Source organism: Desulfoluna sp. CLI2B (genome assembly GCF_056847375.1).
In genome coordinates this window covers 3764674-3820257 of record NZ_CP186557.1, presented here as the reverse complement: position 1 = coordinate 3820257, position 55584 = coordinate 3764674, and the positions used below count along the sequence as shown (strand labels likewise).

The following is a 55584-nucleotide window of genomic DNA, read 5'->3' as shown; positions in this document are numbered from 1 at the left end:
GGATGATGGCCTCGGCTTCGGCTTCGGCGATGAGGTCAAGGGCGGTCTTCAGGTGCCAGATATTGTCGTGGCTGTCGCTCATGATGGCGATGCGCATGGTGTGTTCCTTTGATAAAATGTAACTATTCAGCTTATGGTTGCCTCCGGCGGCCCTGCCGGGGGGTAACGTTTGCCTGGTTTTATAAAGGCGGGTTTAACAAACAGGTTTTAAAAAATCTTTTTGAGTGAATTTTTACTTTAAAGGCGGATGTGATTTGACCCGAGGAACGAGGGGCAAAACACATCCGCAACCTGCTTTCAAGGTGGCACACCTTGCCGCCGGAGGCTGTTTTTTTTGAGCTGAATAGTTACCGATAAAATAAGATTATCCCAGTGCATAGGGGTCTACGTCAATGGTGACGGAGACATTGGAAAATCCCCCCTCCTTGCGAAAGGCTTCAAGGGCGTCTGCGGCCATTTTTTTCATGACGGAAGGGGACTCTCCTTTGAGGAGGATCTGCCAGCGGTAGCGGTTCATGGCACGGGTCAGGGGCGCTTCGGCAGGGCCCATGATGGCCACGCCTGTGTCCGGGCGCCGGTCCCAGAGGAGCCCGGAGAGCTTCTGGGCGGCTGCGCGGCTGCGCTGGCTGTTTTTGTCGGCGATGCGAATCAGGATGATCCGGGTAAAGGGCGGGTAGGCCAGGGCGCGGCGAAACCCGGTTTCGTGGGTGTAGAAGGCGTCGGCGTCGTGGTCCACGGCGCAGCCGATGGTAAAGTGGTCCGGCACGTAGGTCTGGAGGATCACCCGGCCGGGCTTGTCGCCCCTGCCCGCGCGCCCGGCCACCTGGGCAAGGAGCTGGAAGGTGCGTTCCCCGGCCCTGAAGTCGGGCAGGTTCAAGGCGGTGTCTGCGCAGATCACGCCCACCAGGGTGATGTCGGGGAAGTCGTGGCCCTTGGCGATCATCTGGGTTCCCACCACGATGTCCACCTGTTTTTCCCGGACCCCTTTGAGGATCTTGAGGAGGGAACCGCGCCGGGCCGTGGTGTCCTGGTCCATCCGTGCCACGGTCTTATGGGGGAAGATGTCTTTGACGGCCTCTTCCACTTTTTCCGTGCCGCTGCCCAGGAGCTTGATCTTGTTGCCGTTGCAGATGCGGCAGTGGGTCTTGGCCGGTTCAAAGTAACCGCAGATGTGGCAGCGAAAGGCGCCCACGCCTTTGTGGAAGGTCATGGAGACGTCGCAGTGGCGGCATTTTAATGGTTCGCCGCAGTGGGCGCAGATGGGCGCGCCGGAAAAGCCCCGGCGATTTAAAAAGAGGAGCACCTGTTCGTCCCGGTCCAGGGTCTGGGTCATGGCCTCCACAAGGCGGGGGGTGAGAAAGGTGTGGATGCCCGGCAGGTCCTTGTATTTCTTTAAGTCCACCACCTCGATCTCGGGCATGGGCTTTTTGTTCACCCGCTTGGTGAGCAGGACCTCTTTGAACTTGCCGGTGGTGGCGTTCCACGCCGACTGGATGGAGGGTGTGGCCGAGCCCAGGAGCACCACGGCCCTTTCCATGCGGGCCCGCACAGCGGCCAGGTCTCGCGCGTTGTACCGAAGGCCGCTCTCCTGTTTGTAGGAGCCGTCGTGTTCCTCGTCCACCACGATGAGGCCGATATCGGTGAGGGGGGCAAAGATGGCTGAGCGGGCCCCGATGACCACGCTGACCCGCTTCTCGGCGATTTTCACCCACTGGTCGTAGCGCTCCCCGTCGGAGAGGCCGCTGTGCAGGACGGCGATGCGGTCCCCGAAGCGGGACTTGAACCTGCGGTCGGTCTGGGCGATGAGGGCGATTTCGGGCACCAGCACCACAGCCGTCTTCCCGGCGGCCAGGGCCTCTTCCACCAGTCGCATGTAAACTTCTGTCTTTCCGCTGCCCGTCACCCCTTTTAAAAGGAAGGTGGCATACCCCTCTTTGAGCTGGGCCGACACCGTGGAAACCACCTCCTGCTGCTCGTCGGTGAGGGGCGGCGGGGTGTCGGGCACGATCTCTTCTCCCAGGGGGGATCTCTCCACCCGGTCCTCGAAGAGGTGGACGAGTCCCATCTCCACCATGGGGCCCAGGGTGCTCTTGGCCGAGGGGAGCTTTCGGTTGAGGTCGGCCCGGGCTGTGGCTCCGTGGACGCGCAGGAAGTCCAGGAGAAGCTGGCGTTTTTCCGTGACCCCTTTTTGGGGGAGGGGGCCGAAGGCCGCCTCGGCCAGGGTCTCCATCTTGGCCCGGGTGCGTGCTGTGCTGAGCTCCCGGGTCACCGTGATCCATCCCTTTTTCTCAAGGGCCTGTATCTGGGCGCGGGGGACGGGCGGGTCTGCGTCGATGAGCTGTTTCAAGGGGACCGGTGAGTTTATCAGCAGGGCAAGGAGCTCTTTGTCCGCCTCCGGGCAGGCCGGGTCGCCTGCAGCGGTTTTTCCGCTGTCCGTGAGGGAGGCCACCTGCCGGTCCACCACATTGAGCCCGCCGGGCAGGGCTGTTTTGATCACATCCCCCATGGGAGCCATGTAGTAGTCGGCGATCCACCGGAACAGGGGAACCATGGCCGGGGTAAACAGGGGGCAGGGGTCCAGGGTGTCCAGAATGGATTTCACGTGAGGTGCAAAGGCCGTGATGTAACCTGTCACCGTGCGCCGGCCAAAGGGCACGAGGACCCGGGAGCCCACGGCCGCGTGGGCACGCAGGTGATCCGGCACGATATAGGTGTAGGGTCCGGACAGGGGCAGGGTTACGGTGACCTGGGCGTAACAGGTGGCGTCGGGCATGGAACTCTCGGTAAGGGTAAATAGGCGGCCCGGCGTTTCTGGCTCACGGGGCGGGCCTTGGGTTGTTGATGTCGCCCCCACTATAATGATGCCCTTAGAAAATGTCACCCCCCAAAGCGAAACAAAACGGATTCGCGGATACTCTACTCGTTGTTCCTTGGGGTATCACATCTGCTGACGGGCTACGCCGTGGACAGCGGTGTGAGGGCTTCAAACATTTTTATGTATCAAAGGGCTTTTCATGGCTAAAATGGCTTTAAGGTCTGTTTGTTTAAGGTTTCAAAGGCTTGTCTCCGACAGTGCCCCGGGGACAAAAACAGGTTGAAATCCCGGGCCGCTTTTTATATACTTCGTTGATTTTGCCGTGAGGTCAGGGCGGGGTTCGGATGAATCTTCTTGAAAGTCCGATGGGTTGTGGTTTTCGGCTGCGAACGTGTAAAGCGTAGCCATGGCCCGGGGGGATATGCGTCCTGCGGCCGCCACGGCAAAACATGGAGGGACCGGATGGCCGACCCGCGGGTCGGTGTTGTCCATAGATCAAGAATTAAGATCACTAAAATAGCGTGGCACGAAAGATCGCGTGGCACGAAAGCACTTGGCTTCAGGAGGATCCATGGCCGTACATATTGCAGAACACCCCCTTATCAAGCACAAGCTGGGCTTGATGCGAGCAAAGAATATTTCCACCAAAGACTTCAGGGATCTCTCCTCTGAGGTGGCCCGTCTTCTTACCTACGAAGCCACCAAGGATCTGGAGACCGAAGAGGTGGAGATCGACGGCTGGGCAGGTCCCGTTACCGTGGAGCGCATGAAGGGCAAGAAGATCACCATCCTCCCCATCCTTCGCGCCGGCCTCGGCATGATGAACGGCGTCATTGACCTGATCCCCTCGGCCAAGGTGAGCGTTGTGGGCCTCTACCGCAACGAAGAGACCCTGGAGCCCGTGGTCTATTATGAAAAGATGGCAGGGGAGATGGACAAGCGTATCGCCCTGATCCTGGATCCCATGCTCGCCACCGGCGGCACCCTCATCGCCACCATCGACATGCTCAAAAAGTCCGGTTGCACCAGCATCCGTGGCCTCTTCCACGTGGCGGCCCCCGAGGGCATCAAGCGGGTGACCGATGCCCATCCGGATGTGGATATCTATGTGGCGGCCGTGGATGAACGGCTCAACGACAAAGGGTACATCCTCCCGGGCCTCGGTGATGCCGGGGACAAGATATTCGGTACCAAATAGTTCTATTGAGGGGCTTCGGCCCCTCTTTTTTTATGCCCTTTTTCGGCGGCCATGGGTCGCTATCGTCAGAGGGCACCATAGATTTTGTTTGTTTTGGGTCCTTTCGGGGGCCTTTTTTATGATCTTTTTTCTATTTATGATGTGTGTGCTGATTCAGGAGGGGAAATGACAAGCAGCAGCAATAGCAGTTACCGGTTTAGCGTGAAGGATTCGTTTTTGGGGGCCCAGATGCTCTTTGTGGCCTTCGGTGCCCTGGTGCTCGTACCGATTCTGACGGGCCTCAACGCCAACGTGGCCCTGTTTACCGCAGGGGTGGGAACCCTGATTTTCCAGGTGGTGACCCGGGGAAAGGTTCCGGTTTTCCTGGCGTCTTCTTTTGCCTTTATCGCCCCCATCTCCATCGGGGTGCAGCAGTGGGGCATCGCCGGCACCATGAGCGGCCTCATCGCCGCCGGTTTGTTTTACGTGGCCCTGAGCTTTCTCATCCGCTGGCAGGGATCGGCCATCATTGAGAAGGTGCTTCCCCCTGTGGTCACCGGCCCGGTGATTATGGTCATCGGTCTGATTCTCTCCCCCGTGGCCGTGAAGATGGCCACCGGTGTGGCCAACCCTGCGGCCATTATTCCCAAGGACGTTGCCCTGACCGTCTCCATGGCGGCCCTTGCCACCACGGTGCTGGTTTCTCTTCTGGGGCGTGGTATGATCAAGCTGATTCCCATCCTGTGCGGGATTGTGGTGGGGTATGTTGTTGCCCTGTTTAACGGTCTGGTGGATTTCAGCCCGGTGAGGGATGCCGCCTGGCTGGCGCTGCCCGACTTTACCTTTCCGGAGTGGAACTCCGCGGCCGTGTTCTTTATCGTTCCCGTGGCCATTGCCCCGGCCATTGAGCACTTCGGGGACATCCTTGCCATCGGCGGCATCACGGGCAAGGACTACCTCAAGGATCCCGGTATCGAAAACACCATGCTCGGCGACGGCCTGGCCACCAGCTTTGCCTCCCTTCTGGGCGGTCCCCCCAACACCACCTACTCCGAGGTAACCGGGGCCGTGGCCCTCACCGGCGCGCAGAACGCCGGGGTCATGACCTGGGCGGCCATCACCTCCATCCTCCTTGCCTTTGTGGGCAAGCTCGGGGCCCTGCTTTCCAGTATCCCCACCCCGGTCATGGGTGGGATCATGCTGCTTCTCTTCGGCGCCATCATGGTGGTGGGTCTCAATACCCTGGTCAAGTCCGGCGAGGATCTCATGGAAGCCCGCAACCTGACCATCGTGGCCCTGATCCTTGTGTTCGGCATCGGCGGCATGAGCGTCTCCGCCGGTCAGTTTACCCTCCAGGGCATCGGCCTTGCCGGGATCCTCGGCGTGGTGCTGAACCTCGTGCTGCCCCGGTGCAGGGTGGACGAAAAGTAATGCCCGGCCCACAGGGGCCTTGTGAGTGAGATGAATAAAAAAGCCCGCCGGTTCGGCGGGCTTTTTTTATTGTGTCGACGTAACGATTCATCGTTCTTCTTGAATGGTGCTTGGGCCCTGGTTGCCGCTTGTCCATGACCTTTGAAAAAAAACGTGAAAAATCGACCGAAACGGAGCACCGCACTCCGGTGCGGCATTTTAGTCTGTCTTCTCACCCGAGCGAGGCCGGAATACGTAGGCTGAGGGGACAAGGGTGTTCGGCGGGGGGGCAGGCCCATGGTCCAAACGATGATCAAGGTCGACGTTTGTTTGAAAGGCGGATGTGATTTGACCCGAGAAATTCATCTACGCCCGTGTCTATGTGGGGTCATCCGATCAATGGCAATGGCTCCGGCGCGACAAGCGATCAGTTTTCGCCTGCGGCTACGTTGTGACATGGGGCAAAGCGTATCCCGTACCTTCGAAGGGTGAGAGCCTGTACGCCTAAACCACCGGCTTTTGTAGCGGGCGAAGCCCGAGCCGAAGGCCCTTGCGCTTTTGCCCGAGGAACGAGGGACAAAGCGCAAGGGCAATATGCTTTCGAGGTGGCTCACCTCGCCGCCGGAGGCATGCTTTTTGAGCCGATCGATTGTAACCTGGGAATGCAGCTTTTAAGGCTTGAATCGTTACGCGTCGAATCACCACCTTGCAAAGTGGTCCTCGCAGAATCCTGGCGCATCGGTGACGGTTACGGGGGATCCGCCGGGTGGTGTGACGGTGCCGGTGAAGCGGCCGCAGAGCTGGGTGAAGAGGCTGCCCATGACAAGGGCGTTGACCTTCTCCTCGCGGTGGCCCTCCGGGGTGAAGGCCAGGTCGATGATGCCGTCCATGGAGGTAATGCGCCAGGGGGCGGTGGTGTTGTCTTGTTTGTAGTCGAAGTGAACGGGGCCAATGTGGGTCGGGGTTCCATCAACCCAGACCATGTTTTCGGTAAAGCCGGTCTCGTTGACTCCGGCCGCCAGGTTTATACCGAAGTTCCTGCCGTCGGCCAGCACAGCCGCCGACGAGGCCCAGTTCCAGAAGGTGTTGCGCCGCATGTAGCCTGCGGACCAGTCGGTGAGGGCCAGGACCCGGGGGGAGGCGATCTCCGTCTTGGTGCCGTCCACCGTGAGGGTGCCACTCACCTCGACGGGGGACCGTTTGTCGGTGTAGGTCCAGCCCCTGTACCCGGTGCGGGAGACCACCCGCAGGGGCGCCGGGTGCGGGGCGGTGAAGGCCGCCTTGAGCGAAAGCCTGTCGGTGCGGCATTCCACCCCGTCTTCGGAAATAGTGAGGTCAAGGGCCGGGGTCTTGATGCGGCTTAAGGGGGCGTCGGGGGTAGCGCGGATGCTGGCCCTGAAGGGGGTGAGGACCGAGGTCTCCGTGAGTACGCCCGTGGCGCGGTCAAGGTGGTAGGCGAAGCCGTTTTTAATGAGTCCCAAATCCACCACTGCCACACCGGCCATGAAGGTGTCGGACATGAACCCTACAAAATTGAAGCGATTGAACTTGAAGCGTTTATATAGAAAGCTGCGTCGCCTGCCAAAGGCCGACCTGAGGTCAAAGTCCAGGAAGTTGAGTTTTCCCACCGGTCTGTGGTGGTAACCGTAGGGCAGTGTTCCGTCTTCCCTGATCAACGTGTCCATCTCTCCTCCCTAAGTTGTCTGGTTAAGGCTGTTTTTGGCTCTGCTATTTATATTGTGTGCGTTCTATTTTTGTCCTGTCTTACCCCTGGCTGCGTAGGATTTCCATAGGGGGGCTGTAATGAAATACCCCAATTTTACAATACCTGGGCCGGTTTGTTGGCATTGGTTGTCTTTGGGGGTGTTCTTTTTTCGGTGTACAACCTGGTGCTCTGCTCGGAAAAAATCAATTGTATACTAAAAAAATGTCGATACAATTTAAGAACTCTGTTTCTTACAGTGATTGATGGATCATACATGAAACGACGGTATTGTAAAATACGAGTTTTAACAAGGTATTAATCCGGCGCATGGAATTGTGATTCTAATTTTAGAGTGTAAATGCCGTTTGCAGTTGACAAGTGGTTTTCACGGTCTCTACTATCTCTCCAATCGTGCAAAAAAAGTTAGTTTCCTGTTCTGGTGGATTGACTCGCGGTTGCTTGTGGTGAACTTAGTTAGCTCCTGACAACCGGTGACAATATAGGTAACAACAAACTTTTTGGGAGAGAAGTATGAAGGTGGAAAAAATGGTGAAAAAAGGATTGGTGGTCCTTGCAGCGGTGGTGCTGAGTACGTCGTCGGCCTATGCAGCCAACGTCGAAACCATGGGGATCGGCGCCATGAACACGGCCCAGGCGGGTGCCGTGTCGGCCTACTGCGACAACGTGTTTGCGGCTTATTACAACCCGGCGGGGCTTTCGCTCATTGAAAAGCCCACCATATCGGCGGGTGCCATGTACTACAACGCCAAGATTGAGGTGTCTGACTGGAATGTGGTATCGCAGGGGTCCAACCCTACTTTGGATGGCGCGCCATCGGATTATGACTCCGATACCATGCACATCGTCAGCCCGTCCCTGGGCTTTGGCGTATCGCCGGGCGACAGTCTGATAGTCTTACTCTTGGTGTGGCTGCGTATACCCCTTACGGTCTTCATGTTACTTGGGATAAGGATCCTGCAAAATCTCCGTCCAGTGCCTACGCCTGGGAATCTTACTACGGGCGTGTGGCTGTATCCCCTACCTTGTCATACAAGGTGTCGGATAAATTTTCAGTAGGCGTTGGGGTGAGTCTTGGGCGCTCGATTTCGGAAGCTGGAAAGACAATGGAATACAGCGATGATTTCAATGCAACAGCTATCTATAAAAAGAACGCTGCAGGTGGGATGACACCTGACCAAGCGAAAGCACAGGCAGGCCTGAATGCCTTTAATTTCACCGGCGATGCTGAGAAGGCTCAAGAGCTGGTAATGTCTGCTACGCTTCTTGATGGCGCTCAACTGAAGATGGAGACCACCGATGATTTTAACTACTCTTTCAACGTTGGGCTTATGTACCGTCCCATTGAGCAGCTCTCCATGGGCCTGACTTATCGAGGTCGTTCCGATGGTGATTTCGAAGGGGATGTGATGATATCTGGCGCCATGGGGGGGACACAGAACCTCGATGGTACCGTCACGATGGAGTATGACCATCCTGAGCAGGTGCAGGCAGGTGTTCGCTGGATGCCCAGTAATAAGTTTTCGGTTGAGGCCGACGTCACCTGGACCAGGTGGAGTATCAACGAGAATCAGGATGAGCATGCCGTTATCAACGTACCCGACGCTTATGTTGGTCTGGTAGGGGCATCGACTATTGAGACGACCTTTAAGCATGAGCGTGACTGGGAAGATACCACCGCATACAAGCTGGGGATTTCTTACCAGGCCACTGAGGCGTTCGTCTTTCGTGCCGGTTACACCTACGACCCCTCACCCGTTCCCGATGAGACCTTTGAGTTTGGCTGGCCTGACACGGATCGTAACGTCTATACCCTTGGTATGGGATGGCGGATCAATGAACGATGGAATATTGATGCTGTTGTCCAACACGTGATTTCGACGTCGAAGCGTTCCACAACAGGTGGAAGTACCGAGCTTAATAAAAATTACACTGCAGCCTATGGTGCCCCTGCTCAAGTGTACTGCGAAAACGAAGGCATCCTCTGGGGCGCAGGCATGACCCTGACCTACACCTTCTAAGGCGCGTTTGATCGTTCCCCATTGCTTTGGGGTAAAAAAGGCCGCTCCCGTCCGGGGGCGGCCTTTTTGCGTCCATGGGCCCGGAGTTGAAAAGACCGGGCCGTTCTGATAAAAACCACGGGTTGTTCGTAAAAACCGGCGCAACGCCGGTTTTTTGTGTGTATGAATCATGGGGAGCGGAAAGTAGGACGTATGCAGGACAGTAGTGTGTCGATTTTGATTTCGTTTGTCCTCTACCTGATATTCATGGTGGGGATCGGTTGGGTGTATTACGGCAGGACAAAGACCCTCTCGGATTATATCCTGGGGGGCAGGGGCCTCAACAGCTGGGTGGGGGCCATGAGCGCCCAGGCCTCGGACATGAGCGGCTGGCTCCTTCTGGGCCTGCCGGGGTATGCTTACGTGGCGGGGCTCGAATCCTTCTGGATTGCCTTTGGCCTTGCCATGGGGACCTGGCTGAACTGGAAGTTCGTGGCCGAGCGGCTGCGGAACTACACGGAGATGTCCGGTGACTCAATTACCCTGCCCGACTATTTTGAGAACCGGTTCCGGGACACCTCGCACCTGCTGCGGATCATTTCAGCCATCTTTATCCTGATCTTTTTCCTGATCTATACAGCCTCGGGCTTTGTGGCCGGGGCCAAGCTCTTCAGCACCGTCTTCGGGCTCAGCTATAACTCGGCCCTTCTCATCGGGGTGGCGGTGATCATCTCCTACACCTTCCTGGGCGGGTTCATGGCGGTGAGCTGGACCGATTTTTTCCAGGGCATGATCATGATCGTGGCCATCATCGTGGTGCCCACCCTGGGCATCATCAAGGCCGGAGGGCTTGCCACCACCCTGGACGGGATCCGTTCCATCAACCCCGCCTTTTTAAGCATCTTCACGGACACCAAGGGGGCGCCCCTGGCCGTGATGTCCGTTATCTCCCTTGCCGCATGGGGCCTGGGCTATTTTGGTCAGCCCCATATCCTGGCCCGGTTCATGGCCATCCGCACCACCGCCGAGATCCGCAAGGCCAAGACCATTGCCATGCTCTGGGTGGTGGCCAGCCTCTCCTTTGCCGTGGTGGTGGGCCTTGTGGGCCTGGTCTGCCTGGACGTTCCCCTGGCCGCCGGGGATCAGGAGAAAATCTTCATGGTGATGGTGGATCAGCTGGTGCCCACGGTCCTTGCCGGGGTGTTCCTTGCCGCGATCCTGGCAGCCATTATGAGTACCGCCGACTCCCAGCTCCTGGTGACCTCATCGGCCCTGACCGAGGATTTTTACAAGGTGCTGTTCCGAAAAGAGGCCTCGGACGCCGAGCTTGTGTGGGTGAGCCGATGTGCTGTCATGCTGGTGGCGGTGTTTGCCTGGATGTTTGCCCGAAATCCCGACAGCTCCGTGCTGGGCCTTGTCTCCTATGCCTGGGCCGGATTCGGTGCCACCTTCGGCCCCATCATTCTTCTTTCGCTTTACTGGAAGCGCATGACCCGCAACGGGGCGCTGGCCGGTATCGTGGCGGGCGGGGTGACCGTGATCGTCTGGAAGCAGCTTACGGGGGGATTTCTGGGGTTGTTTGATCTTTATGAGATCGTGCCGGGTTTTCTGGTCTCCATTGTTGTGATCGTTGCGGTGAGCCTCATGGACAGGGAGCCCGCCCATGAGATCCAGGCGGAGTTCGATGCGGTGAACAACACCATCTAAAGGTCTCCGCAAGGGACTTTCAGTGTAAAAAAGCCGTGACCGATCATGTGTTTATGACCGGTCACGGCTTTTGTGTTTGTGAAGGATGGGTTGTAACTATTCAGCTCAAACAAGCCTCCGGCGGCCCTGTAACAACTTTAAAAAGTTTGACAAACAGGTCTTAAGCAAGCCTTTCCAGGCTCCGCCGAAGTAATTTCCATATTTTTCACATTAGAAAAGTTTTTTGCGGAGCTTTTTTTCAAAAAAGCGACCCGCCGGAGGCAAGCTGAATAGTTACGATGGGTTTTTATTTAAAGGCCGAGGCCAGGGTGTCTGCCAGCAGGCCCTTACGGGCCAGTTCCACGAGGCTTGTGCCTTTTACGGGGACGGGGGTGGCCGTCTTCACTGGCGAAAGGGCCTCTGCGTCGCTGTCCATGGCAAGGACGCGGAGCTCTTCGGCCCCTTGAAGGGCAGTGGCAAGGGCGCCTTGGGGGAGGTCCCCCGAGGCCACCACGGTCCATTGGTTGCTCAGTTCCTGATGGAGCAGAAGGGCGTCGAGTTCCCTGCGCACCAGCACGGTGCGGCGGGTGGTGCCGGAAAGGACCAGGGGAACGGCGTCGCTGCCTTCGACGGTATGGTACTCCCCGTCGTGGCCGTGGCCCATGCGGTAGATGACGACGCGTTTGAGCTCCTTGTCCCGGATCACAGGGATGGTGAGCCCTTCGGGGAGAAGGATCTTGTCCACGCCTTGGGTGCCCCAGGAGTCTGCGGGCCTTCTCGTGTTCCTCACCTGCCAGCCGATGAAGGCCTTCTTCGGGTTTTGATGGGACCGCCAATAGAAGGGGCAGCGATCGGGTCGCCTTGTGCCTGCCCCAAGGCGTCTGCTTTGCGGAGACGGCGAAGCAGCTTGGCTCCGCGCCCAGGGGTGTGGATGAATTTTTCGTGGTGTCCATGGGTGCGGCTGCTCCATGCAGATGCCACGTACCGCTGGTGGCCACAGGGAGAGTCCCTTGTTTCATGGGCTCTTGTCACAAGTGGTTTCGTTGGACCCGCAGGAAGGGGTGGCCCGTCCGTGACCAGGGTGGAGCGCGTGGCCGGGTCGTGGGTGGGATGACCAGGGCGATCTCCATCTGATCCCAGCTGAGTAGTGGGCAAGGGCCATGGACTACTAGTGGACATGGCTGGCTGAGCCTGGTAGGAGTTTCGTGTCGTCCGGGAAGGTGAGCAGGAAGGTGACGGAGCGGTAGAAGCTCTCCATGTCTCCGGAAAAGCAGGTCCCCACCGTGCCGTTGAAGAGGGTGTCTCCTGTGATGAGGCGTCCCTTGATCTCAAAGGTGAGGCAGTCGTCCATGTGGCCCGGGGTGTAATGGACGAAAAGGGGTTCCCCGTCGATCTCCAGCCGCCCCTGCCTGCGAAGGGTGGGAATGTCCAGGTGGGTGGCCTTAGAGCGCAGGATCAGCGGGGTGTTGCCCACGGTGTGGTCCGGATGGGTGTGGGTGTTGATGACGTGGGTGAGGTCAAGACCCCGGGCGTCGACAAAGGCCAGGATCTCGTCCACGGCTCCGGGATCAATGGCCACGGCGGACGTGGGGCCGCTGACCACATAGGAAAAATTGTCGGCGCTGTAGCGGAACTGGGTGAGGGTGAGCATGATGTCCTCCCAGAGGGTTAAACGGGTTTCACGGGCAGGGCCTCCACCGAGAGTGTGAGCTCGCCGTTGTCCGTGCGGAGGTCCCAGGATTTGATGCCCTTCATCATGGCGGGGTACCTGGACTGTTTGGCGGTGATGAGATCCAGAACAACGCGGACAAAGACCTCCTTTTGTTCTGCGGGGAGCTGTGCGGGGAGGCGCTCTTCCACCTGGGACCTGTACCCTTCTTTCTCCCGGCTTTCAAAGAGGGAGAGGTTCCAGCCGGTGACGGCCAGGGAGATGAGGTGGTGCTTCATGGCCTCGTCGTCGCAGGCGGCACACAGGGGCGCAGCAAGGGTGAGGACCGCGTCGGCCACGTCTTTGTGGGTGCAGGCGGCAAAGTTTTTCACGGTAAGGGTGCTCATGGAAAGTCCTCCGGTTGAAAGTCAACATGACGACGCTTCGTTGCCTTGGCGGGTGCGTCGGTTTTGATCCGCTTGATTCCCGGCGGTGATGCCCCTAAACCTAAGCTGATTCCATGAAAAGTCAAGGCAAGGCAGGTCTCCTTCCGATTCGGCTCGGGGGCATGTGCGATGGGTCGGAGGGCGTGATTTGGGGTGTTATCATTGATTTTTTGTGCTGTGGGGCCGCGTGGGATTTACGGGCTTCCCTGAAACCTCACAGGCCCTGCAACGGCCGAAAGCACGGTGATTTTCGTGCACTGCCCCGTCCGGAATGCACCTTGATCTTTGCCATGGGCTGTTTTACTATTGCGCACCTGCCGCAGCTGGGGGGCCACGGGCCGTCAGGGGCGCGGAGACCATAACGGACAGCCGGGGCGCCGGCCGTTCATCTAAGAAAATACCACCACAAAAAAACAGGACAACACACTATGGGGATGAATATTGTGGATCGCATTGACGACCGGGTGAAGGTCGATCATGTGCTGATCAGCGTGTCGGATAAAACGGGACTGGACACCCTGGTTCCCGCCCTGGTGCGGGTCAACCCGTCCATTCGTATTTTTTCAACGGGCGGTACCTTCGGGGCCATCGAAAAGATCCTGGGCGATGCCGCGGCAAAGCATCTGGTGCAGGTGTCGGACTACACGGGCCAGCCCGAGACCCAGGGCGGACTCGTCAAAACCCTTGATTTCAAAATCTATCTCGGAATCCTGACGGAAACATACAACGATTCTCATCAGGAAGACTTAAAGAGAACCGCCGCAGTTCCGATAGATATGGTAGTTGTGAACCTTTATCCCTTTGAGGCCACCGTGGCCAAAGAAGGGGTTACCGTGGAGGAGGCCCGCAGCAACATCGACATCGGCGGTCCCACCATGGTCAGGGCCTCTGCCAAGAACTACCTTCGGGTGGCCTCGGTGGTGAATCCTTCGGATTACGGGGCCGTTGTGGCGGCCCTGGAGGCCAATGACGGGGCAACAGACCTGTCCTTAAGGTACGAGCTGGCGACCAAGGCTTTTGAGCATACCGCCACCTACGACCGGCACATTGCCGATTATCTCGCAGCACAGGCCCCGCAGAGCGTGTCGGGGTGTTACAGCGCATCCTAAACACCCTATCCGGACCCGACAGGACCCGCGGCGGCTTTTCAGACAAGCTGCAGGGCGGCCTTTCGGGGGGAGAAAAGCACATGGCAGACGATCTGAAAAAGATGTACCGAACCATCATGGACGACCACTTTGCACCGGCCATGGAGATATCCTTTGTGGACGGCGACAACCGCCAGACCCTCTTTTACGAGAAAGTGGCCTGGACCATCGACCAGGTCAAAAAAGGGCTGCGCTACGGTGAAAACCCGGGTCAGGAAGCGGCGCTGTACCGCCTGGCCAACGGCAATCTGGTGGTGGGGGAGACCCAGACCATCGCGCCGGGGCGTTACCTTGCCTCGGACATTGAGCTCCTTCAGTCCGGGAAGCATCCCGGCAAGACCAACCTCACCGATGCCGACAACGCCCTGAACATCCTGCGTTACTTCACCGATACCCCCACGGCGGTCATCGTGAAGCACAACAACCCCTGCGGCGCGGCCCGGGCCGCTTCCCTGGAAGAGGCCTACGCCAAGGCCTACATGGCCGACCGCATCGCGGCCTTCGGGGGGTGCATCGCCCTGAACCGCAGCGTGGACAAGGCCACGGCCGAGGCCATCAGCAACCAGTACGCCGAAGTGGTTGTGGCCCCCGATTTTGAAGAGGGGAGCCTGGAGATCCTGTCCGCGCGCAAGAACCTCCGGGTGATCCGCATCGGCAATATGGACCGCCTCCAGAGCTATGTGGGAGAGCGCGTTGTGGACTTTAAAAGCCTCATGGACGGGGGGATCATCACCCAGCTCTCCTACGTGCCCGAGGCCAGGACGCGCAAGGACCTCAAGCTTGCCCAGTGCGAGTACAAGGGGACCCTGTACACCATCGACCGGGAGCCCACAGACGCCGAGTACGAAGACATGCTCTTCGGCTGGCTGGTGGAGTCCGGCATTACCTCCAACTCCGTGATCTACGTCAAGGACCAGGTGACCGTGGGCATCGGCACCGGTGAGCAGGATCGCGTGGGGGTTGCCGAGATCGCCGTGGACAAGGCGTACAAAAAGCTTGCCGACCGTTACGCCTTCGAGACCTATGGCGTGGGGTACGTTGACCTTACAGACGCCGACAAGAAAGCGGAGATCGATGCCAGGGTCAAGGCTGAGAACGGCGGCATCAAGGGCGCCACCATGGTGAGCGATGCCTTCTTCCCCTTCCGCGACGGTGCCGACGTGGGTCTCCGCGAGGGGGCCAGCGCCATCGTCCACTCCGGGGGATCCATGAACGACTACCAGTCCATTGAGGCGTGCAACGAATACGGCGCCACCATGGTCTACACCGGCCAGCGGAGCTTCAAGCACTGATTCCGACTGGTCTTGAACCGATGCGCCCTTGCAGACCGCAAGGGGCATCAACAACGTATGTTCCGGTGGGGTGACGCACCGGAGATGACCGGCGGCACGCCTCCAATGCCAGTTGGAGGCGTGTTTCAGGCCCTTTTGGGAAACAGTGGTTTACAAAAGGGGACCTGGTAACCCATCTGGTGTTTTAAGCGGTGTGTGTATGACGGACAAGCCTGTGTTGAAGATTGGTCACCTGCGGATTACCGATCACCTGATTCTGGGTGTCACGGATCTCAAGTTGAAAAAGGGGATGGAGACCTTCAAGCATTGCTCCCTCCAGCCGGTGTTGAAAAACGGGTGGAACGAGGTGGCCGACGACCTGGCCACCGGGGCCCTTGACGGTGCCTTTATCCTTGCCCCCACGGCCATGGACATTTACAAGTCCGGGGTGGGCATCAAGCTGATCCTGTTTACCCACAAATCGGGCAGCATCCTGGTGAAGAGCCGCCGTGCGGGAATCCAGCGCATCGAAGACTTTGCCGGAAAGGTGGTCCTGATCCCCTACCAGCTTTCGGTGCACAACATGCTGTTTCATCGTCTCCTCAAGGAGAAGGGGCTCAACCCCGGCACCACCCGGGACAAAAAAGCCGACGTCTTCCTGGAGGTGGTGGCGCCTTTTCAGATGCCCGATGCCATCGATCTGGATGAAGACGGGGAGATCGCCGGGTTCATCGTGGCCGAGCCCATCGGCACCAAGGTGATCAACAGCGGCAACGGGGAAGCCATTCACCTCTCATGCGATCTCTGGCCCAAGCACCCCTGCTGCGTGCTGGTGATGCGCGACGAAGTGATCGAAAAGAACCCGGACGCCGTCCATGAGCTGACTCGCAGTCTGGTGCGCTCCGGCATGGCCGTGGAGGCCCAGCCCAAGCCCGCCTCCATCATCGGTGCCGATTTCCTGGGACAGAACAGCGATTTGATTTACAAGGTCCTCACCGAGCCCAAGGAGCGTATCTCCACGGACGAGCTTTTCCCGGTCATCGACGACCTGGCGAAAATTCAGGATTACATGAAAGATGAGATGGGGATTCTGACGGACAAGATCGATCTGGATAAGTTCGTGGACACCCGGTTTGCCCTTGATGCAGAAGGTCAGACCGGACCTTTTTCGCCCCCGCAACCCGTGGTCATGGGTTATGCGGGGCCGGCCTTTTCGATGATGCGGAAGATGCCTTCGATGGTACGGGTTCCCCAGGAGCCTTTTCCGCTGAAGGTGGGCCGCTCCTCTTTGTTGAGCCGCTCAGCCACCTGGGCGGCGGACAACCTTTCCCGGCGTTTCATGCCGATGATTTCCTTTAAGATAAAATCTTTGTAGGCCTCGGGGTCCGAGGGCAGTGGGGCGTTTTCCTCGGCTGCCGCAGGGGCTGTGCGGGCTGCCTGCCGGGGTTGGCTTGGTGCAGGTTCAGTCTGTTGGGGCGGCGTGTCCACCAGGTCCCAGAGGTTGTCCATCTCCTCGTGGGGGACGCTTGTGGGGGCAGGAGACGCCGATGGTTCATGGGCCGGGGGCTCGTCCGATGTCCAGAGGTCGTCCAGGCCCGTGTCGCTCATGGGCTTTTTGGCGGGTTCCGATGACGGCTTTTCGTCCACCAGGTCCCAGAGATTGTCCATCTCCCCGTCGGTATTTCCGGCGGGCGCTTCGTCCACCAGAGCCCAGAGATCGTCGGGTTTCTCCTCGGCGGGGACATCCACCAGGCTCCAGAGGTCGTCCGGCTTTTGGTCTTCGGGGGTCTCCACCAGATCCCAGAGGTTGTCCATCTCCATGACAGGGGATGGCTTTGGCGGCTCGTCGTTTACGAGGCCCCAGAGGTCGTCCGTGTCTTCACCGTAAGACGGCTCTTCGGAAAGGGTGTCGGTGTTATCCGGGGAGGGAGGTGGTGTTGCCTGCGCCGGGCTCTCGGGGGGGATCCCAGGGGCCTCGGGGGCGGGGGAACTTTCTGCCGGGGGCTCCGGGGCCGGCGGTTCGGGCGAAGGCTGAGGGGCCTGGCCTGCCATGGCGGCCAGGGGGATACCCGATGTCTGCAGGGTGTTGAGGATGGCCGCCAGACTGCGCGTTTTCTCCTCTTCCACGGCGATGCGGCGTTCCATGGCCGAGGCTTTGCGCTCTTCGGCTTCGGCCAGACGGCGCTGCTGGATGACCAGCCTTGCGAGAAGTGCCGGCGTGGGGTTGTCGTCGTCTAATAGGGCGAGGATGTCGTCATCGTCGTCGTGTCGAAACGCGCTGCGGGAGAAGAGGGGACCCTTTCCTGCGGCCCTGTTTCTTAAGGCCAGGCGGATCTCCTCACGGGTGAGGCCCGACTCGGTGCATTCGGAAATGTAGGTAAAAAGGTGGATGTCGTCGCGGCTGAGGGTGTCGTCTCCCGCGTCCCCGGTTGCGGAGAGGAACTCGCTGTAGATGTGTTTCCACAGGAGAAGGGTGGAAACCCCTGTTCCGAGCTCCTTTGCAGCCTCTTCCACACTGTATCGCTTCTCGTCGGCCATGCCTTCTCCGTGGGGTGGCAACTGATGGATTTGCTGATGTCAGGAGATGATCAATCACCCGCCCTAATAGTATCGGCAATTGTATCGGCGCATTTTAGTGTATTTTGTCCCAAGGTGTCAATCGACGGCCCGCTTCTCCGCCCAATGGGTGATCACCAGGTTGAAACCGAAGGCCAGGTCCAGGGCGTCGGCCTCTTCAAGGCTGAACCAGGCGATCTTCTGGCCCTCGGTGAGGTCCACGGTCTCCGGGTCGAAGTCGGCCCTGGCGGTGAAGACATATTCCAGGCGGTCCGGGAAGTCGTAGACCCCGAAGGGGCGGATGGTTTCGGGGCAGAACCCCAGCTCTTCCATGAGCTCCCGGCGGATGCAGGCCTCCGGGGTTTCCCCCGCCTCCACATGGCCCCCGGGAAGGTCCCACATATTGGGACAGGGAAGGTGAGGCAGGTCGTCCCTGAGCATGAGCAGTACCTTGTCCCCGGGGTTGATGAGCAGGATACAGGTTCCCTCTGGTTTCATGTGAATTCCCAATGATAAATAGGTGAAAACAATTGTTTAATAATTGACAATTTTTTTTGATACAGCCTATATTTATAAGGTTTATCGGGATATTACAAGACGGAAAAAAAGGGTCAATCTTCACCGTGGTTGAGACGATAAGGGTGGTAGTGGCAACCAAGTGGACCTCTACCGTGAACGGATTGATAACCGGGCCGGGCAGTGCGACGGCGCGGCCGGTTCTGCTCGCCAGGAAGGAGCGCGTATGGGCATCTACCCGAAAAAAGACTGTGAAATCACCTTGTGCCTTTCCAACAACAGCCAGCTTGACGGGCTGGTGAATATTGTGGGTCGGGACATCCGGACCTTTCTTTTGGACAACGAGTCCGACATCGTGATGTACGAAGCCGTCAACGGGGAGGACGAGAGCCGTCGCCCCATGATCGTTCCCAAGAAACACATCCTCTGGGTGGAGGTGAGAAACGGGGACCTTTCCGAGAGAAAGGTGGCCATCTACCGGAAGATGAAGATGAAGATGACCAACGGCCAGGTGGTGAGCGGAGAGATCGACATCACCGGGTACGACCGCGTCTCCGACTATTTTCTGAAGAATACGGACATGTTCACCGAGGTGTCCAACGTGGCGGTGGACGGAGAGACCGTCCGTTCCATTGTGTTTGTTTCCACCACCCAGTATCTCTGGGTTATTCCCGACGAAGACGCGTAAAGGGACCCGGAGGTTTTTCATGGCAGAATTGGATAAGGTGTTTCAGGCCGGTGTCAACCTGCGGGCCTCGGACGTGCACGTGGTGCCGGGAGAGCCCATCATCCTGCGCAAAAAAGGGGGGCTGGTGAAGACCCGTACCCCCAGGCTCACCCCGGATCAGACACGGCGGCTCATCACCGAGCTCCTCTCCGAGGAGGAAAAGGACCGCCTGGCACGGGAAAACCAGCTTGATTTTTCATACGAGATCAAGGGCCTCGGCCGCTTCAGGGGAAGCGCCATGGCCCACAACCGGGGACTGAGTGCGGCGTTCCGCGTCATTCCTCCATCCATCCCCTCCCTTTCCGACACCGGGCTTCCCGAGGTGGTGGCAAAGGTCCTGGACCAGCACCAGGGGCTGATCCTGGTCACCGGGGCCACGGGCATGGGCAAGACCACCACCTTGGCCGCCATGGTGGATTTCATCAACGGGCGCAGGGCCCATCACATCCTCACCGTGGAAGATCCTATTGAGTTTGTCCACCCCAAGAAAAAGGGGGTGGTGAACCAGAGGCAGGTGGGCCGCGACACCCACTCCTACCTCAACGCCCTGAAAGGGGCCTTGAGGGAGGACCCGGACGTCATTGTCATCGGTGAGCTTCGGGATCTGGAGACCATGTCCCTTGCCATCAGCGCCGCCGAGACCGGGCACCTTGTCATCGGGACCCTCTCCACCACCAACGCCCCCAAAACCGTGGATCGCATCATCGACTCCTATCCCCCCGGGGAGCAGTCCCAGATCCGGGCCACCCTGGCCGAGACCCTTAAAGCTGTGGTGACCCAGAAGCTCATCGCTTCGGACACGGAAGACCGCATGCTCATGGCCTCTGAGATCCTTATCGTAAACCTGCCGGTGGCGGGCCTGATCCGGGACTCCAAGGTGTTCCAGATTCCCAACCTCATGCAGACGGGCAAGGGCCTGGGCATGAAGCTGATGGATGAGTCGGTGACCGAGCTTCTGGACCAGGGCCTCATCAGTGTTGAGACGGCCCTGACCCATGTGGAGTCCGAAACCCTGCAGCGAAGGCTCAAGGCCGGGGCGGCAACGTGATGAAAGGAGTGACCATGGAACGGATACGGACGGCCGGAGCCGTCGGCAGGAGGGGTTGTGGCGGTTATTGATACCTATTTTACGGAGCTGATGGAAAAAGGGGCCAGCGACCTTCACATGGTGGTGGGGCGCCCGCCCTTGCTTCGATTGAAAGGGGAGCTGGTGGAAACCGGCCACCCGGTCCTGGACCGTGAGCGGATGACCGAGGTGCTCTTTGAGATCCTTCCCGGAGACAAGCAGAAGGAGTTCGAGGCCAACCTGGATTTGGACATGGCCTATGAGCTGGACGGTGTGGGCCGGTTCCGGTGCAACTTTTTCTATCATCACAACGGGCCCGGCGCGGTGTTCCGGATGATCCCCACCGAGATCCTCACCCTGGAAGACCTCGGCCTGCCCGAGGTGCTCAAGACCATCGCGGATTTTCCCAAGGGCCTGGTCCTGGTGACGGGCCCCACGGGCAGCGGCAAATCCACCACCCTTGCCGCCATGATCGACTACATCAACAAGAACAGGGAAGCCCACATTATCACCATTGAGGACCCCCTGGAGTTCGTGCACCAGAATCGCCGGTGCATCTTTACCCAGCGGGAGATCGGCTCCCACGCGTCAAGTTTTGCCGATGCCCTGAAGGTGGCGGGTCGCGAGGACCCGGACATCATCCTGGTGGGGGAGATGCGTGACCGGGAGACCATCAGCCTGGCCCTGACCTGCGCCGAACTGGGGATCCTGGTGTTCGGTACCCTTCACACCAACAGCGCCTCCAAGACCGTGGACCGCGTGATCAACGCCTTTCCCGCGGACCAGCAGGAGCAGGTGCGCACCATGTTCTCCGAGTCCCTGAGGGCCGTCATCGCCCAGCAGCTCCTCAAAACCGCCGACGGCTCGGGCCGTTGTGCGGCCAACGAGATCCTTCTGGGCTCCACAGCCCTTGCCAGCGTCATCCGAAGCGGCAAGATCGCCCAGATCAACTCCATGATCCAGACAGGCACCTCCCAGGGCATGCAGTCCATGGACCAGCACCTCATGGAGCTGGTGAAGGCCAAGAAGATCACCGGGGCTGCCGCCTACGAAAAGGCCATGGATAAATCTCTTTTCGAGGCCCTGAAACACGCGTAAGTCGCATACAACGGCGGTATCCTTAACAGTCTCTGTAATATATCAAACCATCAACGTTTATGTCGGGCGAAGCCCGAGCCAACGCCTCCGTCGGCCCCAGGAACGAGGGACAAAGCGCAAGGGCTATATGCGTTTGGGAAAGGCTATTCGCCCCGACGGGGAAGGTCGAGGTGGTCCACCACCTTGCCAGTGGCCAGGTCCACTAGTTCGAGGCGGGTGCCCGTGAGCCGGGCAAAGCCCTGGTGGCCGCCCCGGGGGCGGGCCGGAGAGCCGGGGTTGAGGAACACCTTGCCCATGAGGGTGTCCAGGCGGGAGACGTGGGTGTGGCCCTGGACCACGATATCGTAGTCGGTGAGATCCGGCAGGTGGCGATGGCCGTGGGCCAGGAGCAGGGTGGTCCCTTCCCAGGAGAAGGCGGTGGTCAGGTCTCCCGAGAGGGTATCCGGGTGGTCGCAGTTGCCGCAGACATACCAGGTGGGGCCGGCAAGGGCCTTGAACTCTTTCAGGATGGTGTTCGGGTCGTAGTCCGGGTGGCTTTTTCCGTAGACCGTGTCAAAGAGGTCCCCTGCCACGGCCAGGCCGTCGCCGGGGTTAAGCTGGGCCGAGATACGGCGCCAGGTGGGCAGGTGGCCGTGGATGTCGGCCGTGATGATCAGCTGCTGGGGCATGGTGGGTCCTGTTCTTGGAGTCAGAGAATTGCAAAAAAAAATGGGCATCCGGTTTACAATGGATACAGCCGTGACAGAAGGGCCGGAATGGCCGATTCCACCCTCAGGATGCGCTCACCCATGGAGACGGCCTGGAACCCTGCTTCCTTCAGTTTTTCCATTTCATAGGGGATAAATCCCCCTTCCGGTCCCACGGCCAGGGTGACGGGGCCTGTTGCCCGCACGGGGCAGGGCACGGCATCGTAGGGGTGGGCAGCCAGCTTTTCCGTGCCGTGGGCCATGGCCGGCAGCTCGTCTTCCACAAAGGGCTTGAACCGTTTTTTCAGAAGGATCTCCGGCAGCCGGGTGTCCTTTGCCTGCTCCAGGCCGAGGAGACGCTGGGCGAGGAGGTTCTCCTCGGCGAGGCGGGGGCTCTGCCAGAAACTCTTTTCCACGCGGACGGCGTTGAGCAGGACCAGGCGTTTCACCCCCATGCTGTGGAAACCACTGATCACCGGCTGAATACGTCGGGCCGCGGCAGGGCCAGGATCAGGGTGAGGGGAAGGGGCGGCGGTGGCGGCGCGTCCAGGGCAACGGCCAGTTCCATGGCGTCTTTGGTCAGGGAGAGGACCGTACCGGTACCCAGGCTGCCGTTGAGGCGCCCCACGGTGAGGGTATCCCCCACTTCGGCCCGGTGGACCTCCCTGACATGGCGGAGGCGTCGTCCAGTGAGTCGTGCCGTGTCCGATTTATGGGGAAAATCGTCATCAAAAAGAAGGATCAGGTTCATCCGTTTCATTCCATCGGGTCTGTGCCACCCTCTTCGAGTGTCCAAAGGGGCGTGTCATGTTTTTTTCTATGTAGCACCGATGATGAGAGCTTGTCGAGGTACCGTGGCCCGGCGGGAACGGTCCCGCGGCCGGAAGCGGGGCCTGCGCCGTCCGGTTTTTTCCTTCAAAGGTCCCGGAGAAGAGCCCGTGGCGGGCAGCGGGGAATGGTGTCGACGCCTTGATTTCAATGGGGGTTGTGCAAGGGCACGTGGGGTGCGGGGAGGGCCCCATGGTTGTGTGGCGACGTTTTCGGAGGCGGCAATGAGCCTTGACACCCCCTGATTGCGTGTTACTTTAGACCATTGTGCAGATGTTCTGTGCGGGTGCGAAATCATTCGGGGGCCTTTGGGATCCCCGTCCTAAGAAAATCAATGGTCCGCTTTGATGCGGCGCTGTGAAGACGAACAAAAGAGGCATAGAGGTTATTATGACTTGTTTTCAAGCGGTGGGTGCCATCGGATTTGCGCTGGGCGGTCCGGTGGGTGCGGTTGCCGGGGCGGTGTTCGGACACGCCTTTGACAAAGACGGCAGTGAACTCAACCGGGACGAACGTCGGGAGCTTTCGGGGAACGAAGAGGCCCAGATGACTTTTTTTGTGGCGGCGTTCTCCATGCTGGCCAAGCTCTCCAAGGCCGACGGTCGCGTGAGCCGGGATGAGATCGAGTCCATCGACCAGTTCATGACCCAGGATCTCCACCTGAATCGCGAGAGCCGCAACATCGCCATCGATATCTTCAGGGAAGCCGTGAACTCCCCTGAGCCCTTTGAGGGGTTTGCCCGCCAGTTTTACGCCACGTTCCGGAACCAGCCCCGCCTCCTTGAGGTGATGCTGGACGGTGAGGCGACTTGCCGTACTTCCATGCCCACGGCCAGTTCAGCCCCCAGGAAGAGGAGCTGATTCTGTCGGCGGTGCACCTTTTCAATTATCCTTCCGAAGGTTATCTAAAACTCAAGGCCCGCTACGTGGACCAGAGTGATACCTACCATTCCGTGCTTGGGTGCGACCGGGGAGATTCCGCAATCAACTCCGCGAAAAAGCAGTACCGGAAGCTGGTCAACGAGTATCACCCGGATAAAATTGCCGCCAAGGGGCTTCCCGATGAATTTACGCACTTTGCAGAAGAGAAGTTCCGCGAGATTCAGGAGGCCTGGGAGCATGTGAAGAAAGAGCGGGGCATGGCCTGAGGCTCGGCGCACCCCCCAAAGCGCCGGATGATCGGTTTCAAGACAGCCCAGCACGTCATGTGCGGCCGGGGAAAGGAAAGAGAAAGGGATGGGCAAAGAGGAGAAACGACAACGGGTGTATGAGGCGGCTCTCCTGCTCTTTTCCCGGTACGGTTTCAAGAAGACCACCGTGGAAGACATCGGTGATGCCCTGGGCATGACCAAGGGGAATCTCTACCTTTATGCCAGGAGCAAGAAAGACCTCTACGAGTCTGCCGTGGCCTGGGCCCTTCGCAACTGGCAGCAGAACTCCAAGGAGGCGGCCGACAAGGAGGAGAGTTGTGCGGCCAGGATCTACACCTACTTCATCACCGGGTACCGCTATCTGGAATCGGACCCGGTCCTGCGTCACCTGATCCGTCATGATCAGGCCCTGTTCCCGCTGATCGAAGCGGAAGATCGCTTTCAGGAGATCAACCGGGCTTCGCGGCACATTCTCCAGGCCTATCTTGAAGAGGGCATCGCCACAGGCGAATTCCGCCCCTTTGAAGTGGCCGGGGTCGCGGAACTGCTCTATTCCTTTTACGTGATGCTGGTGATCAAGCGCTATGTTGTGCCCGGCAATATCCCGTCGCAGCGTGACCTGAACACCGCCTTTGATCTCATCTTGAACGGTTTGCTTGCCTGATTCAACTCCCCTTCGGAGGAACCACTTTGAGCGTATATAGGACGTGGGGTGCGGTTCGTGTCGTGTGCGTGGCCCTTCTGGCCCTGCTGATGTCTGCCTGTGGCAGCAGCAGCGGCTCCGACGGTGAGGTAGGGACCTCCTGGACCGTGATGGTTTACCTGGATGGCGATAACAACCTGGAAGCCGATGCTCTGGTGGATTTTAACGAGATGGAGGCGGCGGCTTTAAGCCCGGATACCCGCGTTATTGTTCTGTTTGATCGCAGCAGCGGCTATGTGCAGGACCAGGGGAATTGGTCGGAGACGCGGCTTTGCATCTTATACGCCCCACGGGCCAATGCCTCGTCCATTGCCTCCAAAAGGCTCACCGAACACCACCTGGGCTTGGCCTCAGCGGGACGGCGGACGGCAAAGATGAAGTTGAACATGGGAAGTGCCGAGACCCTGCGGCGGTTTGTCGCCTTTGGGAAGGCGATGTACCCCGCCGATCACACGGCCCTGGTTCTCTGGGACCACGGCAGCGGCTGGGCCCCTGCCGCATCGGACATTGCGGCCCCGGGGACCAAGTTCATCGCCGCCGACGAAACCAAGCTCCGTACGCCGCCCTTCTGCTAAAGGAGGTGGCCTCAGCCCTTGAGGGGCAGGGGATTAGCCTGCTTGGATTTGACGCCTGCCTGATGGCAGAGGTGGAGGTGGCGTGGGAGCTTCAGGACAGGGCCCGGTTCATGGTGGCGTCCGAAGGGCTGGTGCCCTCCTCCGGCTGGGATTACACCGGGCTGTTGACCCGTTTTTCCCAACTGCCCGCCTCGTCGAAAAGCCCTGCGGCCCTGGGGCGATGCATTGTGGAGACCTATATGGCAAGCGGGGTGGGGGGGATGGCCGTGGGGCTTTCCGTGGTGGACCTGACGGCCCTGGCTCCCCTGGGGGCGGCGGTGGACGAGCTGGCCTCGGAGGTGATGACCCTCGGCTCTGATGCGGTCATTGAGGCGCGGTACCAGCGAGCGGCTTCCTACAACGACAACACCTGCGTGGATCTGCGCCAGTTCGCCGAGGTCCTCGGGGCCTCTGTCGAGACCCGGGATGCCCGCGGGCTTCCCATGCGGTGATTTACAATGACACCACGCACCCGGAAAAGGCCTGCGGTCTTTCCGTCTATTTTCCCGTCTTTGACGGGCGCCCTAACCAATACCATCTTTATACCCCCGCCCACCTTGCCTTTGTGGAGGAGACCCGCTGGGCCGATGCCCTTGACGCCCACAGCGACTCAGGTCCATGGACGGCCTTTATTGCCTCTTTGCCCTAATAACGTCTTGATAAGAGAGATGATGTTGCTATAATACCTCTTGTTTGCCTTTGCGATGCCCCGGCAACCGTGCCCGGGCAAGGTCCCGTCTTACGTTTCGTGTCTTCGTTTTTTGCCTGTCTGTTCTGCCCGCATGATTCGGGGCGCACCGGGGCCTTTTTCTCTTTGGAACGATCCTGCCGTACCACACATCAACCATGCCTTGCCGGGCCCTGTGTGTTCTCTGGTTTCATGAGCTGTTCTTGACGTTTTGCCGACGGCAAGGTGATTCAGGAGGGGTTATGGACGCTGCAGCCGTCAATACCATGTCATCCGCCTTTGATTTTTTTGCCCATGCTTCCGAATATGCCATTGATACGTCCCAGCGGTCCATCCTGTTTTGGGATGTGCTGCGAAAACGGGGGAATAACTATCTGGAGCACCTCGATAAGGGACAGCCTCCGGTATTGATTTTTGACTATGAGATTATCTGCTATTAGCCGCACCTTTGATTGCCCGGCCACGCTGCCCTTGCCCTGATCCGCGGGAAGCGTGGCCCCGAAGGCCGCGGATTTACGGGTGGGGCGGACCGCAGGGTGAGGGGAGACGGCAAAGACGGGGACCGCTCGGAGCCCGATCGTCGCCCCATCGTCATCATCGACCCCAGGGCCGGTCACGGGCCGGGCATCGGCGGGTCCAAGGAGGCGTCGGAGATCGGTCATGCCTTGTCCAACGGCCACTCTGTTTACTTTGTCCTGTTTTTTACCGAGCCCATGGAAGGCCAGACCCTGGGGGATGTGAAAAATGCGGAAATCCGGTTTTTGGAGGAGGTGGCCAGGCGGCACCCGGACGCCCTGCGGCCGGTGGTGATCGGAAACTGTCAGGGGGGATGGGCCACGGCCATTGTGGCCGCTGAACGGCCTGACCTTGCTGGCCCCATTGTCCTGAACGGCGCTCCGCTTTCCTACTGGTCCGGCGTGGGGGGGACCAACCCCATGCGGTACAAGGGAGGGCTTTTGGGGGGCGTCTGGATCAACGACCTGGTGAGCGATCTCGGCGGGGGGCATTTTGACGGGGCCAACCTGGTCATGAGCATGGAGGGGTTGAACCCGGGCAACACCTTTTGGTCCAAGCAGTACAACCTCTACAAAAATGTGGACACCGAGGAGCAGCGTTTCCTTGATTTCGAGAGATGGTGGTTTTTTCCTGATGACGAAGATCCACACCATTGTGGCGGATCTGTTCATCGGGAACCGGCTGGCCAATGGGCAGCTGCAGCTTGATGACGGCCCCGTTGTCAACTTGAAGCGGTTCAGCGATCCGGTGGTGGTGTTTGCATCAAGCGGGGATAACATCACGCCACCCCAGCAGGCCCTCAACTGGATACCCATGGTCTACAAGTCCGTGGACGAGATCAAGCGCCTGGGGCAGGTCATCGTCTATATCGTGCACCCCACCATCGGCCACCTGGGCATCTTTGTGGCAAGTTCCATTGCCGGAAAGGAGCAAAAGGAGATCATCGGCAGCGTGGAGATGATCAATTTTCTCGCCCCCGGCCTCTACGAAATGGAGATTGTGGAGGCGCCGTCCAAGGAGTGGCTCAACGACTACAAGGTGAAGTTTAGCGAGCGCACCATCGATGACATCCTGGCTTATGACGATGGCGTGGAGGACGAGAAGGCCTTTGAGCTGGTGGCCTCTATTTCCGAGCGAAACAGCGCCATGTACAGCACCTGGATAAGTCCTCTGGTGCGGGCCATGGTTAACCCTCTGTTTGTGGAGTGGATGCTTGAGACGCACCCCATGCGCCTGCAGCGAAGCCTTATTACCTACGGTGAGGCCCGTGAAAGAGGCGGCGGAGTATGTCCGCCGGACAAGGCGGCCCGTGTCCGAGACAAATCCCTTTCTCCAGGCGGAGCGGGCTCTCTCCGATATGGTGGTGACCGCCCTGGACTGGAGCCAGTCCCTGAGCGATATGACACAGGAGAAGGTGTTTCACCTGATGTACGACAATCCGGTCCTGGCCTGGCTCTACGGCATGGACCGAGGCCCCTCCCCCGAAGAAGCGAAGGCAACCCGGGCGTCCGAGGCCCGGGAGCGAAAAGAGGACCGCCGCAAGTGGCTCTCCAGACCCGTCGAACAGGGGGTACCCGGAAGGGGCCGTCCGGATCCATCGCCATGGCCAGTGTCGACGGTTCCGTGGATGAAGCGGAGATGGCCATGGGGAGTCGCATTGTCAAGGCCAGCGGCCGTTGCAGTGGCTGTCTACGAGGCAGCCTCCAGGTTGCCAAGGAGCAGGCCCGTATCCTGCAAACGGATTTTTCAAAGGCCCTTGAGGCGCTTCCCCTGCTGCTGCCGGATAACAAGGATCGGGAGAAGGCCTTGAAGCTTGCCAACCATATCGCCCTGGCAGACCATGACATCAACGAGAAAGAGGCCAAGCTTCTTGCCCGGATGAAGAAAGAGCCCTTGGGTCGTCGGCACAGCCAATCCTCCGCCCGCTCCCGCAAGGGGGCGCGATGACATGACGGAAAAGCCGCCACGGTTCCGCAAGGGGCAGTTGGCGGCTTTTTTTGTGTTCTGTGTGGCGTCCTGCTCAGTTTTGGGAGAGGCGGACCACCCGCGGCGTCACGGGTTTGCGTACCGACGGGCGACGGTAAGGTTCGTCCGGGTGCCCAATGGCGATGACGGCGTGGACGGTTTCGTCTTTGGAAAGGCCGATGCGCTGCCTCAGCCCGGCGTCTCGGGCCAGGGCTTCTACGGCAAAGCCGATGAGGCAGGTGCCCAGGCCCATGGCGTGGGCCGCCAGCAGGATTTGGCCTGATGCGAGGAGGGCATCTTCGGTGGGGCAGGAGGCCTCCTTTGAGCAGCTGACGAGGATGGCGGCCGGGGCGCCGTGGAAGAGGAGGTCCTTGTGCTGGGTTGTCCAGCAGGCGATGCCCTCTTCAATGCGGTCGTGATACTCGGTGTAATAGCGGGAGAGCTCCGGCTTGCCCAGGAGGGAAAGCAGGCCCCTGAGGGGGGCGATGCGGGCCATGCGGTTGAGTTTCTGAAAGAAGGAGAGAACGCCCCGACCGAACCCTTTCACCGAGGCGCGGTCGGGGAGCAGTGTGAATTGCCAGGCCTGGGCATTGGTGCCGGAAGGGGCAGTGGTGCCGATGCGCACCAGGTCTTCAAGGACCGTGACGGGGACGGGATCTTGGGTGAAGTGGCGGCAGGACCGGCGGGAGGCCATTAGCCAGGCTAGTCTCCACCTCAACGTCTCCGGGGTGAAAGCTGTCGCGCCATGGCAAAGGTTTGGAAGTCCTGCCCCATGGGCCAGGTGGCCGGGTGAGGTGATGGCCCCGGTGGGCACGGCCAGGCAGTGGCCGCAGGAGAGGAATGTTCCGGGAACCGTGTGTATCGTCCACCAGGGTGAGGGTGTCGTGGGGGCAGATGGCCACGCAGGCGCCGCAGCCCGTGCACAGGGATTCATCGATGGTTACATGGATGGGGCGTTTCATTGGGCTGTCTCCTTCAAAATGTTTCGCGCCACTTTTTCCGGTCCCAGGAGGATAGCGATCCACCGGGTCTCTTCCCGGGCTTCCAGGCTGATTTTAAGGGCCATGGTCAGGGGGCGCAATCATGCCCACAAGCCCACGACCCAGCCCACAACGTCAGGGAGAGAAAGACCACCAGGGCGGAGCAGCCACCGCGTCCCATGACCCGTGATTCAGCGAGGTTGCCGATGGTCACATTGGTGAGCAGGTAGAGCAGGGTCACCATCAGGGCCTTGGCACTGCTCAGCTTGACCATGGCCAGGAGCAGCTGCCGGCACCGCGGCGATGATGAAGCCGATGTTGGGCACAAAATTGAAGATAAGGAAATCATCGTCCAGATGGCGGAAAATCCACCCCGATGACCGTCAGGCCCAGGACACGCACCGCCTGTTGCTAAGCTGGTGGTGCTTTTGATGGCCAGGTAGTGGCGGATGGCCTCCCGGTGATGGTGGCGAATCCCTCGTGGGAAGCGTTGCCGTTGCCTAAGGCGGCCTGGAGTTTTACGGAGAATCCCGAGGCTTCCATGAGAATGAAGATGACCGTCAGGACGATAAAAAAGGTGTTGGTAAAGACCCCGCCGAGACGAGAGAGCAGTCCCCCCAGAAAGGCCATCATGCGGCCCGGGTTGAGGACGTTGAGCAGGGTCTCGCTGGTGATGTCGATGTGCCATCCCTGCAGGAGGGGCACCACGTCTCTCACCAGGGCTTCCATGCGTGCCGTGCAGAAGCGGCGGATGCTTCGGCGAAGCTCTTCGATGGCCCCGGTGATGATGTTGAGCAGCAGGAGAAAGAGCATGAGGACTACCAGAACGATGACAAGGACAGCCAAGCCTGTGGGGACCTTTTTTTTCTCCATCCAGAACATGGGCGGGGAGACCGCAACAGCGATAAACACGGCCAGGAAAAAGGGGACCAGAACCGGGGAGGCGGCCTGGATGCCTTTGACGACAACGACAAAACAGGCCATGGAGATGAGGATGCCGGCTCTGGCCGGTACGCCGGAAGGGGACTGCATGGGGTGTCCTTTGTGTCAGGGGTTGGGGCCATGACTTCGGGATGGGCGATGGAATGGTGCACGGAGAGGTGGCGCCGCAGTCCCGTGCGCATCGTATCCGAGGGCCATCATGGCGGCATTCATTGAAAAGGTGCCCATGTGATGAAATATGTATACATCAAGGCGGGACCACGGAAAATACAAAAAATGGCCGTGCAGGGGCGTCAGGGGTGGGGAGGCTTGCCCTCCGGAGGGTCCCCCAGGGCCTGGGAGACCTTGTTCAGGTCCGGCAGGGAGCCCAGGACGCAGGTCTGGACGATCGGCGATCTGGCGTTCGGATTTCAGGGCGGCGTCGTTGACTCAGGGCCGCGATGAGGGCCATGACCGCCAGCACCGAGGCGATGAGCAAAGAGGAGGGGCAGGACGCATTGGGCGCCAGAGAGCCCGCAGGGGCTTGGTTTCAATGGCTCCCATGCGCTCCGGATGGCGTTCCCGGGCGATGTGCATGCCGCTCATGGAAATGCCCTCCCGGGCTTTTCTCACCAGCCTGTGGGCATAGTAGTCCACGAGGCGTTTTCCCATCTCCGCGTCTTTGCCCAGGTAGCTGATCCGGGCGATGCCCCGGTCGTAGGAGAGGGTGATGTCGTTGCTGACGGCGGCGGTGACGTTTCGGTAGTGTTTGGGCTCCAGTTGATCTACGTCTGCCTCGGTGAGGTTGAAGTATCGGTTGACGTCGAAGTTATCCCGGAAGAAGATGGCCTGGGCGTCCACCACCTCGGCGACGTTGTTGAAGGAGGCAGAGGTAAACGGGGTCTCCAGGGGAAGCCGGACATCCTGCCAGACCTGGTGACGGTCCGGGGTGATGGCCGCGGAGAGCAGATAGAGGCCCGGCATGAGAAAGGCAAGGAGGAACCAGGCGTTGTAGCGCTTGAGGCCGTGGGTGTACCGTTTGACAAGGTAGGACATGGCAGGCTCCTTAGTGCATGATGGGGTTTTTCCACTGGTTGGCCATCATCCAACCGGTCCCCGGGCTCGTTGATGCGCATGGCCGTGGTGGTGCGCTTCAGGGTGGAGCGGGGAGTCCGGTTGGTCATGAAGACCAGCACCACGCCGTCGGCGATGCCGGAAAGCAGGATGGGGTCCCGCATGTTCTGATTTTCCGGGAAGGTTGCGGAGGTGTCCACGATGATGGTGTCGTATCGGTTTCTGGCCTCCTGGAGGAGGTGGTGGTCGTATCCTTCGACGGCGGGCATGGCCCCCCGGGCCTCCTCGGGCATGAGGGCGGCGGGAAGGATGTCGATGCCTGAACGGCTGGAAACGATAAGCTCCTCAATGGCGCTTGCCCGGTAAAAGGCTTCGGGGCTTTCGATGGGCTCCACCTGGAAGGCCGTGTGAATGGCCGGGGCGTACCAGTTGTAATCCACAAGGAGGGTGCGGCGCTGTTTTGCACGGGAGGCGGCGATGGCAAGCCCCGTGGCCACGGTGGTTTTCCCTTCTCCCCGGGCACCGCTGGTGACGACGACGCACAGGGGCTCTTGACGGTCGGTGGCGGTTTGAACGGCGGTGAAGATGCGTTTGGTCTCGGCGATCTTACCAAGGGTTTCAAGGTGTGGATCGTATGGACGGTTCATGAACAGGCGCTCCTTGGCATGGGCGTGGTTACGGGTGGTCGTCCCAAGGGGCGGGTGACGCGGATCAGGTGGTGATCCATGCGTATGGCGCAGGTGGAAGACCGTCGCGCAGGGGCTGTGCGCAATCGGTGTCTCGTGGCGGGTTGTTGATAATGGATTTATATTAAACCAAATGCAGACAGGTGGCAACAGGGGAGGGACGTCCCTTTTCCTTCCCGGGAGTGTCGTCAGGAGGAGTGATGGGGTACAGGTTTGACCCACCGGAGGTGTTTCGGGAGATGGACGCGCAGATTGTAACCTTCGATGCGGAAAAAGAGACCATTGAGGTGCGCTTTCCCGTGAAGCGGGGGTACCGAAACCCCATGGGGGCCATGCAGGGCGGGATGGTCGTTGCGGCCATGGACAACACCTTCGGGCCCCTGACCGTGCTGCTGGGCACCACCAGCGTGACCACACAGCTGAACACCAGCTTTGTCAAGCCCGTGGGGCGGGGTGAGTCCCATGTTACCGTCGTGGCCGGCATGGCTGGTTGCGCCGCCAGATTCACATGGCCGCCGAGGTCCGTAACGCCCAGGGGGATGTCGCCGCCCTGGGCACGGCCAGTTTCCTGGTGCTGGAGACCCGCGATGCCGAATCGGCCTGACGCCCGGCAACGGGGGCCTCGGATTCACGGTTGTTGGCAGTCAGGCTTTGGGGTATACTCATTGTATTCATGAGTTTATGCGGCTCGGAATGAGATTGACGCATCAGACGCACCGGAATACGACGGCTCCGGGTTGGATCAGGAGCCGTCTGGGTCCCCATGTTGCTGAAAAGATCCCCTGCCCTTCGACCTCCGTCCTGTGTTGATACGCTTCCCTCCTTTTGGTTTCGGCTTTCGGCAACCCTTCCCCCCTTTCACCCGGTTTTGCCTTTGGGAGCGACAACCTATGACCAAGCAGAAAACAAAGAACCCGCCCGGCCTGTTGATTGTCGATGACGACGAAACCATCCGGATGATCTTGAGGCGTGTGATGGAAAAGCAGGGGTTTGTCTGTCACATGGCTTCCCATGGCGTGGAGGCGTTGGCCGTGCTTGAAAAGCATCCGGTGGAGATTGTCCTGACAGATGTGGACATGCCCGAGATGGGAGGCCTTGAGCTTGTGAAGCAGATCCGTGCCAGGCACACCGCCGATCCCATCGTCATGACCGGCCACATCGACGATTTCAGCTACGAACAGATCATCCAGACCGGGGCCGTGGATTTTATCCTGAAGCCCATGGCGCCGGGGGAGGTGGTCCTGAGGGTGCAGCGCGTGCTTCGGGAGCGCCGTCTTGTTCAGGGGCTCAAGGAGACGCATCAGGCCCTGAAGGATTCGTATCTGGATACCATCAACCGGCTGGTGACCGCAGCTGAGTACCGGGACGAAAACACCGGGAGCCACATCACCCGCATGAGCACCTACAGCGCCTTTCTCGCGGAAAAGATGAACATGGACGGGGCCTGGGTGGACCGTATCCGGTACGGTTCGGTCATGCACGATATCGGCAAGATCGGCATTCCCGATCATATCCTCATGAAACCGGACAGGCTGTCCGGCGACGAGTTCCATGTGATCCGAACCCATCCGGCCATCGGGGCGCGGATCCTGGCCAATGCCAAGTCCGACGTGCTGCGCAGCGGCCAGCAGATCGCCATTTCCCACCATGAGAAGTGGGACGGTACCGGATACCCCCAGGGCCTCTCCGGAGAGCGGATCCCTTTGGCAGGGCGCATTGTGGGCATCGCCGATGTCTTTGACGCGCTCTCCACACGGCGTCCGTACAAGGACCCGTACCCGCCGGACGTGATTTACGGTCTTATGCAGGGGGAGAGGGAGAAGCACTTTGACCCCGATCTCACCGATATTGTGCTGGACAACTTCGACGAGTTCCTGGCAATCCGTAACGGCAACTGCAACGGCAGCGCCGAGATGGTGAACTCCGGGGCTGCCTTCAGCTGGAGCCGGAGGGATGCCGGGATGGCAAAGCCGAAAGGGGACGCGGCCTCATCGTGAGGCCGCGGTGGCAGGTTTTTCGCCTATCGCCTATGGATCAGGCGGTCTCGGCCAGTGCTTCCAGGTTGGTCCGGGCAAATTCGATGGAGGGGTCCATCTTCAGGGCCATCCGGTAGTAAGTGACGGCCTTGTCCGTGTTGCCGAGTTCCCGATAGTTGGAGGCGATGTTGGCGTAGTCGATGGCGGAGTTGGGGTTGAGGCGGAGCACCTCCCGGAAGGCGTCGATGGCCTTGTTGTGATCGGCCAGCATGTAGTGGCAAAAGCCCATGAGGTTGTAGATATCTTCGCGCTCGGGGTCGATGTCGATACCGGCCTGAAGGACCTTCAGGGCCTCCTTGTAGCGGCCTGTCTCCTTGAGGCTGACCCCCATCCACGAGCAGATGGAAGGGATCTCCGGCTCGTCGGGGTGGCTTGCAAGGGCCTTTTCAAAGGCGGCGGTGGCCTCGTCAAAGGCGCCCTGGTTCAGCAGAAGCTGGCCCTTGTAGAAGTGGAGGTAGTAGCGTTCTCCCACGGCTTTTTCAATGCCGGTGATGCGGGCAAGGGCGTCATCGGGGGTGCATGTTTCGGTGATGAGCCGTGCGGCGAACAGGGGTACGCTGGTGCCCAGGCTCCGCTCCCGGAAATGGGCGCCGGGGATGATGGTGTAAAAGGCGGGGATTCCCAGCTCCGGGTGTGTGGTCTCAATGGTGAAGATCTCCATGCCGATGGATTTCAGGGCCGCCACGTAGCGCTCGATCTCCACCTTGATGTTGGCGTCCGACAGGTCGGGCAGGCTGGCAAGAGGCACGGCGGGCTGGGCACGGGTGATGAACTCGGCCTCGGCAAGGTCCGTATACTTGGGCAGGCCGCTGGCCACGTAGTTGGCGTCGGTGTTGAAGTCCCCGGCCAGCTGGGCCACCTCGGTCATGGCCCGGCTCATGGCTTTTTCCGGGTCCGGTGCGGTGCCTGCGGTCCATACCAGCTCGCTGGACTCGGGGAAGGTGGCCGGGTCCCAGGCCAGGACCCCCACCGTGGGGATGCCGGTGTCCAGGGAGAGGTCGGAAAAGACCAGGTTGATGCCGTTTTTCCGGTATTTGACGAGCATGTCCCTGACGGCGGGGTCTGTGGCGGTGTCCGGGTCGATGGTGGGGGTGACCCGCTTGCCGTGGCTCACAAGGGAGCAGACGTGGCGCTCCACGATTTCGGAGATCCCCTGGCAGATGGCCTCTTCCTTGCAGTTGCCGGCCGAGGGGCCGTTGAATTCGTTGATGGCGAAGAACCAGTCAAAGGGGATGAGCATGTCGGTGCCCGTGGTGAGGTTGTGGGCCGGGACCCACTTCAGGGGGATATCGGAAAAGATGGCTTCGGCGGTGTCCAGAGGGGTCGTGTCGTCGTGCACCGATCGGGCAATGAGAGAAAAGGGAAGGGCCCTGTCCTTGACGTTGGCGTAGGTGTCGGTGACAAAACGGCTTTCGTCTGCCTTGAAGGCGAAGAAGCTGAACCGCTCGGCAAGTTCCATGACGGCACTGGCTTCGGATTGTTCAGGGGTGGCCCCTTTGCCCATCTGCTTGGCCGTTCCCGTCAGGGCCGAGGCATCCTTACCACAGACACTGAAAAAGACCGGAATGTCGAGCCGGCCGTTGTCGATGCGGCTCGTCTCCTTGAGAATGTCCAGTGAGAGGTTTTTCGCCTTCTCCTTGAATCTTGCTACGGTCTCTTGGGGGGAAATCACTTTGTCCTGATCGGCGGTGCAGCTTTTGATGGCATCGTTCAATACTATTCCGGCACTCATACAACACGTCCTTCCCATGGGTTCCCGGTGGCTCCGGGAATGGATGATTGCTTTGGTCTGCGGTGATCATGCAGCGCCCGGTATCAGAAGCAGGGAAACAGGGGATTTCGTGTGGTTCCCCCCGGTTATCCGGGACCGGGTTCGATGCATGAAAAAACAATCTTCGTACCATACAACATGCGGAAGTGAAAAGCCTTTTTTACGTTGACCCTCCAGCGGCAATCTGGTAATTGGGTGGGGATATTCAAAGGGCGGGAGCACCTAATTTCCGGTGTCGCCCTTTCCATTATCTGCACACGGGAAGGCGGAGCCACCACCACCTCCACTGCCTTCAGCAACGCGCCTCAACTCCGATACTTCACAGGCATCACACTATGACACGCACAGCCACCATCACGCGCAACACCAAAGAGACCCGTATTTCCATCGAACTTGATCTGGACGGCAGCGGCCGGGCAGAGGTGACAACCGGGATTCCCTATTTCGATCACATGCTCACCCTCTTTGCCGCCCACGGTTTTTTCGACCTCACCATGAAGGTCGACGGGGACCTGGAGATTGACGCCCACCACACGGTGGAGGATACGGGCCTTGCCCTGGGCATGGCCATTTCCGACGCCCTTGGCGATCGGGCAGGGATCAAGCGCTACGGGCTGGCCGTTACCCCCATGGACGAGACCCTTGCCGAGGTGGCCCTGGACCTGTCCAACCGTCCGTTTCTGGTCTATGACTTTCCGGACCACAGGGTTCGGGACGGTAACTTCGATGCCTGGCTTGCCCGGGAGTTTTTTCAGGCCTTTTCGGTGAAGGCGGGTATGAACCTGCACATCAATGTCCGCTATGGCGAGAACGATCACATCATCGAAGCTGTTTTCAAATCCCTGGGGCGTGCCCTGGATCAGGCGGTGACCATCGACCCGCGTATTCAAGGGGTGCGTTCCACCAAGGGCGTGATCTAAGGCCTCAGGCCGGGGGCGCCACCACCATCTTAAGGAAGGCTCCGGATCATCTCGGGGCCAGCCCAATCAGGGAGGTGTGTATGGGGTATCCGATGCGGGGCGTTCCTGCGGGAAGGCCTGTGTGGCTCCTTGCCATGCTGGTGGTGCTGGTGTGTGCCTGTTCCCCGGCGCACAAGTCCTCCAAGCCTTCGAAACCTGCGGTGCCCGTAACCCTCTTCTCCTGCAACGAGGTGGCGGTTCCTCCCTTTGACTGGGCGGCCCCGGAAGACACCGTGTACATCGAGAGTGAACGGGAAAAGGGGCGGGACGTGCCGTCCCTCTCCGCCTTTGCCGGGCCCGAACTGGCAAGGCGGCTAGCCGTGAGCCTCAGGGAGCGCGGCGTGGAAGCCATGGCGGTTTCCGTGGATGGTACCGACAGCCTGCGGGGGCAGGTGGCGGCCCTTGAAGCCCAGGGCTATTCCTGTGTGGCCCTTGGCCGCGTGAAACGCTATGAAGAGCGCATCGGCTCCGACTGGTCGGTGAACCGACCGGCGTCGGTGGCCTTTAAGGTGATTCTCATGGAAGCTGCTACGGGCCGGGTGCTCTGGAAGGGTTCCTTTGATGAGACCCAGCTTCCTTTGAGTGAAAACCTGCTGACCTTTAAGACCTTTGTGTCTCGCAGGGCTCGTTGGGTCACGGCAGCGGAGCTTGCCGAAACCGGGTTCAACGGGCTGGTGGACTCCATGGTCCTGTCGGGGGGACGGCCACGCCCCGAGGGCGAGCCGGAGCCATGACGATGATTTTTGTTTTTCGGAGTGTTCCCCCTTGGTTGGGGTGGAAGCCCGAAAATAGTTCTTGACAAACATGGTTTTGGCATTAACTTATGCACCTGCTTGGGCGAGCATGAAGGGCTGTTGCGCCGGTTTTTCCGGTACCGCACTTTGGGCCGTATCGGCCATCGTTTCAGGAACCGTGGATGCGTCTTTCCCCTTGGGGGACGGGCGCTTTAGGCAGTATGTTCGGCTTTCATCCCGTACCGGATGGAGGCTTTCATTATATAATATGGTATGACAGACGGCCTGCCGATGGTTCGGCTACCCTCGCGCAAGGGGCCATCGATGTGGTTCTTTCTCGGATTGGATACCGGACTCTCGCGGACAGGAGCTTTGTGCACTTGATTCCCGAAGAAGTGATTTCAGACATTAAGCATGCGACCGATATTGTTCAGGTTGTCTCTGAAACCGTTCAGCTCAAGAAGACGGGAAGCAACTTCGCAGGTCTTTGTCCGTTTCATTCCGAAAAAACCCCTTCCTTTACTGTCAGCCCGACAAAACAGATTTACTATTGCTTCGGATGCGGAGCCGGAGGCAGCGTTTTCAACTTTGTCATGAAGCGTGACGGGTTGACCTTTCCGGAAACCGTGCGTGCTTTGGGACGTCGATGCGGCATTGAGGTGCCAGAGCGGGCCTTGAGTGCCGAAGAAAAAGAGAAGATCGGGGTTCGGGAAAAGATTTTCCTGGCCAACCGCCTGGCGGCCGATTTTTTTTCACAGACCCTGAAAGGGGGCCAAGGTACCGGCGCACTGGCCTACCTGCACAACCGTGGAATCACCGATGAGACCATCGAGAAGTTCGGGCTCGGGTTTGCCCCGGACTCCTGGGACGCGGTGTCGGGGTGCCTTTCCTCCCATCGGGTGCCTGTGGATATTGCGGTGGGGAGCGGGCTTCTCATCGCCAAAGAGACGGGGCGGTATTATGATCGCTTCAGGAATCGCATCGTCTTTCCGATATTTGATACAGCCATGCAGGTGTCGGGGTTTGGCGGGCGCGTTATGGATGACGCCCTGCCCAAGTACCGACTTTGGCAAACCCTGTTTACCATAAAGCCCGGTCACTTTACGGACTCCACGCCGCGCGCGAGGGGATCCGGCAGAGTGGGACGGCCTTTGTCGTTGAAGGGTATTTCGATGCCCTGGCCCTGCACCAGAACGGCATTGCCCAGGCGGCGGCCACCCTGGGCACCGCCCTGACCCGGGACCATGTGCGCCTGCTGTCGCGGTGCGGCGCCGAGCGCTTTGTCCTGGTCTTCGATTCGGACGGCGCGGGGATACGGGCTGCCCTGCGAAGCGTGCCCGTGTTTCAGAAAGAGTACATGACGGCCAAGGTGCTGGTGCTGCCCACGGGCCATGACCCCGACTCCTTTGTAAGGGAAGCCGGGGCCGATGCGTTTCTGGCCCTGGCGGACAAGGCCATGGATCTCCTGGAATTTCTCATGGACGCTGCCATCAGGCGCCATGGGCTTACTGTGGAGGGGCGCCTGAAGGTCCTCGGAGACATGAGGGAGCCGCTCCTTGCCATGGAAGACCGGGTGGCCCGGTCCCTTTATATCCGCGTGCTGGCCGACAAGGTGGGCATCGACGAAGGGGCTGTCAGTGAGAAGATCCACAATGCCCCGGCTGCCAATACCCGGCCCCAGGTGGCGGAACCGTGGCAGGACGCCCCGGTAAAATCCCTGGGCCGCCTTAAGGAAGAGAACAGCCTGGAGTTCCAGATTGTCTCCATGCTGGTACGCTATGCAGGTATCCATGCCTACTGCAGGGAAGTGGGCATTGCAGACTATTTTCAAGAGCCGGGGCTCAAGGAGATTTGCTCCCTTGCCCTGGCTTACGACGGACCCCCGGAGGCCATGACGGACTGGTTTCTGACGAACCTTCGGGAGGAGGGACAAAGGGAGCTCGTGGCGCGTCTTGCCATTGACGAGTTCCCGGTGATTCACCAGCGGTGTGTTACTCTGATTGACCAGTATGTCCGCAACAGAAACAGATTGGGCGATGACCTCTCAAAACGAATCAGGGATGCGGAAGCCAGTGGAAACCACGAGCTTTTGCTGTCGCTGTTGGAAGAGAAACGACGCTTTTCCCAGGACCTGAAGAGACGTCAGCATTAAGCCAGGAAGGTTAAACATCAATCCGGGGTTGCAGGAGGCAAAACCATATGACCAACAAGTCCGATACCTCTCCCGAAAAGAGCAAGAAGGGTCAGGAAGCCGCATTTAAGGCTCTGCTTGTAAAGGGAAAAAAAGTCGGCGTTCTTACGTATGATGAGATCAATGAGGCGCTTCCGGATGAGGTAGATTCTTCGGAGCGGCTGGATGACATCATTGTGATGCTTCAGGAGATGGACATCAAAGTGGTTGCGGAAAGCGACACGGAGCATGACGAAGCCGAAGAGAAGGAGGAAGAGCCCGCCGAACTGGACTCCGAGCTCCCCATGGCCTCTGAAGAGTCCCCGAAAAAGAAGGTGGCGGTCTTTGAGTCCGAAACCGGCTCCGCTGATTACGGCACCGTGACCGACCCCGTGAAGATGTATCTCCGTGAGATGGGCATGGTGACCCTGCTCTCCCGTGAAGGGGAGATCGAGATCGCCAAGAAGATCGAGATGGGGGATCAGGAGGTGCTGAGGCACCAGCTCGATACCACCATCGCCGTGGGGTATATCCTTTCTCTTGCCGACGGCATTGCCGCAGGCAAGCTTCGTCCAAAAAACGTGCTTCGGGACGTGGATGAAGGGGACGGGGCCGTCGACGAGAAGAACCTGGTGGGCAAATTCCTGGAGACCATCTCAGAGATCCGCACCATCCATGAGGAGAATACCGGTCTGCGGTACCGCATCTTCACCGAAGACCTCTCCTCGGATGAGCAGCGCAAGATCAGGCGTTCCGTCAGCCGTCGCACCGAAAAGATCTTCAACCTCCTCAAGGAGTGGCGCCTGGAGGTCAGCGTTTCGGACATCATCGACGCCAAGATCCTGGAGAACATTGCCTGGTTCGAGGCCATGAACAAGATCCTGGGGCGCTGTGCCGACACCTTCGGCACCTCGGTGACCGAATTCAGGAGCCAGCTCGGCGATGAGGAGACCTTCATGGCCTGGGCCGTGGAGAAGAGCGCCATGGGCGAAGAGAAGCTCCGCGCCATCTACCCGGACTTTGCCTATCTCCAGATGCAGATCGAAAGCCGCGAACTCGGCATCAAGGCCAACGGCCGGATCCTTTCCCGCATTGCCTCTTCCATCGAGGAAGGCAAGGTTCGGGCCAAGGAAGCCAAAAGCGAGCTGGTCAAGGCCAACCTTCGCCTTGTGGTGAGTATCGCCAAGAAATACACCAACCGCGGGTTGCAGTTCCTCGACCTGATTCAGGAAGGGAACATTGGCCTCATGAAGGCGGTGGACAAGTTTGAGTACCGCAGGGGCTACAAGTTCAGCACCTACGCTACCTGGTGGATTCGACAGGCCATCACCCGGGCCATTGCCGACCAGGCGCGCACCATTCGTATTCCGGTGCACATGATCGAGACCATCAACAAGCTGATCCGAACCAGCCGGTACCTCGTGCAGGAGCTGGGGCGCGAGCCCTCTCCCGAGGAGATCGCCGAGAAGATGGAGATCCCCCTGGACAAGGTTCGGCGCGTTCTCAAGATCGCCCGGGAGCCCATCAGCCTCGAGACCCCCATCGGGGAAGAAGAGGACAGCCACCTTGGCGATTTCATCGAGGACAAGAAGTTTATGCTTCCCTCGGATGCGGCCGTGAACATGAACCTGGCGGAAAAGACCCGCAAGGTCCTGGCCACCCTCACACCGAGGGAGGAGAAAGTCCTGAGGATGCGTTTTGGTATCGGAGAGAAAGCCGACCACACCCTGGAAGAGGTGGGCAAGGATTTCGCCGTTACCCGTGAGCGTATCCGGCAGATCGAGGCCAAGGCCCTGAGAAAACTCCGGCACCCCACCCGGAGCAAGAAGCTCAAGAGCTTCATCGAGATTTAGGGGCGTACCCTGCCTCTGGTTCGCCCCGGGAACGGGGCGTCCCGAAAGCCCCTGCTGTCGGGCGGATAACACTTGACAAAAGGGGCTCGCCGGAGGTAAGGATACTCACCTTGATGCACGGGCCTATAGCTCAGCTTGGTAGAGCCACCGGCTCATAACCGGTCGGTCCCTGGTTCGAATCCAGGTGGGCCCACCAGCTCAACACACCGTGAAAAGGGAGATGCCCCAACAGGTGAGGCCAATAACTCACTTTTCATGAACCATGGCGGATGATGCACCATGAACGATGCAACAAAATGCCGAGACAGTTTTTAAACACCAAGGCGTGCTGGCTGATAAAGGCCACCACGCCTTTTTTGTTGAAGGGGTGCTTTCGGGCCGCCCGGCCCGGAATCCTTAAGCCCCTTAAGAGACGATTGGAGGAGAGATGAGCGCTACGGTATCTGAGATAATCTCCATGATGGAGGAACTTGCCCCATCATCCCTTGCAGAAGAATGGGATAATGTGGGGCTGCAGGTGGGGCACAGAGACCACCGGGTCACTCGGATTCACATCGCCCTCGATCCCACCCCGGAGGTGGTGGCCAAAGCCTGCACCGAAGGGGCGGAGATGCTGATCACCCACCACCCTCTCATCTTCTCCCCCCTAAAGACCCTGGACCTCGCCAGCCCCCTGGGTGACATCATCGCCCGCTCCGTTTCTTCCCCCCTTGCCATCTACTCAGCCCACACCAACCTCGACAGCGCCCCCGGCGGACTCAACGACACCTTTTCCCGTATGATCGGCATGACCCCCGAAGGCCCCCTGGTGCCCTCTGCAGATTCGGAAACGGTGAAGCTCGTCTTTTTCGTGCCGGAAGAGTACCGTCATAAGGTCATGAAGGCTCTGTTTTCCGGTGGGGCCGGAGCCATCGGCAAGTACAGCTGCTGCTCTTTTTCTTCGGCCGGAAGGGGAACCTACATGCCCTCAGCCGGTGCCGAGCCCTTTGAAGGCAGCGCGGGCAAGATGAGCTGCGTGGAGGAGGTCCGTGTGGAGGCGGTGGTCAAGCGCTCGAAGCTGGATCACGTGCTGGAGGTGGTGCGGGAGGTGCATCCATACGAGACCATGGAGTACAACATCTACCCCCTGCTGAGGACGGCCGATGCCGACGAAACCGGCGCGGGCCTGGGCCGGGTGGGGGCGTTTGATTCGCCCGTAACCCTGGGAGAACTTGCCGAACGGGTCAAAAAGGCCTTTGGGCTCCCCGCCGTGAGGGTGGTGGGGGACCCCGGCATGGCGGTCCGGCGCGGTGCCGTCTGCACGGGCAGCGGGGGCTCGCTCATGAAGGCGTTTTACCGGAGCGGGGCAGATGTCTATGTCAGCGGCGAGCTGAAGTACCATGACGCCCAGACCGCCCTTGAGAAGGGCAAGGGGCTTGTGGATGCCGGCCATTTCGGTACGGAATATTTTGCCTGTGGCCTGCTGGCCCGGGCCCTTAACGAGAAGATCCGGCAAAGGGGGCTTGACGTGGAGGTGGTGGAAAGCCGATGCGAGCAGGATCCCTTTGCCTTTGTATGACGGGGCCTGAGACGCGCCCTGTCTCATAGAAAAACAGCAACACCGTCGATCTGGCAATGAATGATACACCGGCTACGGCCGGTCCACAGACCTTGGAGGCTTGATAAATTCCATGCGTAATCTTAATGTGACCCGGGAGCAGATCCAGACCCTGATGAGACTTCAGAATATTGAGTCGGAGTCTGCACGGATTGAAAAGAAGTTGAAAGGGGTGACATCCCAGGCCTCCGTGCAGGGAGCACGCCTGAGGGAACTCGACGTCGAGCTCCAGGGAGCCCGCGAGGCCCTGGACGGCGAGCAGAAACGGTATGCTGCCATTGAAGAAGAGGTGGCCGAACTCAACACCCGTGTGGCCAAAAGCCAGGAGTACCTGCGCGTGGTGACCAACAACAAGGACTATCAGGTGCTTCGTCGCGAGGTGGATGACAACACCAAGCGGGTGGGGGAGCTCGAAGAGGTCCTTATTTCCATGCTGGACGAGCTGGAAGGGCAAAAGAAACAGATTGCCGAACTCGCCGCAGTCCACGGCGAAGAGGCCGAAAAGGTCAAGAGCATTGAGCAGGAGATTTACAACGACACCGCCGAGGAGCGAAAGACCCTCGAATCCATGAGCGTGGAGCGTGAAGAGGTGATCAAGGCGCTTCCCCCGGCCCTGTTCGCCCACTACGAAAAGCTGCTTAAGACCACGGGAAGACTGGCTGTTGTGGCTGTCTCCAAAGGGGTGTGCTTTGGTTGCTTCATGAACATCCCTCCCCAGCAGGCCATTGAGGTTCAACAGCAGGGCGGGCTGCACCATTGCCCCCGGTGTCATCGTATTTTGGTGAGCGAACCCAACGCCTGAGGGCAGGGGTGAAAATGGTCGTTTTCCTTTCTGTCGTTTTGAGGTATAACACGGGCACACAATCGGAAGACGGTTGGAGGGGGACAGATGATCGCCGGGTTGCCTCTGGCAACCGGGAGGAAAGTCCGAACACCACAGGGCAGGGTGCTCCATAACGTGGAGTCGCGGTAACGCGAAGGCAAGTGCAACAGAGAGTAGACCGCCACGCATCCGTTTCGGGTGCGGGGTAAGGGTGAAAGGGTGCGGTAAGAGCGCACCAGTTCTCCGGGTGACCGGGGAAGCTGGGTAAACCCCACCCGGTGCAAGACCAAATAGGGAAGTGTCCGAGGGCTGCCCGTCCGAGCTTCCGGGTAGGTCGCGTGAGGTGTCGGGTAACCGGCATCCTAGATGAATGATCATCGCCCCGTTTCCGGGTAACCGGGACGGGGAACAAAATTCGGCTTACGTGCCCCTTCAACCGTCTTCGTTTTTTTTTGATGGACCCGTAAAAAGCCATCCACTCCTTTTTACGACAGACCAGAGGCAGGCGACAGGCTTTATGGCAGATAAACAGTCGGCATGTTCCATTACCTTTAAAGAAAAGGTTCAGATCTATTCCCACGATTTTCTCAAGGCCTGTGTGTACATTGCCAGGTTCGACAGGGATGAGAACCCCTTCACCAAGAAGCTCTACTCCCGCATGACGGCCACCAGCCACCTGCTGGAAGACTTCCTGGACCTCCACGGGGCCAAGAACAACCGGGACTGGTTCTACTACCGGGAGCTCGCCTCCCTTGTCCGCCACATCAGCCTCAGCTGCTACGCCCAACGCCACATCGCCAACCGCATCCCCTTTTACGATCTCACAGATACCTCCGACTTCGAAGCCCAGGGGCGTATTACCCTGGATTTCCTCAATGATATTTTGAGAAAAGCAGTGCCGGTTATCATCGAAGAGGCCCGTCGCCTGGATATCCGGGTGCCGGAAGGGGGCTACGACCAGGCCAACTTCCCCGGTGTGGTCTCCGGCGAAATGCTGGAGTACAACATCGATGACGACGCAGGCCACGATCAGCGCAAGCACATCGTCAAGATTTCCAGTGAGTTCCTTAATATCGCCAAGCTCTTTGCCCCCTTTACCTTTTACGAGGAGCAGAGCCTTGAAGCGATCCGGGAGATGGTTCCGGCCAAGGTCAACGAGGTGGAGATCAGGGGCTTTGAGATGGTGGTGCACAACCTCCAGTCCTCCTTCGACTCTTATGTTATTCAAGGTGGATTCCGGTACGGCGACCGCAAGCTCAAGCAGCTGCGCGCCCACTTCTCCGTGGTGCTTCATCTCATGGAGGTCCAGGGACGCCTGCTCCATTTTTATGAGCGTCATCTCCACGAGGTGGGGACCATCCAGACCTATCGGGAGGTGAGAAAGAGCCTCGCGCAGATTGTGGACATCGACAAACTCCTGGATCGCACGGTCAACTACTGCCTCTTTTACGCCTGCCACTTTATGAGCTGCGGCAAACGCCTGGCCAAGGAGGTCCTCAACGAGAACATCGAGCGTGGGATCATCACCGTGGGTATCCCCGAGACCCGAGGCTTCCATGCCCGGCCCAGCCTGATGGTGGCCAAGATCGTTCAGAACTACGGTGGCGAGGTGGAGATGGTGGTCAACGGGGACCGGTTCGACGCCAGCAGCGTTCTGGATATCCAGTGGGCCGGCGGCAAGATCCAGAAAGAGGAGATTTCCCAGGTGATCTTCGAAGGAGACACCCGGGCCCTCAAGGACATCGAAATCCTCGCCGCGGTTAACTATGCCGAAGATTCCATGGGCAAGGGGCTGCCCCTTCCCAAAGAGTTGAAATACCTGAAATAGCCGCAGCCCGGCTTCGGAAAAAAGGGGGGGCAATGCAGATCGCCGCCATTATCGTTGCCGGAGGCAAGGGGCTCCGCATGGGGGCCGAGACCCGAAAGCAATACCTGAAGCTGGACGGGGTCCCCATTCTTGTGCGGACCCTGAACGCCTTTCTCTCCTGTCCGAAAATCCATCGCATCATCCTGGCCGCTCCGGCCGATGATTTTCCGTTTATCCGATCAGAACTTCTTTCTCTGCTGCCCGGAGGGGACCGTGTGGTCCTGGCCGCGGGCGGGGCCGAGCGCCAGGAGTCCGTGTACAGTGGCTTGAAGGCCCTGGGCACTGATTTTAAAGGGTTGGTGGCGGTCCATGACGGGGTGCGTCCCTTTGTGTCTGAAGAGGAGATCCTGAGGGTGTGTGAAGCGGCTTCAGGGTGCGGAGCCGCCATTCTGGCCGTGCCTGCCTTTGAGACCCTCAAGCGGGTGGGCAGGGGAGGGGCCATCACAGGGACTCTGTCCCGGGACGGCCTCTGGATGGCCCAGACTCCCCAGGTGTTTCATGCCGACCTTCTGTTCCGCGCCCATGATGAGGCCCGGGCCCAGGGCGTGCTGGGTACGGACGACGCCTCCCTGGTGGAGCGCCTGGGGCACACCGTGGAGGTGGTGGCCGGCAGTCGGTGCAACATCAAGATCACCACGCCCGATGACCTGGACCTCGCGTCCCTTTTTCTCCCCCGTTTTCCTCTTTCCATAGAACGCTCTGCAGGGTGACAGGCTTTGTTTTAGCGTAACTGTCTTTAAATGCATTTGAATTGTGCTATTTTGCAAGTAAAGGTGGATGCTGTCTTGGGGGCGGCGGGTAGTCTTTCGGTTTGCCTTGGACCTGCGATTGTGCTACAACAGAACTCCGGCTAACCGCATACGGAAAATGGCGCCTCAGGGTGGGCGCCTGTCCGATACCACCTTTTCTCTCCCCACTTGCCCATGGAGCCGCAATGATCGGACAATCCCAGGAGATGGCTGACAGACGTGCCCACAGGCGTTACCGCGCCGGTGACGGGGCTTATGCTGCATTGTCTCCGGCCTCAAGCAAGGTGGGCCCCATTGTGGATATCAGCATGGATGGCTTCGTTTTGCAGTTGCCACGCCGAGCAACCCAAGGAGCCTGTGGAGACCCATATCTACGTGGGGGACAACGGGTTCTACCTGGAAAAGATGCCCTACGAGACCGTGGAAGACGTGGAGATCGACAACCCCTCTTCCCTCTCCTCCATTATCATGCGTCAACGGCGGGTGCGGTTCGTAGATCTCAGCGCCAACCAGAAGGCCCAGCTCCAATACTTCATCGCTCACCGCACCTCCAAGCAGGAGGAGGTTGAGGCCGGGTAGTTTTTTGAAGAAAACGGTTGTTAAAACGCCAAAGGGCGCACACGAAAGCTTGCTTCGTGTGCGCCCTTTTTTTGTGCGGTTATGGAATTGCGGTCTAAAGAACCCCTTCTTCCACCCGGTGGCAGGCCACAAGGCCTGTACCGCAGGGATTCACCTTGGGGATCTCCCGGATGCAGCGTTCATCCGCGTGGGGGCACCGTCCGTGGAACACGCACCCCGTGGGCAGGTTGATGGGGGAGGGCACCTCCCCTTTCAGGCTGATGTGGCTCTTGTTCCCGCTCAGTTTGGGGATGGCGCTGAGAAGGGCCTTGGTGTAGGGGTGTCGCGGCTCTGTGTAGAGGGTCTCGGCATCGGCAAGTTCGCAGAGGCTCCCCAGGTACATCACGGCCACCCGGCTGCTGATGTGGCGTACCACCGAGAGGTCGTGGGAGATGAACATGTAGGAGAGGCCGCGTTTTTCCTGGGTCTCCATGAGCAGGTTGAGGATCTGGGCCTGCACAGAGACGTCCAGGGCGCTGATGGGCTCGTCGGCCACGATAAAGGCGGGGTCCACCACCAGGGCACGGGCGATGCTGACGCGCTGGCGCTGGCCCCCGGAGAATTCGTGGGGATAGCGCTGGGCCCACATGGGGTCCACCCCCACCTGCTCCATGACTTCGGCGATGCGGTCCTTGACCTCCCCGTTGCTGATGCCGGGGTTGTGGAACCGCAGGGGCTCCTCCAGGGTCTTTTTGACGGTGAGCCGGGGGTTCAGGGAGGAGTAGGGGTCCTGGAACACCATCTGCATCTTGGACCGGTAGGGCATCATCGCCTTGGATGAGAGGTTGTCGATGCGGTTGCCCCGAAAGAGGATCTCTCCGCTGTCGGGCTGGTGGATGCCGATGACGCAGCGCGCCAGCGTGGACTTGCCGCACCCGCTCTCCCCGACCACGCTCAAGGTCTCCCCTTCCAGGATATCCAGGCTGATGCTGTTCACCGCCTGGACCACCGTGCTGTGAAGGCTGAGCTTTCCGCCCTGGAGGCGAAGCTTTTCCAGAAAGCCTCCGGAGATGTCGAAGTGCTTGACGACGTTTTTCAGTGTAAGAATGGGCTTGGTGGATTCTGTTGTCATGATGCAAGGTCTCCCGAGACTAAATGGCATGCGGCCATGTGGCCTGTTTGTTCATCCGCAAAGGCCGCCTCGGGCCGTTTGGTCATGCAGATCTCTCCCTTCATGGGGCAGCGTGGGTTAAAGGCGCAGCCGCTGGGAATGTCCGTGAGGGTGGGCATCATTCCCGGGATCTGGTAGAGGGCTTCCCCGGGTTTACGGCTCTCCGGCAGGGCCTCGGACGCCAGGCTGGGGTGAAGGGTGCGTTCGGGGTGTTGATTATGGCCTGGGTGGGCCCGGTCTCAATGACCCGCCCTGCGTACATGACGGCGATGCGGTCGGTGACCTCGGCCACGACCCCAAGGTCGTGGGTGATGAGGATCAGGCTCATGCCGTCGGAGTCGCACAGCTCGATGAGCAGGTCCATGATCTCGGCCTGGATGGTGACGTCCAGGGCCGTGGTGGGCTCATCGGCGATGATGATGTCCGGGTCGGTGAGCAGGCTGATGGCGATGATGATCCTCTGGCGCATGCCCCCGGAGAACTCATGGGGGTACTGGGCCAGGCGCTTCTCCGGGGAGGGGATGTGCACGCGTGCCAGCTTTTCCAGGGCGATGCGCTCGGCCTCTTCCTTGGATACATCCATGTGGGCGTGGATGGCCTCGGTCATCTGCGTGCCGATGGTCAGCACGGGGTTCAGGGCCATCATGGGGTCCTGGAAGATCATGCTGATGCGGTTTCCGCGGATGTCCCGCATCTTCTCTTCGGAGTAGGCGGAGATCTCTGAGTCGCGGAAGCGGATGGTGCCTCCGGCGATAAAGCCGGGCTTTCGGATCAGCTTGATGATGGAAAAGCCCATGACCGATTTACCGGCCCCGCTTTCTCCCACGATCCCCAAGCGCTCCCCCTTGGCCAGGGAGAGGGAGAGGTTGTCGATGGCCGTGACCTCTCCGGTGCGAAGGGCGAATTTGACGTCAAGGTTCTGTATATCGAGTATCGGTTCCATGATTGGGTGTCGCCTTTATCCTTTGTAAAGCTTGGGGTTGAGCACATCCCTGAGCCAGTCCCCGAGGAGGTTGATGACAAGGACGAGGACCACGAGAAAGAGGCCGGGAAAGAGGGTGATCCACCAGACACCGCTGAAGATGTATTCAAATCCGGCGTTGATCAGAGAGCCCAGGGAGGGTCGGTTCACGGGCATGCCCAGGCCGAGGAAGGAGAGGGCGGCCTCGCTCATGATGGCGTTGGCCACCTGGACCGTGGAGATGACCAGCACCGAGCTCATGGTGTTGGGCAGGATGTGGCGGAACATGATGCGCAGGCGGGAAAGCCCCACCACCCGAGCGGCTTCCACGTACTCCTTGCCCTTTTCTCCCAGCACCGAGGCGCGGACCGTCCGGGCGTACTGGGGCCACTCGGCAATACCGATGATCACCACCAGCAAAGGGACGGCCAGATCGTTGTAGCGGTTCTCACCGAACACTGTCTGGAAGATGGCGCTGATGAGGATGGCCACCATCATGGTGGCAAAGGAGAGCTGGATATCGGCCATGCGCATGAGAAAGTTGTCCAGCCTGCCCCCTAAATAGCCCGCAAAGAGCCCCACGGTGATTCCGAGAAATGCCTGGAGTACCACGGCTCCCAGACCGATGAGCACCGACAGGCGCATGCCGTACATCATGGTGGAAAGAAGGTCCCGACCCTGCTGGTCCGTGCCCAGGAGGAAGGTGGAGGAACCGCCATCCATCCAGGCCGGGGGAAGCTCCGAATTCAAGATGTCGATGGTTTCGGAGTCGTACGGGTTGTAAGGGGCGAGAAGGGGGGCCGAGAAGCTGACGATCATGAGCACCAGCAGAATGGCGAAGCTGACCACAGCGATTTTGTCCCGCTTGAAGCTATAAAAAAAGTACGAATCTTTGAAATTTCTAAGTGACTGTTTCATTTTCTCCCCGATACCCGGATGGTGGGATTGACGAGACCAGAGCAACCAGCACCACGATGGCGTTGACGACGACAAAGAGAGCGCCCACAAAGATGATGTAGGCCACCAGAAGGGTGGTGTCGGAGCGCTGGACCGCTTCAAGGAACATAAAGCCCATGCCGGTCCACTGAAAAACCGTTTCGGTGAGGATGGTGTAGGCCAGCATGATGCCCAGCTGGACGCCGCCCACGGTGATGACGGGCAGCAGGGTGTTCTTGAAGGCGTGCACGAACCAGATGCGCTGCTTTTTGAGGCCCTTTGCGTAGGCAAACCGGATGTATTCGGTCTCCAGGACCTCCATCATCTCCGAGCGGATGAGCCGGATGAAGAGCGGCAGCATGATGGAGGAGAGGGCGATGGCTGGCATGACGAGGTGCTTCAGGCCGTCCAGGGTGAGAAGGCCTGTCTGCCATCCCCACAGGTTCACCGTGTCCCCCCTGCCGTAGGAGGGAAACCATTCAAGGGTCACCGAAAAGAGGTAGATCATGAGAATGGCGGTGAGGAAGACCGGGATGGAGACCCCCACGATGCTGGTGCCCATGGTGAGGCGTGAAAACCAGTGGCGGGGGTTGATGGCGGCGAAGATGCCTGCGGGCACGGAGATGAGGATCACGATGAGGCTGGCGGCAAAGACCAGCTCAATGGTGGCCGGTGCCTTGGCCAGGATCACGTGTAAGGCCTGTTTCTTGTGGATGAAGCTGGTGCCTAAGTCCCCGTGGGCGGCGTTTTTGAGAAACCGTCCGTACTGGGTGAAGAAGGGGTCGTTCAGTCCCATCTGGTCCCGGAGCTGCTCGCGCTCCTGAACCGACACCCGGACCCCCACCATGTCCCGGACGGGGTCGCCGAACTGGTGTTTGATGGAGAAGCCCAGCAAGCTGATGACCAGCATGACGAACAGTGCCTGTAAAATGCGTTTTACGGTAAATGCAAACATGGGTATGGTCGCGTCCTTAATTGTCACGGTGCGAGGGGCGTGCGTTGGTGCGGCACTGAGCCGCAACGCTTCCCGTGGGCGTTCTACCCGCTGCCTGCCGGTGTCCTGTGCGGGCACCGGCAGGCAGCGGGTACAGCTGGTGAGGAATATGTTCCCTCACCGGTAAACGAAACGCTCGTATTCAAGCATACATGGGCGGTGAAATGCAAATGAATCCGCCAAAATAAATGGCCGGTTCAACCGGAAGATATCGGTGGAACCGGCCAGGGATCGTCTATTTTACATCCCTTACTTGACGACGAGATCGCCGAGGTAGGGGAAGTTCATGGTGTTGACAATGGGCTCGATGTCGAGGTTATTTTTCGAGGCCCAGGCCAGGTTCTGCCAGTGCAGGGGCACGAAGGCCGCCTCGTCGTAAAGGGTTTGCTCGATCTCCTGGAGCATGGCGGTACGTTTGGCCGTGTCGGTCTCGGACTGGGCGGCCAGGGTGAGCTCATCTACGCGAGCGTTGCAGTACGTCCCGCTGTTGTACTGGCCGTAGCCGGTCTCGGTGTTGATGCACATGGTGAGGTACTCGGTGAAGTTGCCGGAGTCTTCGGTATCCGCGTGCCATCCGATGAGCTGGATGTCGGCCACCTTGGCGTCGAATTCATCCCAGTACTGGGCCTTGGGCATGGTCTGCAAGGTCACCTTGATGTTGATCTTGGCCAGCATGTTGGCTGCTGCTTCTGCGATCTTGGCATCGTTGACGTAGCGGTTGTTGGGGGAGATCATGGAGCACTCGAAGCCGTTTTCGTAGCCGGCTTCTTTCATGAGGGCCTTGGCCTTTTCCAGGTCGTAGCGGGGGACCAGGTTCTCTTTGTAGCCCAGGTAGCCTTTGGGGCTCTGCTGACCTGCCGTGGTGGCAAACCCTTTCATGATGTTTTTGACGATGCCTTCGTTGTTGATGGCATGGACAATGGCCTGGCGAACGCGTACGTCCTTGAACTCGGGGCGCCGGGTCTGGTTGAGCTGAAGGGTGATGATTCGGGTGCCGCCCATGGTAACGAGCTTGGTTTTTTCGTTGCTTTCAATCTGGTTGAAGTCCTGGGGGGAGACGGGGTAGATGAAGTCGGTGTCTCCGGAGAGCAGCGAGGCCACGCGGGTGGCGGTGTTCTTGATGGGGGTGAGCACGATTTTTTCCACGTTGCCGGGGGAGGCCTTGTCCCAGTAATCGGCGTAGCGCTCGTAAACGGTCTTGACGCCGTGTTCACGGGAGATGACGCGGAAGGGGCCGGTGCCGGACTCGTGGTTGAGGGCAAAGGAGGGGCCGCTCTTGACCTGGGCGTCCTTGGGCTGACCGTTTTCATCGGTGCCGGTGTAGAAGACGCTGTCCATGGGGAAGATGTAGGAGGAGGGGGTAGGGACGCTTGGTGACGATGTCGATGGTGTGGTCGTCGACGATGTTGATGCTCTCAAAGGGCTCGAAAAGGCCTTTGTAGTCGATGCTTTTCTGGAGACGCTTGAAGGTCCAGACCACGTCCTTGGCGGTGAAGGGGTTGCCGCTGTGGAAGGTAACGCCTTTTCTCAGCCAGAATCGGACGGTCAACGGGTCCAGGCGCTCCCACTTTTCTGCGAGCCTGCCCTCAATGGACATGTCGCGGGTCCAGCGGACCAAGGGATCGAAGGCCACGTGGGAGTATGCCAGCATGCCTCCGGAGAGCTGAATATGGGGGTCCAGGGAGACCGGGTCGGCGTCCATGGCAAGATGGACCGTTGTGTTTAACGTTGTCTTTACTTCTTCTTCCGGTTTTGAACATCCCGATACCAAAAGGGCCGCTCCCATGAGCAGGATGGATGTCAGTGCCAGTATCGTTACGTTCGCGGCAGGTTTCCTGAAATTAGTGTGTTGTTAAAAAAACGGTCCGGAGGCTCCGCGGTGTCCTCCGTGGGGAGGGGCAGGGTGTCCCGGAGTAGGGGACATGTGCGGAGCTTCGGTCGTTGTTTCAGCTGCGGAAAAAGCGCCGGTGCATATCCGGTGCTGTGATCCGCTGTCTCTTCCCAAAATCGCTTCGTGTGCCGTATTTCGCTTAGGTGTGCCTCCGGTATGAAATGACTCATTATTCTAGCACCATACCAGGGTTAAGTTGTAAAAATTAGCAAAAAAAAACATGAAAAGCAAATGAATTCAACAATGTTCTTAGGGGGTAACAGTGCGTTTGGGGGGCGATGATGGTCCATTATCTCGGCGAGATGACACAGAAAACACCAGGGAGACAGGACCCCGATTCCGAAAAAAAGTGAAAGCCTGGGGAACATAAATCGGCAGGGGCCGCCCGTTAGGCGAGGGGGAAGGGGACGCTGCGGAAAAAGGATGCATGTCTCCTGTTCCGGTAAGACCGGCTTCAAAGGGAGGTGTGACGGGCAAGAATCGGGTGTGGGGGGGAGTGGGCCGTTACACTTTTTCGTCGAAGATGATGCCGACCATCTCTTCGATTTTTGCTGCCAGGTCAAGGACCTGCTTGGCAGGGATTTCACGGATAACCTCTTCGGTATCGCGGTTCGTGATCCGAACCATGGTGCGACCGGTTTCGTCATGTCGTGTGAAATTCAGGCCGACGGCGTGCAGGGTGTCCAGGTCCCGGGAGATTTCGTCAAGGGTCTCCTGGGAGAGGTTTTCTTCGCGAAGCCGGTCTTCCCTGTCGCTGCGCACTTTTTCCTGGCGCTCCTCGGTGCTGGCCTTGTTGTCCGAGGTGGCCTCGGATCTGGGGGCTCTGCGGACGGGTTCCGCGGCAGAGACATCATCCCGTCTTTGGGGCATCTGGGGTTGAACGTTCGATACGGTTTGCATCATGGTGAACTCTCTTTATCCATGCGCCCTGAAGGGTGCAAAGGCTCGCCTTGGCAGGGCCTGGTTTTTCCAAAGGTTTGTGACGGCAGGGTCGGTGCCGCCTTGTGTCAATACGGGGAGGCATAGGCTCCCCGGATTCGCTTTTTGTTTGCCGAGGCAGTGAGCTGGGACCGGATGGCGCCCATCTCTTCTTCAATGCGCAGGGCAAGGTGCCGGCTCCGTTCCAGGATGCGGGAAAGGAGATCGGCGTGGGACCTGTCCATGGGCAGCTCCTTGAGCTTGCTCACCAGGTCGGCCTGGTGCCGGGCCAGGGTGAAGAGGGCCTCGGGGTCGGCGGAGTTCAGGGACGTCTCCACCTGGTCCATGAGGGCCTCCATGCGTGCCATGACATCGGCCGGGGTCTCAGATGGCAACACAGACACCACAGCTCTCCCTCGGCTTTTCAGGGCGCCTTACCGACGACTGGCGTCGGGTGCGCGAGGCCTCGGTAAAGCCTTCGTTGAGGCTTACGAGGAGGGCCTCCACCTCATGGAGGGGCTCGGTGCGGTTGTGGATGTTCGCCTCGGTGAGGCGCCGGACCATGTAGTCGTACAGAGCGGCGAGGTTTTCGGCGATCTCCCCACCGCGCTCCATGTCGAGGGCGGTGCTGAGCTCGGTGATGATGGCCAGGACTTTGGAGATGTACTCCCCTTTGAGCGCCGGTCGTTTTTCCTCGATGCCCCGCACGGCCAGGTGGATGAACTTGATGGCCCCTTCGTAGAGCATGATGAGGATACGATCCTGGGGAAGGTCCTCTCGGGCGGCCGATGCGGCATATGCACTGTAGGTCATGGGTGTCATGGGTGTGAACTCCTTCAACTGTAACGGAAACTAAGGTGAGTGGCACCGGTTCCGGTTCTACTCTTTGGATACCCCGGGCAAAGCCTTCAACTGCGAGGCGAGGTGATCGCTTGTGACTTTGTATTCGGCAAGCAGGCTCTCAAGGGAGTTGAACTTGTTCCGAAGTCTCTCCTCGGAACGTTCCGCCTTGTCCCCGATGCGCGTAATCTGCTTGTCGATGCTGCCGATCTTGGTTTTGAGGCCCTTGCTCCCGGAGGCTAAGATGCCGCCTGTGGGGTCGTTGAACCCTTCGATGAGGGTGCACATGCGAACCGCAAATCCCTCTTCCCCTTCGTCGATGCTGGTAAAAAACCGCTTCAGGTCGTCGGGGTGTTCTTCAAGGGCTCGGGAAAGGGTCTCCTGGTTCAGTTCCAGATAGGGCTTGCCGTACTCGGGATCTTCTTTGTCCGTGACCCGCCGCATGGTCACCCCGACATCGGAAAGATAGCGGAAGCTGTCGTTTCCAGACACTGTGCCCGCGGTGGAGCGGGTCAGGGCGCCGTTGATGCGGTTGGCGGTCTGGTCGCCGAAGAGGGTGCCCTGCTCTTCCCCTTCGCCGTTGTACTTCTGGCTGTTGAAGAAGAAGGTGAGGACATTGTTGTACTTTTCCACAAAGGTTTCGAGCTTCTCGGAGAT

At 59.4% G+C, this 55584-nt stretch carries 56 protein-coding genes, 1 tRNA gene, 1 other RNA gene and 2 pseudogenes (2 of these 60 cut by a window edge); 33 read left to right on the top strand and 27 right to left on the bottom strand.

From position 1 onward, the window contains the following. Both ACOYW2_RS17955 and priA read right to left on the bottom strand, forming a co-directional pair. On the bottom strand, positions 1 to 97 hold the 5' end (the start) of the coding sequence (locus ACOYW2_RS17955; RefSeq protein WP_482767421.1) for a YfcE family phosphodiesterase. Its footprint begins 476 nt before the window's first position; 97 of the gene's 573 nt are visible here — the first part of the coding sequence; the start codon lies at positions 95 to 97; the stop codon falls past the left edge of the window. A gap of 267 nt (positions 98 to 364) precedes the next feature. Beyond that, on the bottom strand, positions 365 to 2773 hold the full coding sequence (priA, locus tag ACOYW2_RS17950; protein ID WP_482767420.1) for a replication restart helicase PriA: 2409 nt from the start codon (positions 2771 to 2773) through the stop codon (positions 365 to 367). A gap of 613 nt (positions 2774 to 3386) precedes the next feature. Between priA and upp the strand changes: the two genes are divergently transcribed. Beyond that, entirely contained in the window at positions 3387 to 4013 is a 627-nt protein-coding gene (gene upp / locus ACOYW2_RS17945; protein ID WP_180140408.1) for a uracil phosphoribosyltransferase, read from the top strand. 165 nt (positions 4014 to 4178) lie between these two features. Next, positions 4179 to 5423, top strand: coding sequence for a uracil-xanthine permease family protein (locus ACOYW2_RS17940; RefSeq protein ID WP_482767419.1), 1245 nt, complete (start codon positions 4179 to 4181; stop codon positions 5421 to 5423). Positions 5424 to 6100: 677 nt separating this feature from the next. Here the strand turns inward: ACOYW2_RS17940 and ACOYW2_RS17935 are convergent. Beyond that, complete coding sequence (locus tag ACOYW2_RS17935) at positions 6101 to 7087, bottom strand: DUF2804 domain-containing protein (protein ID WP_482767418.1); 987 nt, start codon at positions 7085 to 7087, stop codon at positions 6101 to 6103. 551 nt (positions 7088 to 7638) lie between these two features. Between ACOYW2_RS17935 and ACOYW2_RS17930 the strand changes: the two are divergent. The 3 genes and pseudogenes from ACOYW2_RS17930 to putP all read left to right on the top strand — a co-directional run. Next, positions 7639 to 7923, top strand: a pseudogene (locus ACOYW2_RS17930) (outer membrane protein transport protein); the annotation flags it as partial. A 110-nt stretch (positions 7924 to 8033) separates the two neighbouring features. Continuing rightward, positions 8034 to 9146, top strand: coding sequence for an OmpP1/FadL family transporter (locus tag ACOYW2_RS17925; RefSeq protein WP_482767417.1), 1113 nt, complete (start codon positions 8034 to 8036; stop codon positions 9144 to 9146). Positions 9147 to 9353: 207 nt separating this feature from the next. Beyond that, on the top strand, positions 9354 to 10832 hold the full coding sequence (putP, locus tag ACOYW2_RS17920; RefSeq protein WP_482417428.1) for a sodium/proline symporter PutP: 1479 nt from the start codon (positions 9354 to 9356) through the stop codon (positions 10830 to 10832). Between the two features lie 286 nt (positions 10833 to 11118). On the opposite strand, the gene ACOYW2_RS17915 is transcribed toward putP, so the two are convergent. From ACOYW2_RS17915 to ACOYW2_RS17905, 3 genes are all read right to left on the bottom strand, one after another. Beyond that, complete coding sequence (locus ACOYW2_RS17915; RefSeq protein WP_482767416.1) at positions 11119 to 11556, bottom strand: hypothetical protein; 438 nt, start codon at positions 11554 to 11556, stop codon at positions 11119 to 11121. A gap of 423 nt (positions 11557 to 11979) precedes the next feature. Then, entirely contained in the window at positions 11980 to 12462 is a 483-nt protein-coding gene (locus tag ACOYW2_RS17910; protein ID WP_482767415.1) for an MBL fold metallo-hydrolase, read from the bottom strand. A 17-nt stretch (positions 12463 to 12479) separates the two neighbouring features. Beyond that, complete coding sequence (locus tag ACOYW2_RS17905; protein ID WP_482767414.1) at positions 12480 to 12866, bottom strand: hypothetical protein; 387 nt, start codon at positions 12864 to 12866, stop codon at positions 12480 to 12482. Between the two features lie 467 nt (positions 12867 to 13333). Here ACOYW2_RS17905 and ACOYW2_RS17900 point away from each other — a divergent pair, with 467 nt between their 5' ends. From ACOYW2_RS17900 to ACOYW2_RS17890, 3 genes are all read left to right on the top strand, one after another. Further along, positions 13334 to 14014, top strand: a complete 681-nt coding sequence (locus ACOYW2_RS17900) for a hypothetical protein (RefSeq protein ID WP_482767413.1) — start codon at positions 13334 to 13336, stop codon at positions 14012 to 14014. An 80-nt stretch (positions 14015 to 14094) separates the two neighbouring features. Then, positions 14095 to 15345 (top strand): IMP cyclohydrolase, encoded by a 1251-nt coding sequence (locus ACOYW2_RS17895; protein WP_482419348.1) that lies wholly within the window; start codon positions 14095 to 14097, stop codon positions 15343 to 15345. A gap of 199 nt (positions 15346 to 15544) precedes the next feature. Beyond that, entirely contained in the window at positions 15545 to 16699 is a 1155-nt protein-coding gene (locus ACOYW2_RS17890) for an ABC transporter substrate-binding protein (protein WP_482767412.1), read from the top strand. A gap of 1280 nt (positions 16700 to 17979) precedes the next feature. On the opposite strand, the gene ACOYW2_RS17885 is transcribed toward ACOYW2_RS17890, so the two are convergent. Next, complete coding sequence (locus ACOYW2_RS17885; RefSeq protein ID WP_482767411.1) at positions 17980 to 18378, bottom strand: NUDIX hydrolase; 399 nt, start codon at positions 18376 to 18378, stop codon at positions 17980 to 17982. Between the two features lie 244 nt (positions 18379 to 18622). Here ACOYW2_RS17885 and ACOYW2_RS17880 point away from each other — a divergent pair, with 244 nt between their 5' ends. From ACOYW2_RS17880 to ACOYW2_RS17870, 3 genes are read left to right on the top strand one after another with little or no spacing between them, the layout of a single operon-like run. Next, positions 18623 to 19084 (top strand): hypothetical protein, encoded by a 462-nt coding sequence (locus tag ACOYW2_RS17880; RefSeq protein ID WP_482417420.1) that lies wholly within the window; start codon positions 18623 to 18625, stop codon positions 19082 to 19084. A 19-nt stretch (positions 19085 to 19103) separates the two neighbouring features. Then, positions 19104 to 20171, top strand: coding sequence for a type IV pilus twitching motility protein PilT (locus ACOYW2_RS17875; protein ID WP_482419345.1), 1068 nt, complete (start codon positions 19104 to 19106; stop codon positions 20169 to 20171). Between the two features lie 57 nt (positions 20172 to 20228). Then, a complete protein-coding gene (locus ACOYW2_RS17870) occupies positions 20229 to 21287 on the top strand; it encodes a type IV pilus twitching motility protein PilT (protein WP_482767410.1) in 1059 nt (352 codons plus the stop codon). A gap of 143 nt (positions 21288 to 21430) precedes the next feature. Here ACOYW2_RS17870 and ACOYW2_RS17865 read toward each other — a convergent pair whose 3' ends face one another. From ACOYW2_RS17865 to ACOYW2_RS17855, 3 genes are read right to left on the bottom strand one after another with little or no spacing between them, the layout of a single operon-like run. Then, positions 21431 to 21955, bottom strand: a complete 525-nt coding sequence (locus tag ACOYW2_RS17865; RefSeq protein WP_482767409.1) for a YfcE family phosphodiesterase — start codon at positions 21953 to 21955, stop codon at positions 21431 to 21433. Between the two features lie 53 nt (positions 21956 to 22008). Then, positions 22009 to 22428: an RsmE family RNA methyltransferase gene (locus ACOYW2_RS17860; protein ID WP_482767407.1), complete on the bottom strand. Its 420-nt coding sequence runs from the start codon at positions 22426 to 22428 to the stop codon at positions 22009 to 22011. 17 nt (positions 22429 to 22445) lie between these two features. After that, positions 22446 to 22724, bottom strand: a complete 279-nt coding sequence (locus tag ACOYW2_RS17855) for a hypothetical protein (protein ID WP_482419340.1) — start codon at positions 22722 to 22724, stop codon at positions 22446 to 22448. A gap of 467 nt (positions 22725 to 23191) precedes the next feature. On the opposite strand from ACOYW2_RS17855, the gene ACOYW2_RS17850 reads away from it, so the two are divergent. From ACOYW2_RS17850 to ACOYW2_RS17815, 8 genes and pseudogenes are all read left to right on the top strand, one after another. Further along, positions 23192 to 23662, top strand: a complete 471-nt coding sequence (locus ACOYW2_RS17850; protein WP_482419339.1) for a TerB family tellurite resistance protein — start codon at positions 23192 to 23194, stop codon at positions 23660 to 23662. Further along, entirely contained in the window at positions 23611 to 23949 is a 339-nt protein-coding gene (locus tag ACOYW2_RS17845; RefSeq protein WP_482767406.1) for a DnaJ domain-containing protein, read from the top strand. Before ACOYW2_RS17850 ends, ACOYW2_RS17845 begins: the two co-directional genes overlap by 52 nt. A gap of 88 nt (positions 23950 to 24037) precedes the next feature. Next, complete coding sequence (locus ACOYW2_RS17840; RefSeq protein ID WP_482767405.1) at positions 24038 to 24616, top strand: TetR/AcrR family transcriptional regulator; 579 nt, start codon at positions 24038 to 24040, stop codon at positions 24614 to 24616. A gap of 26 nt (positions 24617 to 24642) precedes the next feature. After that, positions 24643 to 25230 (top strand): clostripain-related cysteine peptidase, encoded by a 588-nt coding sequence (locus ACOYW2_RS17835; RefSeq protein WP_482767404.1) that lies wholly within the window; start codon positions 24643 to 24645, stop codon positions 25228 to 25230. 5 nt (positions 25231 to 25235) lie between these two features. Next, positions 25236 to 25721, top strand: a complete 486-nt coding sequence (locus ACOYW2_RS17830; protein ID WP_482767403.1) for a clostripain-related cysteine peptidase — start codon at positions 25236 to 25238, stop codon at positions 25719 to 25721. Beyond that, complete coding sequence (locus tag ACOYW2_RS17825; RefSeq protein ID WP_482419334.1) at positions 25718 to 25918, top strand: hypothetical protein; 201 nt, start codon at positions 25718 to 25720, stop codon at positions 25916 to 25918. The genes ACOYW2_RS17830 and ACOYW2_RS17825 overlap by 4 nt, the downstream gene beginning before the upstream one ends. Positions 25919 to 26115: 197 nt before the next feature. Continuing rightward, positions 26116 to 27950, top strand: a pseudogene (locus ACOYW2_RS17820) (DUF3141 domain-containing protein); the annotation flags it as partial. Between the two features lie 125 nt (positions 27951 to 28075). Continuing rightward, positions 28076 to 28420 (top strand): tellurite resistance TerB family protein, encoded by a 345-nt coding sequence (locus ACOYW2_RS17815; protein WP_482767402.1) that lies wholly within the window; start codon positions 28076 to 28078, stop codon positions 28418 to 28420. 73 nt (positions 28421 to 28493) lie between these two features. On the opposite strand, the gene ACOYW2_RS17810 is transcribed toward ACOYW2_RS17815, so the two are convergent. The 5 genes from ACOYW2_RS17810 to ACOYW2_RS17790 form a co-directional block, all read right to left on the bottom strand. After that, positions 28494 to 29132, bottom strand: coding sequence for a nitroreductase family protein (locus tag ACOYW2_RS17810; RefSeq protein ID WP_482767401.1), 639 nt, complete (start codon positions 29130 to 29132; stop codon positions 28494 to 28496). Next, positions 29071 to 29400: a 4Fe-4S binding protein gene (locus ACOYW2_RS17805; protein WP_482767400.1), complete on the bottom strand. Its 330-nt coding sequence runs from the start codon at positions 29398 to 29400 to the stop codon at positions 29071 to 29073. The genes ACOYW2_RS17810 and ACOYW2_RS17805 overlap by 62 nt, the downstream gene beginning before the upstream one ends. A 106-nt stretch (positions 29401 to 29506) precedes the next feature. Then, positions 29507 to 29692 (bottom strand): hypothetical protein, encoded by a 186-nt coding sequence (locus ACOYW2_RS17800; RefSeq protein WP_482767399.1) that lies wholly within the window; start codon positions 29690 to 29692, stop codon positions 29507 to 29509. Between the two features lie 137 nt (positions 29693 to 29829). Then, a complete protein-coding gene (locus tag ACOYW2_RS17795) occupies positions 29830 to 30450 on the bottom strand; it encodes an AI-2E family transporter (RefSeq protein WP_482767398.1) in 621 nt (206 codons plus the stop codon). Positions 30451 to 30789: 339 nt separating this feature from the next. Further along, complete coding sequence (locus ACOYW2_RS17790; protein WP_482767397.1) at positions 30790 to 31395, bottom strand: hypothetical protein; 606 nt, start codon at positions 31393 to 31395, stop codon at positions 30790 to 30792. A 904-nt stretch (positions 31396 to 32299) separates the two neighbouring features. On the opposite strand from ACOYW2_RS17790, the gene ACOYW2_RS17785 reads away from it, so the two are divergent. Both ACOYW2_RS17785 and ACOYW2_RS17780 read left to right on the top strand, forming a co-directional pair. Continuing rightward, positions 32300 to 32776: a PaaI family thioesterase gene (locus ACOYW2_RS17785; RefSeq protein WP_482767395.1), complete on the top strand. Its 477-nt coding sequence runs from the start codon at positions 32300 to 32302 to the stop codon at positions 32774 to 32776. 213 nt (positions 32777 to 32989) lie between these two features. After that, positions 32990 to 34096, top strand: a complete 1107-nt coding sequence (locus tag ACOYW2_RS17780) for an HD-GYP domain-containing protein (RefSeq protein WP_482417406.1) — start codon at positions 32990 to 32992, stop codon at positions 34094 to 34096. Between the two features lie 37 nt (positions 34097 to 34133). Here ACOYW2_RS17780 and ACOYW2_RS17775 read toward each other — a convergent pair whose 3' ends face one another. After that, the gene (locus ACOYW2_RS17775) at positions 34134 to 35867 is read right to left on the bottom strand and encodes a YcaO-like family protein (protein WP_482767394.1); all 1734 of its coding nucleotides are present in this window, start codon (positions 35865 to 35867) and stop codon (positions 34134 to 34136) included. Between the two features lie 374 nt (positions 35868 to 36241). Between ACOYW2_RS17775 and hisB the strand changes: the two genes are divergently transcribed. From hisB to ACOYW2_RS17715, 12 genes are all read left to right on the top strand, one after another. After that, positions 36242 to 36826 (top strand): imidazoleglycerol-phosphate dehydratase HisB, encoded by a 585-nt coding sequence (hisB, locus tag ACOYW2_RS17770; protein ID WP_482419324.1) that lies wholly within the window; start codon positions 36242 to 36244, stop codon positions 36824 to 36826. A gap of 80 nt (positions 36827 to 36906) precedes the next feature. Next, positions 36907 to 37599, top strand: a complete 693-nt coding sequence (locus ACOYW2_RS17765; RefSeq protein ID WP_482417403.1) for a hypothetical protein — start codon at positions 36907 to 36909, stop codon at positions 37597 to 37599. A 380-nt stretch (positions 37600 to 37979) separates the two neighbouring features. After that, positions 37980 to 38834, top strand: a complete 855-nt coding sequence (locus tag ACOYW2_RS17760) for a DNA primase (RefSeq protein WP_482767393.1) — start codon at positions 37980 to 37982, stop codon at positions 38832 to 38834. Continuing rightward, positions 38729 to 39751: a toprim domain-containing protein gene (locus ACOYW2_RS17755; protein WP_482771051.1), complete on the top strand. Its 1023-nt coding sequence runs from the start codon at positions 38729 to 38731 to the stop codon at positions 39749 to 39751. Before ACOYW2_RS17760 ends, ACOYW2_RS17755 begins: the two co-directional genes overlap by 106 nt. Before the next feature lie 47 nt (positions 39752 to 39798). After that, entirely contained in the window at positions 39799 to 41622 is a 1824-nt protein-coding gene (gene rpoD, locus ACOYW2_RS17750) for an RNA polymerase sigma factor RpoD (RefSeq protein ID WP_482417401.1), read from the top strand. 119 nt (positions 41623 to 41741) lie between these two features. Continuing rightward, positions 41742 to 41818 (top strand) — tRNA-Ile (locus ACOYW2_RS17745). 231 nt (positions 41819 to 42049) lie between these two features. Beyond that, positions 42050 to 43180 (top strand): Nif3-like dinuclear metal center hexameric protein, encoded by a 1131-nt coding sequence (locus ACOYW2_RS17740; protein WP_482767392.1) that lies wholly within the window; start codon positions 42050 to 42052, stop codon positions 43178 to 43180. 112 nt (positions 43181 to 43292) lie between these two features. Beyond that, positions 43293 to 44021: a zinc ribbon domain-containing protein gene (locus ACOYW2_RS17735; RefSeq protein WP_482419321.1), complete on the top strand. Its 729-nt coding sequence runs from the start codon at positions 43293 to 43295 to the stop codon at positions 44019 to 44021. Between the two features lie 75 nt (positions 44022 to 44096). Continuing rightward, positions 44097 to 44480, top strand: an RNA gene (gene rnpB, locus ACOYW2_RS17730) — RNase P RNA component class A. A gap of 79 nt (positions 44481 to 44559) precedes the next feature. After that, positions 44560 to 45870 carry an HPr family phosphocarrier protein gene (locus tag ACOYW2_RS17725; RefSeq protein ID WP_482767391.1) on the top strand — a complete coding sequence of 437 codons (1311 nt, stop codon included), beginning with the start codon at positions 44560 to 44562 and terminating at the stop codon, positions 45868 to 45870. A 32-nt stretch (positions 45871 to 45902) separates the two neighbouring features. Continuing rightward, a complete protein-coding gene (gene ispD / locus ACOYW2_RS17720; RefSeq protein ID WP_482767390.1) occupies positions 45903 to 46619 on the top strand; it encodes a 2-C-methyl-D-erythritol 4-phosphate cytidylyltransferase in 717 nt (238 codons plus the stop codon). A gap of 351 nt (positions 46620 to 46970) precedes the next feature. After that, a complete protein-coding gene (locus ACOYW2_RS17715) occupies positions 46971 to 47237 on the top strand; it encodes a hypothetical protein (RefSeq protein ID WP_482419319.1) in 267 nt (88 codons plus the stop codon). 94 nt (positions 47238 to 47331) lie between these two features. Here the strand turns inward: ACOYW2_RS17715 and ACOYW2_RS17710 are convergent, their stop codons facing one another. The 11 genes from ACOYW2_RS17710 to fliD all read right to left on the bottom strand — a co-directional run. Beyond that, positions 47332 to 48348: an ABC transporter ATP-binding protein gene (locus ACOYW2_RS17710; protein ID WP_482767389.1), complete on the bottom strand. Its 1017-nt coding sequence runs from the start codon at positions 48346 to 48348 to the stop codon at positions 47332 to 47334. Continuing rightward, the gene (locus ACOYW2_RS17705; RefSeq protein ID WP_482771050.1) at positions 48345 to 48506 is read right to left on the bottom strand and encodes an oligopeptide/dipeptide ABC transporter ATP-binding protein; all 162 of its coding nucleotides are present in this window, start codon (positions 48504 to 48506) and stop codon (positions 48345 to 48347) included. The genes ACOYW2_RS17710 and ACOYW2_RS17705 overlap by 4 nt, the downstream gene beginning before the upstream one ends. After that, the gene (locus ACOYW2_RS17700) at positions 48506 to 49330 is read right to left on the bottom strand and encodes an ABC transporter ATP-binding protein (protein WP_482419317.1); all 825 of its coding nucleotides are present in this window, start codon (positions 49328 to 49330) and stop codon (positions 48506 to 48508) included. The genes ACOYW2_RS17705 and ACOYW2_RS17700 overlap by 1 nt, the downstream gene beginning before the upstream one ends. Before the next feature lie 15 nt (positions 49331 to 49345). Continuing rightward, a complete protein-coding gene (locus ACOYW2_RS17695; protein ID WP_482417393.1) occupies positions 49346 to 50266 on the bottom strand; it encodes an ABC transporter permease in 921 nt (306 codons plus the stop codon). Next, on the bottom strand, positions 50250 to 51239 hold the full coding sequence (locus tag ACOYW2_RS17690; RefSeq protein WP_482767388.1) for an ABC transporter permease: 990 nt from the start codon (positions 51237 to 51239) through the stop codon (positions 50250 to 50252). Before ACOYW2_RS17690 ends, ACOYW2_RS17695 begins: the two co-directional genes overlap by 17 nt. A gap of 288 nt (positions 51240 to 51527) precedes the next feature. Further along, the gene (locus tag ACOYW2_RS17685) at positions 51528 to 52616 is read right to left on the bottom strand and encodes an ABC transporter substrate-binding protein (protein ID WP_482419315.1); all 1089 of its coding nucleotides are present in this window, start codon (positions 52614 to 52616) and stop codon (positions 51528 to 51530) included. Further along, positions 52585 to 52980, bottom strand: a complete 396-nt coding sequence (locus ACOYW2_RS17680; RefSeq protein WP_482419314.1) for an ABC transporter substrate-binding protein — start codon at positions 52978 to 52980, stop codon at positions 52585 to 52587. Before ACOYW2_RS17680 ends, ACOYW2_RS17685 begins: the two co-directional genes overlap by 32 nt. Before the next feature lie 693 nt (positions 52981 to 53673). Continuing rightward, positions 53674 to 54072 (bottom strand): flagellar protein FlaG, encoded by a 399-nt coding sequence (locus ACOYW2_RS17675; RefSeq protein ID WP_482767387.1) that lies wholly within the window; start codon positions 54070 to 54072, stop codon positions 53674 to 53676. A gap of 104 nt (positions 54073 to 54176) precedes the next feature. Next, positions 54177 to 54491 (bottom strand): hypothetical protein, encoded by a 315-nt coding sequence (locus ACOYW2_RS17670; protein ID WP_482767386.1) that lies wholly within the window; start codon positions 54489 to 54491, stop codon positions 54177 to 54179. Then, positions 54472 to 54909: a flagellar export chaperone FliS gene (gene fliS / locus ACOYW2_RS17665; RefSeq protein ID WP_482419311.1), complete on the bottom strand. Its 438-nt coding sequence runs from the start codon at positions 54907 to 54909 to the stop codon at positions 54472 to 54474. Before fliS ends, ACOYW2_RS17670 begins: the two co-directional genes overlap by 20 nt. Positions 54910 to 54966: 57 nt before the next feature. Continuing rightward, a protein-coding gene (gene fliD, locus ACOYW2_RS17660) for a flagellar filament capping protein FliD (RefSeq protein WP_482417387.1) crosses the window boundary here: on the bottom strand, positions 54967 to 55584 show its 3' end. Its footprint extends 825 nt past the window's final position; 618 of the gene's 1443 nt are visible here — the last part of the coding sequence; its start codon lies off the right edge, out of view; it ends in the stop codon at positions 54967 to 54969.

Coding starts and splice junctions, on each gene's coding strand:
- priA (WP_482767420.1), bottom strand. CDS start 2,773: ATGCCCGACGCCACCTGTTACGCCCAGGTCACCGTAACCCTGCCCCTG.
- upp (WP_180140408.1), top strand. CDS start 3,387: ATGGCCGTACATATTGCAGAACACCCCCTTATCAAGCACAAGCTGGGC.
- ACOYW2_RS17940 (WP_482767419.1), top strand. CDS start 4,179: ATGACAAGCAGCAGCAATAGCAGTTACCGGTTTAGCGTGAAGGATTCG.
- ACOYW2_RS17935 (WP_482767418.1), bottom strand. CDS start 7,087: ATGGACACGTTGATCAGGGAAGACGGAACACTGCCCTACGGTTACCAC.
- ACOYW2_RS17910 (WP_482767415.1), bottom strand. CDS start 12,462: ATGCTCACCCTCACCCAGTTCCGCTACAGCGCCGACAATTTTTCCTAT.
- ACOYW2_RS17905 (WP_482767414.1), bottom strand. CDS start 12,866: ATGAGCACCCTTACCGTGAAAAACTTTGCCGCCTGCACCCACAAAGAC.
- ACOYW2_RS17900 (WP_482767413.1), top strand. CDS start 13,334: ATGGGGATGAATATTGTGGATCGCATTGACGACCGGGTGAAGGTCGAT.
- ACOYW2_RS17895 (WP_482419348.1), top strand. CDS start 14,095: ATGGCAGACGATCTGAAAAAGATGTACCGAACCATCATGGACGACCAC.
- ACOYW2_RS17890 (WP_482767412.1), top strand. CDS start 15,545: ATGACGGACAAGCCTGTGTTGAAGATTGGTCACCTGCGGATTACCGAT.
- ACOYW2_RS17885 (WP_482767411.1), bottom strand. CDS start 18,378: ATGAAACCAGAGGGAACCTGTATCCTGCTCATCAACCCCGGGGACAAG.
- ACOYW2_RS17880 (WP_482417420.1), top strand. CDS start 18,623: ATGGGCATCTACCCGAAAAAAGACTGTGAAATCACCTTGTGCCTTTCC.
- ACOYW2_RS17875 (WP_482419345.1), top strand. CDS start 19,104: ATGGCAGAATTGGATAAGGTGTTTCAGGCCGGTGTCAACCTGCGGGCC.
- ACOYW2_RS17865 (WP_482767409.1), bottom strand. CDS start 21,955: ATGCCCCAGCAGCTGATCATCACGGCCGACATCCACGGCCACCTGCCC.
- ACOYW2_RS17860 (WP_482767407.1), bottom strand. CDS start 22,428: ATGGGGGTGAAACGCCTGGTCCTGCTCAACGCCGTCCGCGTGGAAAAG.
- ACOYW2_RS17855 (WP_482419340.1), bottom strand. CDS start 22,724: ATGAACCTGATCCTTCTTTTTGATGACGATTTTCCCCATAAATCGGAC.
- ACOYW2_RS17850 (WP_482419339.1), top strand. CDS start 23,192: ATGACTTGTTTTCAAGCGGTGGGTGCCATCGGATTTGCGCTGGGCGGT.
- ACOYW2_RS17840 (WP_482767405.1), top strand. CDS start 24,038: ATGGGCAAAGAGGAGAAACGACAACGGGTGTATGAGGCGGCTCTCCTG.
- ACOYW2_RS17815 (WP_482767402.1), top strand. CDS start 28,076: ATGGCCAGTGTCGACGGTTCCGTGGATGAAGCGGAGATGGCCATGGGG.
- ACOYW2_RS17810 (WP_482767401.1), bottom strand. CDS start 29,132: ATGGCCTCCCGCCGGTCCTGCCGCCACTTCACCCAAGATCCCGTCCCC.
- ACOYW2_RS17805 (WP_482767400.1), bottom strand. CDS start 29,400: ATGAAACGCCCCATCCATGTAACCATCGATGAATCCCTGTGCACGGGC.
- ACOYW2_RS17800 (WP_482767399.1), bottom strand. CDS start 29,692: ATGGTCAAGCTGAGCAGTGCCAAGGCCCTGATGGTGACCCTGCTCTAC.
- ACOYW2_RS17795 (WP_482767398.1), bottom strand. CDS start 30,450: ATGCAGTCCCCTTCCGGCGTACCGGCCAGAGCCGGCATCCTCATCTCC.
- ACOYW2_RS17790 (WP_482767397.1), bottom strand. CDS start 31,395: ATGTCCTACCTTGTCAAACGGTACACCCACGGCCTCAAGCGCTACAAC.
- ACOYW2_RS17785 (WP_482767395.1), top strand. CDS start 32,300: ATGGGGTACAGGTTTGACCCACCGGAGGTGTTTCGGGAGATGGACGCG.
- ACOYW2_RS17780 (WP_482417406.1), top strand. CDS start 32,990: ATGACCAAGCAGAAAACAAAGAACCCGCCCGGCCTGTTGATTGTCGAT.
- ACOYW2_RS17775 (WP_482767394.1), bottom strand. CDS start 35,867: ATGAGTGCCGGAATAGTATTGAACGATGCCATCAAAAGCTGCACCGCC.
- hisB (WP_482419324.1), top strand. CDS start 36,242: ATGACACGCACAGCCACCATCACGCGCAACACCAAAGAGACCCGTATT.
- ACOYW2_RS17765 (WP_482417403.1), top strand. CDS start 36,907: ATGGGGTATCCGATGCGGGGCGTTCCTGCGGGAAGGCCTGTGTGGCTC.
- rpoD (WP_482417401.1), top strand. CDS start 39,799: ATGACCAACAAGTCCGATACCTCTCCCGAAAAGAGCAAGAAGGGTCAG.
- ACOYW2_RS17740 (WP_482767392.1), top strand. CDS start 42,050: ATGAGCGCTACGGTATCTGAGATAATCTCCATGATGGAGGAACTTGCC.
- ACOYW2_RS17735 (WP_482419321.1), top strand. CDS start 43,293: ATGCGTAATCTTAATGTGACCCGGGAGCAGATCCAGACCCTGATGAGA.
- ACOYW2_RS17725 (WP_482767391.1), top strand. CDS start 44,560: ATGGCAGATAAACAGTCGGCATGTTCCATTACCTTTAAAGAAAAGGTT.
- ispD (WP_482767390.1), top strand. CDS start 45,903: ATGCAGATCGCCGCCATTATCGTTGCCGGAGGCAAGGGGCTCCGCATG.
- ACOYW2_RS17715 (WP_482419319.1), top strand. CDS start 46,971: ATGGCTTCGTTTTGCAGTTGCCACGCCGAGCAACCCAAGGAGCCTGTG.
- ACOYW2_RS17710 (WP_482767389.1), bottom strand. CDS start 48,348: ATGACAACAGAATCCACCAAGCCCATTCTTACACTGAAAAACGTCGTC.
- ACOYW2_RS17705 (WP_482771050.1), bottom strand. CDS start 48,506: ATGCCCACCCTCACGGACATTCCCAGCGGCTGCGCCTTTAACCCACGC.
- ACOYW2_RS17700 (WP_482419317.1), bottom strand. CDS start 49,330: ATGGAACCGATACTCGATATACAGAACCTTGACGTCAAATTCGCCCTT.
- ACOYW2_RS17695 (WP_482417393.1), bottom strand. CDS start 50,266: ATGAAACAGTCACTTAGAAATTTCAAAGATTCGTACTTTTTTTATAGC.
- ACOYW2_RS17690 (WP_482767388.1), bottom strand. CDS start 51,239: ATGTTTGCATTTACCGTAAAACGCATTTTACAGGCACTGTTCGTCATG.
- ACOYW2_RS17685 (WP_482419315.1), bottom strand. CDS start 52,616: ATGGACAGCGTCTTCTACACCGGCACCGATGAAAACGGTCAGCCCAAG.
- ACOYW2_RS17680 (WP_482419314.1), bottom strand. CDS start 52,980: ATGGACGCCGACCCGGTCTCCCTGGACCCCCATATTCAGCTCTCCGGA.
- ACOYW2_RS17675 (WP_482767387.1), bottom strand. CDS start 54,072: ATGATGCAAACCGTATCGAACGTTCAACCCCAGATGCCCCAAAGACGG.
- fliS (WP_482419311.1), bottom strand. CDS start 54,909: ATGACACCCATGACCTACAGTGCATATGCCGCATCGGCCGCCCGAGAG.